This window comes from Ochrobactrum sp. EDr1-4, assembly GCF_049199085.1.
In the GTDB taxonomy this organism is placed as follows: domain Bacteria; phylum Pseudomonadota; class Alphaproteobacteria; order Rhizobiales; family Rhizobiaceae; genus Brucella.
The window spans coordinates 57,672-115,342 of record NZ_JBLZOF010000008.1; the positions used below are offsets into that span (position 1 = coordinate 57,672).

The window sequence follows — 57,671 nt, forward strand, 5'->3', positions numbered from 1 at the left end:
GACTGCTGCTTGACAAATACCGATGACTGGACCTTTTGCCACTTCCCGTGCAGCGTGAAGGCCAGGATCATCGAAGCACGCTATTACATAGGCGTCCACGTCTTGCGCTTCACTTTTCATGATCTCAGCAAGCATACCCGGTATCGACATCGCTTCGTCCATAGACCCCTCTATGCTTTTAGGCGTCTCTAGAGGATTGGTAGCAGTAATACGGGTTTGCGTATGTTTGACCATCAGGGCGCTCTCCATTGCCTGATTTGTCATAGAAGCGGTGGAGTTAGGATTGATTAAGTGAATATGCATAATTTAATTTTCCGCTGTCCTGCGTCTAAACTACTACTTCTGAAAATGCCCAATTGATGGGGCCTTCAACTCAAACTGACGATCTGAAGTCACGTAATTATCAGCGTGCAGGCGAGCTATCGGTTGGTAGCATTCAGGGTCAACATAGTGACCCTCAGCATCAAGACAATTACGTCGGACATGCATATGAACGACCTCCCCTAAAACGAGCGTACGGCGTGGGTAATCAATGAGCCGCTCAACGCGACATTCAAAAACACAAGGAGCCTCTTGCGGGAATGCTGCTTTGATCTTGATACAATCTTGAGCGGTTAGTCCCGCAACCGCGAGCTCATCAACTTCCGCGTCAAAACCCAAACCACAAATCAACATTTGCTCGGATAACCCCATATCGACCATGCTAATAGCAAACTCGCCGGATCGACGTATGTTAACCATAGTATCCTTTTCTTCTCCTGATTGGCGTGGCTGAATTCCCAGCACAACAATTGCCGGATCATGCGAGAAGACGTTGAAGAAACTCATGGGCGCTGCATTGTTGTTTCCAGAAGTTGATCGGGTTGTTACCAGCGCAATAGGACGCGGCCCGATGAAATTGGTGAGAAGACGATAGCGGCTTCGTGAATCAATGGTCTCAAAGTCAAATTCCATGGCGACCCAAACTGTAAGAAATATTCAACAACTTTTAGATTTATTGTAAACAATAAATCAGTTATTTCAATCCATCAGTTGACTTTTTCTCGTACATGACGATTGTCGAATGGAACACGGAGAAGTCTTTATGAAAGCAGCAACTGCCCTATCAATCGAACAGATCGTAGAAAAAATCTGGCTTTCGATTGCAGAGCGGCGATTACGTCCTGGCATCCAGCTTAAGGAAGAACAACTCGCCACTATTTTCAACGTAAGTCGCGCCCGTGTACGCCAGGCTCTGACCGTGCTGGAACGAGACGGGCTTGTAACCATGATCCCAAATCGTGGTGCTTTCGTTAGTAAGCCAACGGTGCAGGAGGCACGCGATGTCTTCTCTGTCCGGCAGGCTGTGGAGCGCTGCATTGTAGAGCGGCTCTGTAGCTCTTCACTCAAAGAAAACGTGAAACGTCTCCGTGACCATGTCAATTTGGAGCGAATCGCTAATAGGGATGATATTACTACAGACATCATCAAGCTGTCTGGCGGGTTCCATCTTCTATTGGCTGAACTGACAGGTTCTGATTTTCTATTTACCACCATGCGCGACCTTATTTCCCGCAGTTCTCTGATTACAGCAATTTATCGCAAGACAGATCATTTCAACTGTGGTCCGGATGAACATGCCGAAATCGTAAAAGCGATTTCTGCAAAGGAGGCAGAAAAGGCAATCGAATTGATGGCACATCATCTTGAGCATGTAGAATCCGAACTTGATCTAAGCGAGATACGTGAGCTTTCCTATGATCTGCGTGCAGCTTTAACGTAAGCTGATAAGGATCACAGCTTCTCAGCATCTGTGCTGCGCGATTAGACGTGCATCTCGATTTGAAGACCGATCAGCACCCTGACTTGTTGCGTTAAGCGCACCTTCACTTAAAACATGCATTCTAGTTAACCTCCATCTCGACCAAATGGCAGGCCACACGCGTACGGTTGGGTAGAAGCATCATCACCGGCGCTTCTTTGGAACAACGCTCGATAGCAAGCGGACACCGCGGATGAAAAGTGCAACCAGAAGGCGGTTTTAAAGGACTAGGCACCTCACCGCTTGCTGGCTCACGATTGCGGTTTGGCGCGTCGATATTGGGGATCGTCTGCAATAAGAGTTGGGTATATGGATGCCGCGGATCAGCAAATAGTTCTTCTGTATCGCCTTCTTCAACAATGCGCCCCAGATACATCACTGCAATTCGATCAGACATATGGCGAACCACACTCATATCATGGCTGATAAAGAGATATGTGAGACCCAATTCATCCTGCAGGCGGCGCATCAGGTTGAGAACCTGTGCCTGTACAGAAACGTCAAGTGCTGATGTTGGCTCATCACAGACGAGAAACTCAGGTTCGCTCGCCAATGCTCGAGCTATCGAAATACGCTGGCGCTGTCCACCTGAGAATTCGTGCGGAAATTTCTCGCCGTCTGCAGCAGAGAGACCGACAATTCGCAGCAGCTCTTCAACACGGTGGTCAATCTCAACCGCACTATCACGCAACTTGAGTTCGCGTAGCGGCTCCGCAACGATGTTCTTTACCCGCCAGCGTGGATTAAGTGAAGCATAGGGGTCTTGAAATATCATCTGCGCCGATAAAGGTGCGCCACTTTTTCCTGCTGCAAATCGCATCCCACCACTGGTGGCAGGATATAGACCGGTAACAAGACGGGCAACAGTAGATTTTCCGCAGCCGCTTTCACCGACAATGCTTAAACAACCACCAGCCGGAACGGTGAAGCTGATGTCGTTGACTGCTTTGAGATACTGTTTGGATTTGCGCTCGACCAAGCGGTTAAGCCAAGGTGCTGAAACATCAAAGGTTTTAGTAAGCCGCTCAACGGTTAAAGCCGGGGTTTTACTTAAGGAATTTGTCATGCGGTGCCTCCTGCATTTAGCCAGCATGCACTGGCTGTCACACCCGAAAATACGAGCTCTGGCCTCTCCCGCCGACAACGAGCCCCGCTCTGGCTACAACGGGGATTAAAAGCGCAGCCATCGGGAATGGAATCGAGACGTGGCATAGAGCCATCTATCTGATTTAGTTTTTCCACCCGCGCACCCAATGAAGGAATCGACGACATCAATCCTTGGGTATAGGGATGAGATGGCTGATGAAGCACCTGCTCCACTGGCCCAACCTCAATCAGGCGCCCCGCATACATAACAGCAATACGATCTGCTGCTTCGGCAATGACGCCCATGTCGTGAGTAACCAGCATAACTGCCGTCTGCTTTTCTTTGCAAAGTTTGCGCAGCAGCGAAATAATCTGCGCCTGGATCGAAACATCAAGCGCTGTGGTTGGCTCATCAGCAATGACCAGTTTAGGAGACGCGGCAAGTGCGAGAGCGATCACCACACGCTGGCGCATACCACCAGAGAACTGGTGTGGATACTGGTCAACTCGCTCTTCGGGCGACGGAATACCAACGTCGCGCAATAATTGGACCGCACGGGCACGGGCCAATCCTCTGCTAAGACCCAGATGTTGCCGGATGGTTTCCGTTAGCTGCGATCCCACCGTAAAGAGTGGGTTGAGGGACGTAAGAGGATCCTGAAAGATTGCACCAATTTCGCGACCACGAATTTTTTCCATTGCGCGGTCATCGAGGTTATCGATGCGCTGCTTGCCCAGCCATACCTCGCCCCCGGCAATATGCCCCGGCCGTTCCAGTAACCCTTGGATCGCAAGACCGGTCATTGATTTACCGGCTCCCGACTCGCCTACCACACCGAGGATTTCTCCTGGGCGTATCGTTAAGGAGACATCTGACAACGCAGTGACTGTACCGTGACGACCGGGAAAATTGACACGAAGATTGCGAACATCAACGACTGGCTCTTGCATCTCAATCATGTTTGCTTTCCTCGTTTGGTGCCTCAATTGGATAGCTTGGCGGGAATATTTCATTTACCGAAGGGTTGTTCCAGCTCCGCTCAGGATATTTCGCAATCAGACTGTCAAACTGAGCTTGTGCCTGAACTCGTGCCTTCTCCATGTCAAAACCAGCCAACTGCCGATTGAGCATCGAAACACGTCCATCCACAAACACGGCTTGGGTTATTTTTCCAGATCCACCGACGACAATGGTTGTGATCGGATCAATCGACGGAGCCATGATAGTGTCATCCAGACGGAAGACTGCGATGTCTGCGCGTGCCCCCGACGACAAATGCCCGATATCCGTACGGCCCAAGGCCTTTGCACCACCAATCGTTGCTGCATCGAAGAGATCGGCTGTACGAAGACGATCAGGTGCATTGTCGGCCACTCTTCCAGTGATGAGGCCAGCCAGCAGGTTCATCAGCATATCGGGCGGGGTTGTATCAGTGCCCATGGCGACATTAATCCCACGCCTGCGGCACTCGGAAAACGATTTAAGAATTGATCCACCGCGACCCGAAACCAACGGGCAATGAACGATCGAAACAGCATTCTGTGCGTAAAGATCAAGGTCTTCATCGGTTGCATTGGTAGCATGTGGAGCAATGAGCCGCTCGCTCAGAAGCCCATGGCTGGCAAGCCAAACAGGCGCTGTAGAACCATGCAACATGCGCACGGTGTCCACTTCCATTGCCCCTTGAGCCATGTGAAGCCGGAACTTGCAGCCGAGATCACGTGCGGCCGCATCTGTGCGCTTGATAAGAGCAAGCGTGGAAGTCTCCACCCGGTCGGGCACAAGCATTCCCCGTACCAGATCACCATATCGACCGGTTTGACGCTCAATATAAGTAATCGCGTTGTTCAGTCCCTGAAAACCACGCTCTTCATCGAAAACCGGAACTATTTTGCCCGGCTGTTCCAGAACCATACCACCTGAGCGATATGCGGGGCTTAGATAAACGCGTAGGCCCAAATCGCCCGCGGCGTCTGCGGCAGCATCAAACTCTGCAACCGTTTCCGCCCACTCGCGATAGAACAACGAAGCAATCGGAGTGGCTGTTGTGATACCGTTCAATAAAAGCTGACCAAAAGCAAACCGCTTTTGAAAGGCCAATTGTCCCTCATCATACATCTCATAGGGCCCGGCATCGACATAACAGCGCGGCCAAACACGACCTTTCGCCCAGCCGGGATGATGGTCAATTCCAAGAATAGTCGTATCGAGATCTGAAAGAGCGTCGAGATCAATCAGTCCAGGACTGATAAGTGCGTTACCAAAATCTATTCGGCGTGCGACTTCTCCGGGAAATTTGTGTCCGACGAAGAGGATCTGACCATCCTCAAAAACCACTTCACCATCTTTGAGCAGGCGATGGCCGCCGTCTTTATGCCCGACCACCCAACTGGCCGTGATAAGAGTGCGGCCAGAGGGCCGCTCACCTAAGACAAGAGAATTCAGAGCAACATTCTTCATGGCATTTCAACCACACATTTACCTTGTCGAGCTGTAACGCGGCCGCCTTTTACAACCAGCGGGCGCGGCGCTACATCGACCACCGCATGCGCCAGCGTTTCGCCGGTCAAAAGGGTGAAATCGGCATGACACCCGATATCAAGCCCGTAATTCTCAAGCGCCATCACATCGGCTCCACCTTGAGACACAATATAAAGAACGTGCTCCAGTTCCTGATCAGAACGAACGCCATTCTTCATGCCAATGATCTTGGCACGGTCAAGCATATCAGGCTGTCCCCATGGGCCCCAGGTATCACGAATACCGTCGCAACCGCCACCAATACGAACACCTGCTTCTTTCAGCCGCCTGATTGATGGGACAGTCGCTGATGGTGCTCCGGTGGTCAAAATTGCAACATCCAGAATTGCTAACTGTTCAATAAGTTGGCCAACCCGCAGATAATCATTCATACCGAGTGCAAAGGCATGACTGATTGCCACCTTGCCTTCCATGCCATGTGCACGAATACGCTCAAAGATAAGCTCCATCGTAAAAGCGCCAAGCTCACCTGTCTCGTGCAGATGAATGTCGATCGGCACACCATGTCTTGTTGCAAGTGAGAATAGAGCATCCAGCTGGCCTTTTGGGTCACGATCAATGCCACACGGGTCGATCCCACCAAGAACTTCGCAACCCTGCCGGAGTGCCTCATCAAGAAGCTCTTCGGTGCCCGGTGTGACCATTAAGCCAGACTGGGGAAATGCGACAACTTCGATATCGATGATACCTTTGAGCTTCTCGCGCGTTTCCCATATACCTTCAACAAGTGACAAACCGTGGGTCGGGTCTATATCGACATGACTGCGGATGTGCGTGCTGCCATGGGCCGAAAGACCAATCGCATGACGCATCGATTGGCGATGTGGATCAATCCCGATTTCCAGCCTGTTTTCGCGTTCAAAATCGATACGCTCACGCAATATGGCGGCGCGGTTGTTGACGTGCCACGGCATGGCCCAGGTTGTCTTATCAAGATGCGTGTGAGCATCAATTAACCCCGGAACCAGTATCGCGTTACTTCCTTCTTCAATCGCCATTCCGGGTTCAGCCGCAAACTGTCCGAAACCGGCAATTCTCCCATCTTTGATCATGAGGTCGCAGTTTTCGCCTGCCATTGGGCGGATGTTGCGAAGCAAAAGATTGTTCATTTAACTTACCTCAGTTTCGGATTAAGCGCATCGCGCAGCCAGTCGCCGAGCATATTGACGGCCACAACAAGCAGGCAGAGCTGGATGACGGGGAAAACCACAATCCACCATGAACCGGAAAACAGGAACTGATTGCCGATACGGATCAGGGTTCCCAGCGACGGTTGGCTCGGCGGCATGCCTATTCCAAGGAACGAAAGGGTCGCTTCGGTCAGGATCGCCATACCGAAATTAAGCGTTGCCGCGACCATAATGGGTGTCAGTGTGTTGGGCAGGATGTGCTTTGTCATGATCCGCCGTGACGGCACACCAATCAGCCGTGCCGCTGAAACATAGTCCTTACCCGCCTCGACAATCGCCTGCGCTCGAACAGTACGAGCATATTGCACCCATGCTGAAAGCGAAATTGCCAATATGAGAACGGCCGACGCGCCAATCTCACGAAGGCTCACTGGCAACATCTGTCGCACAACAGTCGAAACGAGAATAGCGACCAGAATAGTGGGTATTGATAGCGTCACGTCACCAAAACGCATCAAAAGATTGTCGATAAAGCCACCGAAATAGCCGGAGACTAATCCAGCAGTCAGACCGATCAGCAGGGAAAGCAACACCGAAGCGATACCGATGACGATTGAAATTCTGGTGCCGTAAAGAATAGCCGAAAGCATGTCACGGCCTTGCGTGTCGGTGCCCAACAGGAACGGCCACTCACCTCCCTCTTCCCAAAATGGAGGCAGCTCTGCTTTCCACATGTCGAGCGCTGCACCATCATAAGGATTTTGCGGTGCGATCAACGGTGCGAACACTGCACTCAGTATCAAAACTGCCAGCAGCGTAGCGCTTAACATTGCTGTCTTGCTGTGTGTGAAGGACCACCAAAGGTCACTCTTGCGAATTCGCTGGACAAGCGAAGATCGCGTGACGGGGGCAGCTTGCGAGGATGGGGTGCTCATTAAGACAGACTCCCGTTGGTCAGCGAGCCGTGCGCAAACGGGGATCGATGACCGCATAGGCAACATCCACCAGAGTGTTAAGCACGACAAAAATGAAGGAAATAATGCAAAGATAGGCCGCCATCACGGGAATATCGAGGAACGTGACCGCCTGAATGAACAGCATACCCATCCCCGGCCACTGGAAAACAGTTTCTGTGATCAGTGCGAACGCAATCAGCGAACCGATATTCATGGCCGTCAAGGTCACGACTGGCATCAGACAATTGCGCAATGCATGCCTGAAATAAATGCGCCATCTCGGAATACCCCGTGCGCGCGCAAACTTGATATATTCGGATCGCAGCACTTCCAGCATTTCAGCACGTACCAGACGCATCACAAGCGTAACCTGATAAAGCGAAAGTGCTATGGCTGGCAGGATGATCGCAGCTCTTCCCGACGGCGTGAGAAGGCCAGTGGACCAACCGCCAATATAAACAACTTCGCCGCGTCCGAAAGCGGGAAACCAGCCAATTGATACAGAGAAAACAAGGATAAGCAGAATACCCACCACGAAACTGGGTAGCGATACGCCAACAATGGAAAGAAACTGGAGGCTCTCCGTGTACCATTTTCCGCGTTTGATGGCAGTAAGCACACCCAAAGGCAATCCAACTAAGAGTGAAATGATCGTCGCAACGAAAACCAGCTCAAGGGTTGCGGGAAATCGCTCGCTTATCAGACCCAATACATCCTGACCATTTCGGTAGGAAATACCAAAATTCCCTTGCGCTGCATTCACAACAAAGCGCGAATACTGAACAAGCAGGCCATCATTGAGACCCAGCCGTTCGCGCAAATTATCGCGGTCGGCCTGCGTCATTTGTTCATTGGCCATCATCTCGACTGGATCACCCGCAAGGCGGAAAATCAGAAAAGCAAGCAAAGCGACGGCCAACATCACCATGACAGCGTTTGCCAGGCGCTTAATGATAAAAACCAGCATGAAATTTCCTCGGTAACAACATGGTACGCCCGGGGACGCATCCCCGGGACAGCATCAACAGATTATTGGGTAAAACGCGTAAGCCAATGACGCGGCTTATTGTCAGGCAACTGCACGATCTTGTCGATATTCTTCGACATAACCCAGGCCATAGGCTGCTGGTGCAGAGGTAACATCACTATTTCGTCTTTCGCCATTTCCAATGCTTTGGTCTGGAGTGCGAGACGCTTAGGACGATCCATTTCAGTAGAAGCTTGTACAATAAGCTCGTCGATCTCTGGATAGCTCCATCCGCCCCAGTTAAAAACGCCCGCATTTGCAGTCTTTGTAGCAATCATCTGAAGCAGAATCGAATAGCTGTCCAACATTGGCTCGGTGGCCCAACCAATGAGGTAGACGTCAGCCTTACCTCCGGTACGTTTTGGTGCCTGTGCGGCAGTCGGCGCAATATCGAGTTGCGGCTTGAACCCGCCACGGCTCAACATATTTACCATGCCCTGACAAAGCTCTTCCTCATTCACATAAGCGTCAGTTGTACACACCAGCGTGAATGGAAAGTCGACAGCGTCTGCTTCAGCCAAAAGCTTCTTGGACAGTTCCGGATCATACGGCAAAGTTGTGTCCAGTTCCGCCGTGTAGCCCGGAATTTCTGGTGCAACTATCGCTCCCGCCGTGCGTGATTTGCCACGCATGATCCGCTTCTGGATCAGCTCGCGGTCAAGAGCGTGAGCAAATGCTTGCCTTACCCGCAGATCGTTAAATTTATTAGGAGCACCGTTAGCAAGTTCCGGCTTACGATTGAAACCCATCATTACCGTACGAAGATCTGTACGCTCAAGAACGTTTAAATCAGGCTGAGCCTGTAAACGAGGCAGATCCTGCGACGGCGCACTTTCGGTAAAGTTGATTTCGCCCGAAAGTAGCGCTGCCACACGCGTTGGGGCAGATGTGATAGGTGTGAATTCTATACGGTCGATATTGGATTGGGAATCATCCCACCAGTCTGCATTTTTCACAAGAATAGTTTTTGAGTCCGGGACGCGACTCTCAAGCTTGAAGGGACCAGTACCATTGGTGTTATAGGTAGCATATCCTTCAATCTTGGCACCAACATCGGTCGGCTTTTCCGAATTGTTTTTCTTCAGCCAACCCTCATCGAAAATATGGATATTGGTGAGATCGTTGAGCAGAAGCGGATAAGGGCCGCTGAGTTCAATGTCGACGGTGTAATCATCAACCTTGCTAGAGGACTTATAGGCAGGCAAATTTCCTCGCAACGGCGAAACCGGATCGCTTACCCGTTTGAGCGAGGCCAGAACATCATCAGCCGTAAATTCGGCACCGTCATGGAATTTCACGCCTTTTCGCAAATGAAACCGCCACGTCGTATCCGATATATTTTCCCATGATTGAGCTAGTGCAGGCTCAATCTTTAAATCCGCATCGTAGCGAACCAGCCCCTCATAAACATGATTGAGGAAAGACAGCGTGTAACTATCACCATACGAATAAGGGTCGAGTGAATAGATGTCTCGCGCAGCCCCCCATTTGAGTGTTTCCGCATGGCCCGACAAAGTCAGACTCACCAGCATAGTGGCCGCAAGGCCCAATTTTTTTAACATTGATTGCTCCGCTTCTGGAAATTGTTGCCCCCTTTTTGGGGATCTCTTCTTCAAGCACCATCATACCCAAGACGAGCACGAAAATGTCATTTCTTCGTGCTCAACACGAAGTTTGCTGAATGTGATTTCCTCCTTGAATCAGGGGCCTGAGCCTTGGCGGCTTCTTCATTGGCCATTGATAACAGTATCTATATAAGCAAAAAGTTGTCAACGAGATTGTAAACAATATTTGAATATTTTTCGCATTTAAAGTCGACGATAACTGTTAACATCACGATCGAGCCAACCTGAATTGTCAAAGGATTATCACGGGATTGTGCCGGGCTGATTGGTTTCTTACCGTTTGAACAAGGCGCACAATAGATAGTCTCTTGCACCTGAGAAATGCCTGTTTCTTGTCGTCATCAGCTCTGCATTCAAAAAAATGACTGTAATAAAATTGTCCTGAAGTTGACGAACCGCCAAACTCAATATTCCTCAGGCCTTGTTTTGAAGATGAATGCAATAGAGCGTCCTTCACAGTTGGACGCTCTAACATTTACGGCCAATAATATTATTCGGCCATCATGGTGTGCCAATGACGCGGTTTGTTGTCGGCACGGAAGTCAACGCTTTTGACTTTTTCTAACATACCCCATGCAATCGGCTGTTGATGCAAAGGAATCAAAATCGCCTTATCCTTGGCGATCTTTAGTGCTTCCTCTTCCAGAGCCAGCCGTTTGGCAGTGTCCGGTTCATTTGCTGCCTTTTTGACCAGATCGTCGAGTTCCGGATAAGACCAGCCACCGTAGTTAGAAACGCCGGTGGAGCCACTGCGCGTCGAAAGAACTTGTGACAGAAGCGAATAGGCATCCAGTGTCGGCTCATTTGCCCAACTCAAATTGAACATGTCGGCCTTGCCGTTGGTGCGTTTAGGCTGCTGAACAGCCCTCGGCCCCATGTCGATCGTTGGCTCAAAACCCGAACGCTTAAGCATGTTAGCTATGCCCGAGCATATATCTTCTTCGTTGATGCTTTCATCATTCATGCACAGATAGGTAAAGGCCAAACCTTTTTGGCCCGCATCTTCCAACAGCTTCTGTGCCTGCTTCGGATCGGCGGGCTGATAAACATCAAGAGATTCAGAATAGCCGGCAATTTCTGGCGCTATGAGTGATCCTGTAGGGCGTGCAAGCCCGCGCATGATTTTCTGATTGATAAGATTACGATCAAGGCTCGCCTCCACAGCCTGCCGCACATGTTCATCAAGGAATGGATTGGGGCGGCCATCCTCAAGCTTTTCCTTGCCATTAAAAGCAATGAAAACCGTACGCAATTCTGTGCGCTTGTTCACGCTGATGCCCGGCGACGATTCTAATCGTGGCAAATCCTGAATCGGAGCAGAATCCACCAGATCAATTTCACCAGACAGAAGTGCAGCAACGCGCGTAGCCGCAGAAGAGATCGGTACATATTCGATACGATCAAGATTATGTTTCTTTTCGTCCCACCACTGATCGTTGGCCAGTAGAACGGTTTTGGAATCCGGGACACGGCTATCCAGCTTGAATGGCCCAGTGCCATTGGTGTTGTGCGTCGCAAAATTTTCAGTGTTTGAAGCTATGTCCGTTGGCTTTTCTGCATTGTTGTCTTTGAGCCAGCCTGCATCGAACATGAAAATATTGGTCATATCGTTCAGGAAAAGTGCGCTTGGCGAGGAAACCTCTAAATCGACCGTATAATCATCGACCTTATCGACCCCGACATAAAGCGGAATATTACCGCGCAGCGGCGAAGTCGGATCGGACACGCGGTTCATAGACGCAACCACGTCATCTGCCGTAAATTCGGCACCGTTATGAAATTTGACACCCTTGCGCAGTGTAAAACGCCATTTATTATTATCTATCAGCTGCCATTCGGTGGCAAGAGCAGGTTCAATCTCAAAATTGGGGCCGTATCGGATCAACCCTTCATAAATGTGGTTGAGAAACGCCAGATTAGAGGTGGATGGCACGGAATTCGGATCAAGCGAATAAATGTCAGCCCGACTTCCCCATCGCAATGTAGCGGCGTCTGCAGATGAGACCATTAACGGCGCAGAAATTGCCACAGCGCTCAGCGTGGACAAAAGAAACCTGTGAAAACGCGTCATGCTCTTCCCTTCATGAATTAAGACCGATCCATTAAGCCGGATTTTTTTGAACTATCTTAATTGACTGGCATATTGTCAACGATATTGTTGGCAATTATTATGGAAAATATCGACACCGTGAATTTCGGAATCGGCAACTCAATTGATTCCAGTCAAGAAACAAGGACGTGTAAATGGTTGGGCTACTGCTACTTCACGGAACGATCATCACCGTTGACCCTAAGCGGCGCATTATCGAAAATGGCGGCATAGCAATCGAAAAAGACCGGATTGTTGATATTGGCACTGCCGAAGAAATCCAGCCCATGCATACCGGGAAGAAAATCATCGACTGCACTGGAAAACTAATCATTCCTGGCCTCATTGATGCCCATGGACATGCCGGCCATGCGTTGATCCGCAGTATCGGCGCGGATACCAATGCTTTGTGGATGCGAATTGTTACTCCGACCTACTATCATTATGTTACCCGCGACTACTGGTATGCGGATGGGCTTGTCTCTGGACTTGAGAAACTATGTGCTGGTGTCACGACTTCTGCCAGCATCATCACCTCAATGCCCCGCAGTGATGATCCGGTGTTTGCGATCAATCATGCCCGTGCCTATTCAGAACTTGGTTTGCGAGAGATTATCTGCGTGGGACCCGCAGGCCTGCCCTGGCCGCAATCGGTGACGCGCTGGGAAAGCGGAAAGCCGGAGCGACGCGAAGTATCTTTTGAAGAAATGATTGAGGGTGCGGAAAGCACCATCGAAGCTCTGAACGGTACCGCGAATGGTAGAATCAAGGTATTTTTGACACCATTTACGATCGTACCTTCGGTAGAACCTTCCAATGCTTCAACACCAGACTTTGCGGTAAACCTCACAAAGGAAGACCGAGCGCAGGCGCGACGTATCCGCGAAACAGCGCTCAAGTGGGGCGTACGCATTCACTCGGATGCTTTTGCGGGACAAATTCGTATGGCTTTTCAGGACACGGAGAATGCATTGCTGGGTCCTGATGTGCATTTGCAGCACTGTTGGGGAATATCTCACGAAGAAATAGACATTCTTGCTCAAACGGGCACGCATGTCACCCATGCTCCTCCGGGGCGCTCAACCCCAATTATGGAAATGATGGCCCGTGGCGTTCCAGTGGCCATCACATCAGACGGCGCGGCTCCAAGCCGCCATTTTGATATGCTGCAAATCGCTCGGTTAGCTCAATCGACACAGCACATTTTACACAATCACAACCGATACATTCTGCCGCCGGGTAAAATCTTCGAAATGATAACAATTGATGCAGCGAGAGCAATTGGCATGGATCAAGAAATCGGTTCGCTGGAATGCGGCAAGAAAGCCGACATAGTCATCATCGATATGCGTAAGCCACACCTGACACCCAATTGGATGCCGGTCCATCGTCTTATTCACCAGGTACAGGGAAGTGATATAGACACTGTAATTGTTGACGGCAAAGTCCTAATGGAAAATGGCAACGTGCTCACTGCAAATGTTAAGGAAGCATTGGCGTTTGGAGAATCCGAGGCACAGGCTCTCGTTTTAAGGGCAGGACTTCAACCTCACATGCATGATCCCGGCTGGGGGCAGCTGCAACGAACGTTTCAACATCCTATTAAGCCACCCGAGTCCCCCAAAATTAACTAATTCTCTTCTGTACTGGCCTTTACGTGAATGTGAATTTAGAGTGAGAGACGCTAGGAAAATATGGCGACTGGTACAGTTAAGTTTTTCAACAATGATAAGGGTTTCGGCTTTATTACGCCTGAAAATGGTGGTGCGGACGTGTTCGTTCACATCTCAGCCGTTGCTTTTGGGGGCGCTCTTCAGGACGGACAAAAAGTCAGCTATGATATCGGACAAGACCGCAAAACTGGCAAGTCCAAGGCTGAAAACGTTAGCGTTCTTTAAGCTAAATAAGGTCCCAGGATTAGGCTGAAAAAAATATTCGTCCCATGTGACTTCTCACCACTCACAATTCATATGGGGCGGAACAATCCAATTAGTTTTTGTTCAGTCAATGCGAAATGTTTTCTGATCCTTTCAGAGACTGAATTCTCACTTCCGCCTTATTATTTCACCTGCATGGAGGAAGCCATCCATCGCAGCTATATAAGATCAGCTGATGCTGACGTTCAAACTGCAGCTCTTTTGACACAAGCTTATTCGCCAGTTTCTCTCCAAAAACATTGACCTGATGCAGGTAAGCAAGGCGCGGTTGTCTGCTTATGTCGATGCCCGGAGTGGGAGCGGTTGTTGCTCGGAGCTACCGGTCCGCCATTGATGATCCTTCTCGTTTCACATCATCAAAGAAAGTCGGGCCATGGGTCGGAGTGACGCCATCTCGCAATCAATCCGGCGAACTCGACGTTTCGGGTAGCATTACCTAAGCTGGCGACGTCAACTTACGCCATGCGTTGTGTCAGGCCGCGACGGTCATGATACATAGTGGTCGTTCAACATGGTTGAGAACATGGCCTGCACAAGTTGCCCGCCGCCGTGGCACGAAGCGCGCGGTGGTTGCTTTGGCGGGTCGTATCAGCGTTATCCTTCATCGAATGTGGGTCGATAATACCGACTTTCGGTCAGATGATGCTTTGTCGCATAAGATTTAAAGAAACGTTGCAACCTTTGCGTGCCTGATTGCAGGCTGTCGAAGTCCCCCAAGGGATGTGGTTCCGATGATGCCGGGGTCAGGACTGTGGCCGAGGAAAGTCGAGCACGCCTATGAGATGGGCACATCGAGATTACATTTGAACCAGCATCATATTGGCAGCCAATTGCGCTGACCACGGACCGAAGCATGTAACCGGGTTGACTTCACACTAGGACAGCAGCGCAAACAGGAATGTCAAAACTACAAATATAATCGAGGCCGCAGCTATGCGGGTGCGATCGGTTGTCAAAAAATGCTTGACATGAATTGCCCCGTTACCGAAGTCCTGAGCCTTCTGTATTTAGCATCTGCTAAACTGCGCCCATCACTGCCCCTGGTCAGGGGCAGTGATGGGGTGGTGCGCGACGTCTGAGCCTTGTGGCTTGACCACGTTTCCTAGCATGTCGGCACCGCCTCTCTTCATCGTCTCGGACAGTTGATTGCGGACATTGAGTACCGCGCACCAGAAGGAAGAGAGCATGGATAATCTATCACACGGCCGCATCATCGGCATAGACGTTAGCCGGGACTGGCTAGATCTTCATTGCCTGCCTGATGGGCTTCAATGCCGAATACCAAATATTCCAGAAGGGCACACTGCTGTCGCGGATCTTGCTCATGATCGAGATGCGGTCGTTTGCTTTGAATCTACCGGTGGACAGGAATGGCAGCTCTGGGCAAAGCTTGAAGCAGAAAGTGTCGTCGCCCGCCAAGTGCCTCCCGCTCAGGTGAAGGCATTTGCGCAAAGCCGCGGCACACGCGCCAAGACTGACAGGATCGATGCAGAACTCATCGCGCGGTTCTTTGCTTTCCGACCCGATGCGGGTCGCAGTCTTCCTGCAGAAAAGCTCAGATTTCTCAGAGCATTGACCTCGAAGCGTACCCAGATGGTGGAGATGCGAAAACGCCTTCTTGCCCAGATCCGTGCGCATCAGAAACTTGGCACAGCTGAGATGTTTGACTGCATCGAAACCGAACTAAAGGTTAGGCTCGGCAGCCTGATCAAAGAGCTTGAGGACAGGATCGTAGCCGCCATATCCAGTGACGATTTGCTGTCCGAGACCGTTAGCGTTCTGCGCTCCATACCCGGAATCGGTCCAGTGGCAAGTACAATGCTGGTCGCTGAAATGCCAGAGCTTGGCACCATCACCGGCGAACAAGCTGCAGCTCTTGTAGGTTTGGCTCCAGTTGCGCATGACAGTGGAACCCTGCGCGGAAAACGGTCTATTGCAGGCGGTCGTCGTGCCTTGAGGCATGTGATGTTCAAAGCCGCTCTGGTCGCTGCGCATCACAACCCGACCATGAAGGTCTTCGCGGATCGTTTGCGAAAAGCCGGGAAACCGCACAAGGTTATCCTCACAGCCGTTGCCCGAAAATTGGTTACCCTGGCTAACGCATTGTGTAAAAAACGTCAAAAATGGGTGCTTCCGAAACCATGAGAGATACAGTTGCGAGGACCGGAGTAAGCAAGACAACTTTGGGAAGGCCTCTTACCCATTCCAGAGGGATTACCACCTGTATCAATACCAATGGGTAATTTGTTGACCTTCAGAAGGCTCCTTTACTGACGCGGAATTTTTTGAGTTCAGCCATTAATCCTGGAAAATCAACGGGCTGTCCTTCTCCAAAGCCGAAATAGGCCTTTTTGTAGAACTCATATAACTTTTCATAGCCAGCGACATGAGTAGCTCGTGGATAGAAAACACGCGCTTCGGGTGCCATAGCTTTTTGCGCTGTCTGAATGTCCGAGTAAAATCCGGCCGCGACCGCCGCGAAGATGCAGGAGCCGGTGCCGACCGGTGAAACAGAAGGAACATAGACATCCTTGTTTAGAACATCGGCATAAATTTGATTGAGAACATCGTTCTTCTGCGGAATACCACCCGCATTCACGATACGATTTGGTTGCAGCCCCCCCTCACACATGCGATCAATAATGATACGCACATGCAAGGCCATTCCTTCAATGGCAGCATGTAGCTCGTCCCGGGCGTCGTGATTAAGGTCCCAACCCAGCGTCACGCCAGACAAATCGGAGCGGACCAGTACGGTGCGGTCGCCATTGTCCCAGTTCAGGCGCAACAGTCCCGTCTGGCACGGTGCGAAATCTTCAATACCTTTAGCAAGCGTTGCAACATCACTCGCTGCACGCTTTGCAATGGCACTAAATACATCGCCAGTGGCTGACTGGCCTGCTTCGATGCCCGCGTAGCCAGGCACCACACTGTCCGCTGCAACACCACATAATCCCTCAACGGGATTAAAATCGGCCGGTCCCATCGAGATGATACAGGTTGAAGTACCGATAACGTTTACAACATCACCTGGTTGCCCGCCGGAGCCAATCGCATCCCAATGCGCATCGAGAGCACCGATGGGGATAGGGATGCCTGCGGAAAGCCCTAGCTTGTCAGCCCATTCTTCGCTCAGATAACCAGCAATAGCATCGGATGCGAGATAACGACCTGCCATATTGTCGAGGATGCCATCAAACAGTGGGTCGACGCGGCTGAAAAACGCCTGTGGCGGAAACCCGCCCCAGCGGCTGCCATACATCCATTTATGCCCGGCGCCGCAGAGGCTTCGGGGGAGTTCATTGCGCTCTGTGATGCCGCACAGTGTTGCTGCTATCATGTCGCAATGCTCAAGTGCTGTATAGAACTCAGCGCGCTTTTCGGGATTGTGTCGGAGGAAATGAAGAACCTTGGCAAAGCCCCATTCATGGGAGTATGTTCCGCCGCACCAGCGCAAGGCTTCAAGCTCCTCAGCCTGCCCCAGTCGTGTGATTTCGCGTGCCTCTTCATGGGCCTGATGATCGCACCACAGATAGTAATCTGCCAGCGGACGTAGCTTATCGTCAACCATGACAACGCTCGACCCGGTGGTATCAATGGCCAGTGCCCGGACGTCACTGCCAGGGATGCCTGCCTTCTGCAAAGCGTCATGCATGGCAGAGACAAGCCCCCTCATATGATCATCATGCGATTGAGCACCCATGAGTGGTGCCGCTGCACTGCGCTTTAGCTCATAACCAGCGCTGGCCCCCGCAAGTACAGAACCATTATCGCTGTCCATCAAAGTTACACGCACACTCAATGTGCCAAAATCGACTCCAGCGACAATTGCCATCACATGTTCTCCCGAATGTTAAGAGTGGTCAGTTTGTATGACCGTTGTTTAAAAGAATAAAGTTTGCCTTAATCCGGCTCACTGACCGTAAGTCCTGGCTGGACCGTGTTTGCGCTTGTAATGGCGATCAAGCAAAGCTTGCGAAACAGGTTCTGCGTCAGGATTAAGTGACAGAATATGCCATGCCATGCGGGCCACTTCTTCTAGAATAATGGCATTCCAAAGAGCTTCATACGGTGTTGCTCCCCACACGAAAGGTCCATGCCCTGCAACAAGCACTGCGGGAATGGCTAGAGGATCAGTGTCTGCAAATGTCTCAATAATGACCTTGCCTGTTTCAAGAACGTAGTCACGCTCAATTTCCGCATCCGTCAGCGGACGTGTTACTGGAATGGTGCCGTAAAAATAATCGGCATGCGTCGTACCAAGCGGCGGAATTCCCTTATGCGCCTGTGCCATGATGGTCGCATAGGTCGAATGGGTATGAATAACAGCGCCAATGCCTTTAAACGCGCGATAAAGGGCAGCGTGCGTGGCGAGGTCGGATGATGGCTTCATCTTGTTATCAAGCACCGCGCCATTGATGTCGCAAAGTACTAGATCTTCGGCCTTGAGATGATCGTAATTGACACCGCTCGGCTTGATGACAATCTGGCCGCTTTCGCGGTCGATACCGCTTGCATTGCCGAAAGTTGACAGGACGAGTCCATGTTCAACTGTGCCCAGATTAGCGTCCAGAACAGCCTGCCGAAGCGCGCTATGTGTCATTTTCTATTTCCTGAATAAACATGCCCAAAGCGCAAAGGGTTTCGCGCTTTGGATATTATCGTGAGCTTTTAGAAGATTAACGAGCAGTCCAGCCAGTGTAATCTTTTACATTTTCACGTGTGATAAGAACTGGATCGATCAATACAGTGTCTTTTTCAGGCTTATTGCCTTTGAAAAATTCGTAGCCCATGCGGAAGGCCTGGCCAGCCATGCTGTATGGATCCTGCGAAGACGTTGCACGGATCAGGCTCGATTCATTGTTGAGGGCAACTTCAGTATCCGGAGCCCCATCAACACCGGTGATGATGAATTCCGAACGCCCCTGCTGACGCGCAGCAAGATCAGCACCCTGAGCCATAGGATCGTTCAGCGCAAAAATACCATCGATTTTGTCGAAGCGTGTCAGCAGTGACTGAGCTGTGTTCAGACCACCATCACGCGATGCGCCACCGTTTTGATCTTCGGACAGAATTTTGATGCCTTCATTGGCTTCAAAAACGGTCTTACAACCCTTGTAGCGGTCCTGGAGTGACGAAGAGCCTGGGCCGTTGATGATGATAACATCGCCCTTACCATTCAACTGGTCAACGATGTACTGGCAAGCCTTCTGACCAGCTGCAACATTGTCAGTCATGACAGTGACGTCCGAACCGGGTGCCGAAACGTCAAAAGATGCCACAACAACACCCGCATCTTTAGCGCGCTTGACTGCTGGTGCAATCGCGTTCTGATCAACAGCGTTCAGCATGATCATGTCAACGCCTGCTGCGATGAAGCTGTCGATTTGCGAGCTCTGCTTGTTCAGCTCATAGTCTGCTGAAACGGAAGTGATTTTCACATCCGGATTCACCTTACGTGCTTCTGCTTCAATGCCCTTGATTGCAGCTACGAAGAAAGGATTGCCAAGAAGGCCAACGGAAATGCCAATGCTTTCCAGATCCTTTGCACTGACAGTCGAAGCTGTCATGCACAATACACTTGCGCAGGCGATGAGTTTTGCGAATTTCATATTTCCTCCTCCTCGGAGTTTTCTAGGTAATGGGTGTTCGTTCGATAGTTACTGTTTGCACTTACGTGCGCGCACCGCCTTGCAGGCGAAGCCGATCAAGCGCCACAGCGGCGATGATGACGAGACCCTTGATGATGTACTGCCAGATGTCAGACACACCGACGAGGATAAGACCGTTTGAAAGAACTGCGATGATAAGCGCACCAATCAGCGTTCCCCAGATGGAGCCAACACCGCCAACAAATGAGGTGCCGCCGAGAATAACCGCTGCAATCGCGTCGAGTTCATATGACGTACCCAACTGCAGACCATTCGCCGCATAAAGACGCGCAGCTGACATAACGCCGCCAAGCCCGGCATAAAGGCCCGAAATTCCATATACGAACAGAAGAACGAGAGAAACCCTGATGCCTGTTAGGCGCGCAGCATCCGGGTTACCGCCTGTCGCATAAATCCAGGTTCCAAGCACAGTGCGACGCAAAATGAACCAGGAGATTACGACGACTGCCAGCGCGATAATTGCAAGCATTGGCATTCCTAAAATTTTGCCATTGCCTAAAAATTCGAAAGCGAGTTCAGCGTTGAATACGGTTGTATCCTGTCCAAGCAAACGCGCTACACCGCGCGCAGCTGTGAGTGTACCCAAAGTTACAATGAATGGCGGCAACCGGAGAAATGCAATCAACGCACCGTTTATCAGTCCCCAGCCAAGTCCCATCGCAAGTGCGCCCGGCACACCGAGCCAGCCAAGGTCGGGAAAAAGCGACAAAATCATCGCCGTCATTGCTGAAACAGCCAAAATTGAGCCAACCGAGAGATCAATGCCACCCGTCAGGATAACAAATGTCATGCCCGCAGCCAAAACGGTGTTGATTGAGGCCTGCTGCAACACAATCGAAAGATTGTTAACGCTCATGAAGCGGCCGCTCATGAACTCAAAACCGATGGCAAGCAAGATCAGAACCGGCAGCATACCAAGAATGCTCACCATGGCTCGGACATTTGCTTTCTGGGCGGCGGCGTTAGGGGTTGAACTGCTCATTTGAAGGTCTTTCCTATTGCATTCGAGCGGGTGAAACTCAGGCTGAATTTACAGCGATCGCTCATCTGACTGTTTTTTGCAGAGTTACTTCCGACAACTACTGGCGTTTCAAGCCTTTGTTTTGGACCCTGATCCCGTGGATAGAGCCATTATCTTTTCCTGAGTAATCGGCTCCTCCGCCGTCGCGGTAATCTCGCCGGTTATTACACCTTCATGCATGACCATGACTCGATCAGATGTACCGATAATTTCTGCAAGTTCGGATGAAATCAGAATGACGCTCACGCCAGACGCCGCGAGGCTGTCTATAAGTTTATAAATTTCAGATTTCGCACCAACATCGACACCGCGGGTCGGTTCATCGAGAATGACAACATCCGGACCTGTTTCAAGCAGACGCGCAATCAATACCTTCTGCTGATTACCGCCAGAAAGTCCGCCGACGTTTTTGCTTGCAGAAGGGGTTTTTACACCCAGCTTTTTGATCGCTTCGGCAGCGCGCTGTGCCGCACGTGCAAAATTCAGAAGACCTCCGGGACAAGCATCTTTTGCAACAACGCCGATATTCACATTTTCAGAAATCGACATATCCAGGAAAAGACCCAGTTTTTTACGATCTTCCGTAAGATAGGCAATGCCAGCGTCCAGCGCCTGACGCGGGCTTGCCATATCGACAACACGTCCATTTAGCGTGATACGACCGGATTTCTTGGGATCAGCACCGAAAATCAACCGAGCCATTTCGGTACGGCCCGATCCGACCAGGCCTGCTACGCCCAGAACTTCGCCACGATATAGATCAAAGCTGATGCCCTTAACCATGCGATTGTCGGAAAGGTTCTCGACCCTCAGTACCGGCTCGCCGGAGCGGTCAACCTCGCTATGGGCTTTTTTATAGAAACTGGCGATGTCGCGACCGACCATCATCGAAATGAGCTTCGGCGCATCGATGTCATTGCGTTCAAGGGTGCCGACATAAACGCCATCACGCAGCACCGAACACCGATCAGACAACGCATAAATTTCTTCCATGCGGTGACTGATATAGATGATTGCAATGCCTTCGGACTTCAACTGTGCGATGACATCAAACAGTCGCTCGGTTTCACGCGATGACAACGATGTGGTTGGCTCATCCATCACGATAAGACGCGCGTTGGTGGTTAACGCCCGGGCAATTTCCACCATTTGTCGCTCGCCGAGCGAAAGCTCGCTTACCTTTGTGCGTGAATTGAACCGCACATTCAGTCGATCAAGAATGATCTGCGCACGCTCAAGGCTTGCGCGGCGATTGACAATGCCAGCACTAGAGATTTCGCGGCCAAGAAACATGTTCTCGCCAACCGTCAGATTGGGCGCAAGCGACAGTTCCTGATAGATAACCGCTACCTCGCCTTTCGCCTCCTGACGCGGAACCCCTTTGACCAGAATTGTTCCGCCTGGATCAGCCTTATAAGCACCGGACAGTACCTTCATCAGGGTAGATTTTCCGGCGCCGTTTTCACCCATAAGCGCATGAACTTCGCCTGCTCGCACATCGAGATTAACATCCCGAAGAGCCTTCACGGCACCAAAAGTTTTGGAAATATTACGCATTTCCAGAACAGTCGAACCGCTTTGCGGCGCAGATGCATCATGAACGGCTGTAAGCTGAGCGACTTGTTGCATTGGCTTCTCACTCATTGTCATTGTCTGAAGAGGCAATTGTGTAACTGATCCCATACTCATCCAGCGTTTTTGCATTGCGGTCTGTGAGACCATCATCCGTGATGATGCGGGTTATATTGGCTGCAGGAATGGCTACGGGTAGCGTATCGATTTCAAACTTGCGGCTGTCTGCGAGCAGGATCACTTCAGTCGCATTACGGCTCAGATAAGCTGACTGATGGATAAGCAAGGGATTCTGTTCCAGTGCCCCCAACGGAGAAACACCGAGCGCGCCAACAAAGAATTGCGCTGCGAAGAACGTGGCCTGTCCGGCATCCGGCGAATAAAGAATACCGGGATCTTTATGGAATTCGCCACCGCCGACCTGCAACTGGCAGGTCCCATTTTCATAAAGATAAGATGCAAGCGGCATAGATTGCGTGAAGACAAATACGTTACGGCGCGCAATCTCACAACCAAATGCAAAACATGTTGATCCGCCGTGAACAATAATGCGGCTGCCATCGACGACGAGCCGCGCCGCTTCACGGGCAATTGCTTTTTTAGCTCTGACAGCAATATCACGGTTTTCAGAGAAGCCTAGGGAGAAGGCTTCGAAGCCGGTTCCACTTGCTTCATTGGCTGTCGCACCGCCATAGACTTTACGTAATTTGCCCAGCCGATGCAGCTTATCAATATCGCGTCTAATCGTTGCTGACGAAACATGCAAAGCATCCTGAAGTTCGCGCACACTCACAAAGGGGCGATCTTTCAGATATCCAGATATCAAATTGTGACGATCAGAATCGTTCACCGGTTGCTCCTCCTGCTTCAAGAAAATCACAATCATTGCAAATCAATGATTTACCTGACGCAAAACTCTACCCTTATGAGCGAAGTCGCTCATTCCTCGAGCGGTTTTTATCATGTTATGGCAAATCCGCAAGCTGGTTTATTAGACTGCCGTTCTATTAAAAAATTTGTGGTTCGCTGGAATGAAAAGACAATAACTACGTTGGTTATGCTTAAATAGGTGAGGATTCCGCAAAACTCATTACTGATGACCACGCGCTCGGTACAATCATTGGTTTTAATAGGCTTCTTGAACAGCTGGCTGATGTCGCTAAGGCCAAAGCTAGTGAGCAAAAAAGTCTGGAAGCAGCCGAAAAGTCAGAGCGAGATGCCGTCGCCCGTCAAGCTTCCCGAGATCGAAGGGCTGAAGAAGCTCATGTTCGTAAAATCGCGACGATTAGAAATGGAATGGCCGCGATTCCAGCACCGAAGCCAGAGCCGCTCAGGGTCCTTTATCTCACGACAAATCCAGAGATGCTTTCCGGCGGGGCCCTCAGAACGGATGCCGAGGTACGTAACGTTCAAAACGAATTGCGAGGTACCCGATATCGTGACAGCGTGGTCGTGAGCCACCTGCCCGCCGCGACGTTTGAAGATATGCTCAATGGGATGAACGATATCAGGCCTCATGTTGTGCATTTTTCCGGCCATGGTGGCGGATCCGGGGTGCTGTTCGACAATGGAAAGTTAATTGTCCAGCCGGAGTCGGTGTCGGATATCGTCAGTTAACCAATTTCCTCGCGGCAACGGATGCCCCCCCAAGGCTTCTCGTTCTCAATGCATGCGACACATTGAATGGCGCGGATGAACTTTTGAGCGCTGTACCAGTGGTCGTGGCAATGTCGGACAAGATCACCGACACCGCAGCAGTCGTATTCGCGACGAAATTCTACTCTGCAATCGCAAACGCACAATCGATTGGCAGCGCAATAAAGCAGGCGCGTGCAATGCTGTCTATGCTTGCATCGGCGGAAGATCACCTACCGGAGTACGTTTCTCGCGACGGTATCGAACGTGGACGATCTCGTTCTGGTAACAGCCGTGTGATGCCCCCTCCTATCATCTACCAAGGCCAGGCATTCTCCCGTTACGCTGTGGGTTGACCTGGCAGCTCTCCTACTGAATGGGTGATGTATTGCCTCAATAGGCAAATGGTGCTGTCCGCGCCTGAGCAGGGGCATCGAAATGCGGTCCTCCGCCCTTCGTGGCTATCCACACAATTTCTCAATACAGATAATGGCATTAAGAGAAAGTTTTCTTTATGTTCGCATAATGCGGGTGATTTGCTGACTTCATGTCAGATATATTCCCAGGGAATTTGCTAAGCGGAGCATGAACATGCAAACTGAATTCGACAGTCTTCTTCAGCAATCCGGGCTGTCAGTTGCAGACGCTGCAGAGATTCTCGGCTATTCTGAGGGGCATATCTATCGCTGGAGACGCGGCGAGGAAACCCCACGAAAAGCGGTTGTGAATGTTTTACGCAGCGAGGCGGAAAAACGTCGTCAGCCACCGGGCGATAGTTCGTTCACCTTCATCGATCTTTTTGCAGGTATTGGCGGATTACGGCGCGCGATGGAAAGTGTGGGCGGGCGCTGTGTGTTCACATCAGAATGGGACAAGTATGCCCAGAAGACATATCATGCCAATTACCGTGATAACCGACCGATTGCTGGCGACATTCGGGAAGTGACAGCTGATGAGGTGCCTGACCATGATGTGCTGGTAGCAGGCTTTCCATGCCAGCCCTTCTCGATTGCGGGCGTTTCCAAGAAAAATGCTCTGGGCCGCGCGCACGGGTTTGATGATGAAACGCAGGGCACGCTGTTTTTTGATGTATTGCGTATTCTCAAGCATCATCGTCCGTCAGCATTTCTTCTGGAGAATGTGAAGAACCTGAAAAGCCACGATAAAGGCCGGACATTCAGCGTGATCCGGCGTAAACTCGAAGAAGAGCTTGGCTATTCAATCCATACCTGCGTGATCGATGCAGGGCATTTTGTGCCACAGCACAGGGAGCGCATTGTCATTGTCGGCTTCCGGACACCGGTCGATTTCAGCTTTGATGCACTTGAACTGCCTGCTTATGGCGCAAAGCGGCTTAATTCAATTTTGCATCCGGAAGATGGCAGCGAAAAGCCGGAAGCGGAGTTCACAGTGGGAACCTCTGCTGAGGTCAATAAAAAATACATCCTCACAGACAAACTCTGGCAATATCTCCAGGACTATGCTGCCAAGCACAAAGCAAAGGGCAATGGCTTTGGTTTTGGTCTTGTTGGCCCTGAAAACATCGCGCGCACGCTTTCAGCCCGCTATTATAAGGATGGATCAGAAATTCTCATCAGCCGTGGCAAAGGCAAAAGCCCGCGCCGGCTGACACCGCGTGAATGTGCGCGTCTTATGGGATATAATGATGACTTCCGCATACCTGTGTCTGACACACAGGCCTATAAGCAGTTCGGCAACTCGGTCGCTGTTCCGGTCTTTGCCGAGGTTGCACGGATTATGCAGCCCTATATTCTGGATCTTATTGCGGAAAGCAGAACACCGGCACGTAAGGTTGGCTGACGTTCATGACAAAGCGACGCGCAGCCGCAATATGGCTGCGATACGCGCGGCCAACACAAAGCCGGAACTGATTATCCGTAAAGGATTGCATGCCAGCGGGTTCCGCTATCGCCTGCATGCGAAGGAATTACCCGGTAAACCAGATCTTGTACTGGCAAAATATCGCGCAGTCGTATTCATCAATGGATGTTTCTGGCACGGACATGATTGCCATTTGTTTCATTGGCCTGCCACACGCGAAGAGTTCTGGCATACCAAGATCGGTGGCAATGTCGCCCGTGATGAGCGCAATCTGACAGAGCTGAGAAGTGCTGGTTGGCGTATTGCAATCATCTGGGAATGCGCGCTGAAGGGAAAGACCCGCAGATCCTCCGGGGAAGTGATTGACACTCTCGGCCAGTGGCTTTTGACTGACGACAGCGAATTGCAGATTCGCGGCGTACAGATTTAGGCGGATAATTGAGGCGGACTGAGAGTGGCTGGACGGGGTTATTTATCAGGATATTTTATCGGCGCTGGTGCAAAGGTGCTTCGCGGTACCGAGGTTGATCCGACTATCTCAAACGGGCATGAGTTTCAGGGGGTTGATATATTTCGGGCCTTTGTTGGCACACCGGATGAGAAAGAAAAAATCCCCCTCACCTATATCTGGATGGATGACGAACAGGACGAACCGCTGCGACTGGAACTGACCGGCACATGGTACAACAGCCGTAAGAGACAAACCCATCGCGCACCGGAATATCGTCTGTTTTACCCCGCAGCCGCGGAAAGTGTTGTCTACCGCGCAAAAGCTGGCGATACACTCTTCCTTTGCATGACAGCCGAGCGCAAAGTCCTTGCAATCCTTTGTCCTTCAGAAAGCTCTATCGAGCAGAAGCTTTTGTGGTTGTTCGGACTGCAACTCACCACCGATTTCAAACTCTCGCAGCAGGATATCAGCAATGATGGCGGGCGTGACATCGATCTTGCTGCAAAGTTTATTCTGGATGAGCTGGGCATTGAAACGGAAGAACCCGAACCCGATGCGCTCAGTCTGCTGATTACCCGATTTGGCAACATATTTCCCGGAACAGCGAAGTTTTCTGAATTCGCCCGTAAAACACTCAAAGAGGTAGATCCGCTTGCGGATCCTGACACTGCGCTGACCGCATGGATGGAGCATGAGGAAGCGCTGTTCCGTCACATGGAGCGCGTTGTCGTGGCAGAGCGACTGAAAGCAGGCTTCCTGCAAAACGGTGATGCAGACGTTGATGGCTTTCTGTCGTTTTCATTGAGTGTTCAGAACCGGCGTAAGTCACGCGCCGGCTATGCATTTGCTCATCACGTGGAAGCAATACTGAAAGCACACAAGGTTGCCTACAAACGCGAAGCAACCACCGAAAAACGCAATGCAGCAGATTTTCTGTTTCCGGATGAAGCGTCCTATGCCAATCCCACCTTCCCCGCAGAGAACCTTCGCATGCTGGCGGTCAAGACAACCTGTAAAGACCGCTGGCGACAGGTGCTGGCTGAAGCGAACAGGATTCCAGAAAAACATCTCCTGACCCTTGAGCCATCAATCTCCAGAACTCAGACCAGTGAGATGCAGGCGCAGTCCCTGCAACTCGTCCTGCCAAAAAGCATTCACACCACCTATCATACCGATCAGCAGGAATGGCTGATGAATATCGGGGAGTTTCTTGGCCTGGTGAAAGGCTCATAAGGCCTCGCATATGGTCTCTCTAACAAATCAGTTTATTTTTCGAAGCCCGGAGGTCAAACTATGGACGAGCTAAAAGCCATCGCAACACGTTTCAGGCGCGCCATCGAAGAAACTGATCGCGGCAATTTTCCCATTCAGTTCAAAAAATTTCCTGCAGGTGCCTGTGGCGATACATCGTTGTTGCTTGGTTTCTATTTGAAGAAACAGGGAGCGGGCGCTTGGGATTATGTAAGCGGAATGCGGGGCGAAGGAGATGGCAGACACTCCCATGCATGGATAAAACAGGGCGACATCATCATTGATATCACGGCCGACCAGTTTGACGAGATCGAAACCCCAGTGATCGTAACAAACGCTTCAGCATGGCATAACAGCTTCGATAGTAAAATACTGCATGAAGCGGATTTTCATGTCTATGATCAAGCCACTATTATTATGCTCAGTTCAGCCTATGCAAATATCCTGGATACGCTGGACCATTAGCGCCGATTAAGACAGCTGGCTCATTCGTCTTATATGATTTGGCCAGTCTCTATCCAGAATACCAGTCAAGAATCTGGGCGCTAAAACTTGAAGAGAACCGAGCCGTCAACCCAGTCATACAAGCCGCTGTGTGTTGCGGTGTTCTCCCAATCCGGCCAACAACTTGCACTATCGGATAGCAGATACGCAGAGCGTACCATGATATCGTCAGAGCTCTTGCCTGACGAGTTCATAATATCGAAAAGGCAGACGGTCAACCAGATCCGCGGCTCGGTTTTAGAACGGAATGTTGTCGGTTAGCACCTACGTTAGCTCCCGAGTTGCACTTGGCGGCAAAGGGATATTTGTCACCACGAACAAGTTCAAAATGTCTTCGCGGTCATTGAAAAATATCTGCGCACGCTTGCTCTGATCAAGTTTGCCACCAAGCCAGTTCCTAGCCTGCTTGGTAATCTCCCCGCCGGCAATGATGAACGCATGATCCACGAGCACGCGGCGATTGAGTTCGTGGTCGAATATCTCATGACCGAGCATCATCAGTGTTTGATTGTGTATCTCGGCAACGTTCGCATTTCCTGTGTTTGTGACGCCCGATGAGTCAATCTTCCCCTTCTTGGCTTGGATCCCGAAGTATATGACGTGCATCGTAGGCAAGGTGAAACGCATCCATACGTCCTTGCCGTATTCTAAAGCTTTGTCAGCATGGCCTGTAGCGGTGATGCGATGGTAGCCTAGCTGTCTGAACATCGGCAGCAACACCTCCGCGATAAGTTGATCGTCGGAACATTTGTCGAGATACTCCGCCAATTGAGTGCGGGGTCTTAGGTCCGTTCTATCATCTCACCACTTTACTGGTCGGCGTCTTTCAGCGGTGGTGGAGAGATTTCTCAGCAGGCTGATTGTGGCTATTACGTGCCGCGTTTAGGCATCACGCGTCTCTAAAAAGCTAAGCTGACATCAATGTCCATGTGAAATGGCTTTTTCGAACGCTTCCTCGACGATTTTCAGTGTAAGAGCGAAGTGATTGTAGGCGATGCGGTAAGCTCTCTCGCTGTCTTGCGATACGATGCTTTCCACCAGCGCAGTATGTTCGTCACGGGCGAGCTGGAGATAGTGCGCTGGATATGGCTCCGCGCCGAAACCCATCGTTGCCCGCGCGCTCAGTTGTCCGGAGAGTGCAGCAAGTTGCTCGTTGCCGGCCATATCCGTGATCTGTTGATGAAGGTCAACGTCGATCCTTCGGGCCTTTGCAGGATCGTCCGCAGCGAGAAATTTTTCCAGAATTTCGGTGAGCTTTTGCGCTTGGGCTGGTGAGCGCCGTTCCGCTGCGGTTCGTGCCTCCAACGCCGCGACCAAACAACGAAAATCCACGAAGGCTGCAAGGCGCGGGATTTCTTCTCGAAGCAGGCGCTGCATTGTATCCGTAGCTTGCGGATCGACTTGCCCATCGGTGACGAAGGTTCCGCCGGTGCGTCCACGCTTGGAGACGAGCAGGCCTCTTTCACGCACGATCTCGAGCGCGCCCCTGACAGTGACGCGGCTGACACCCTGCCAGTCGGCGAGTTCCCGCTCGGATGGCAATTGTTCGCCCGACGAGTATGACCCGATAGCAATGGCCGTTATTATCCGGTCGGCGAGTTCCTGCTTTGCTGTCGTGGTTTTGATTGCGCCGCCCGGTTGCTTCAACACATCTAATTCGCTATGGCCAGTCTCTTCATCGGGCATCTGCCAGTTTGCCTTTCGTATGTGTGCACTATCACCCTGACGGATTCGGCGCGGGAGAGTTCGCGGATTACTTACCTTATATAAGAAGCGTCGACTCGAACAAAAGGCAACCTACTGGATAGCTCGATGCCGGAACACTTAATCCGGCATCTTTTTGCAAATTGATGTGAGCCTCAGGCGGCTGCCTGCCCTTTGCTCGCCAGTCGACCAGATGCGCGCAAGACGAAGGCGACAACAACGCCCACAAGCATCCAGATACTGCCTAGGACCTGTGCGTTAACATCGGCGTGCCACAGCGCGTAGGCGAGGATAATGGTTCCCAGAACAGGTGATACCCAGTGCAGCAAAAGTCTCGAACTGCGATCGATGAGCGCAAACCGGTAAAATACCGCAATGTTGAGCAGGATATAGGCCGTTAGGGCACCGAAGGTCACGAGCGTGGTTAGGAGCCCTTGATGCTCTGCGCCGAAAATACCTATGGCAAGCGAAAGAACCGCGATCAACAAGGTGGCGTTGCGCGGCACATTGTTCGTTTGGCTTACAGTCGAGAGCATACCCGGAAGCTGGCGGTCGCGTGCCATACTGAAAACAAGACGAGACGATGTCGCCATCGATGCGATTGAATTAGCGAAGATTGCGATCAGCGCCGATGTCAGCGTGACGAGGATGCGAAGCCAGTCGCCGCCTACCTGTCCTGCTATATTGTAGAAGGCGTTGTTGGTCGCGTCGCCCTCCGCAAAGACAGTGCCCGGCTGCACGTAAAGCGATGCAAGATAGACCTGCAGCATGAAGAGGACTGTTACGGCGACGAGCACAATCATCGTTGCCTTTGAAACGGCTTCGCCGCCACCCTTCGCTTCTTCGTTGAGGGTCGAGATCGCGTCGAAGCCTACGAAGCTAAGAGCGGCGATTGGGATCGCCCCGAATACAATGGCCCATGAGAAGACACCGCTATTGAAGAACGGCGTAAACGACAGGGAGACCGCCCCTCTGGCGAGGTCAATGCTTACGGCGAAGACGAAAATCATGAGCACGACAAGCTGGATACCGAGAAATATCTTGTTCATCGTGGCCGTGACACTTATGCCGCCGAGATTGATAGCGGCCGCAAGGCTGACGAAAACGGCAATCCATACCCATGCAGGCACCACCGGCCACAGCCCGGTCATCGCGCTCGCTGCGAAGACAGAGAGCAGAGCTGGAAGAAGTAGGTAGTCGAGCAGGATCGCCCAGCCCGCGAGATACCCGAAATAGCTGTTTATGCCGAAGCGGACATAAGAATAAACCGAACCTGCAATGGGATAGCGCTTCGCCATTTCCTTGTAACAGAGTGCGCTGAATAACATGGCGACCGCCGCGACGAGATAGACCAGCGCGGTCATCCCCAATGAAAAATTCGAGATGAACCCGAAGACCGCAACCGGCGCCATCGGAACCATGTAAATTAATCCGTAAGTCACTACGTCGGCGAGCGACATGGTGCGCTTGAGTTCCTGCTGATAGCCCAGCGTTTCGAGCGTGTTGACCGGAACCGAACGTTCCGCATTTCCTTCCAGTGTTTGCATTGTTGTGAGTTCCCCTAGTGTGTTTTAAGCATTCTTCTCGTCGTTCTTCCGCAGGAAGGCGCTGACGACCTGGAAGAATTCGGCGGGAGTTTCAAGATGCGGCGTATGGCTCGCGTCGCGGAAGACATGGTGCTCCACTGATGGAAGAAGCTTGACGAAAGGCTCCCAAGAAACGGGTGTGGCTTCGTCGAATTCACCTGCCAGCACGAGGGACGGCACCTTGATCTCAGACAGCCGGTTTACGACGGACCAATCCTTTAGCGTTCCGGTTGCAGAAAACTCACTTGGGCCGACCATTGTATGGTAGACGGTGGGGTCTTCCGCTAAGAGTGCGAAGCTGCTCTCCAGCGGATCTGGATATGGCTCCATTCGGCACAGGTGGCGCTTATAAAAGACATCGACAGCTTTCTTATATGCCTCGGAGTCGGTCGTTCCCGCAGCCTCATGCTCGCGGATGACAGACTGGACCTCGGCGGGGAGTTGCGAAAGCAACTCTTCCGTTCCCTGCGTCCACAGTGGCATAGCGGCGGGTGAATCCGCGAGGATCATGCTCCGAACGCCCTCGGGATGACATAGCACATATTCCGGGCCAAGCATTCCGCCCCAAGACTGTCCCAAGAGATGGTAGCCACCTGACAGACCGAGGTGATCGATGAGATTTTTTAGCTCTGCGACGAAAAGCTTAACATTCCAGAAGTCTACAGGCGCATCGGGCAAGCGACTGCTGCGACCACAGCCGATCTGATCGTAATGAATGACGGCGCGCCCGTCGTTGCACAGGGCGGCCATTGGCAGACAATAATCATGGGGGATGCCGGGTCCGCCATGAAGGATTACAAGCGGAGGCAGGTCTGAGCGGCCTGCGCGCGGCTTCGTGACACGTGCCCAAGTCCCATGTGTCCCGAAGGGAATAATGTGCTGCGTTACGTCGTAACGCATTGTTGCTGTGTCCAAGTTAGTTCCCCTCATTTTGGCTAGATGTCGTTGCTACTAAAGGTAATAGAGTAATACCTTATATGAAAAAGGAATTATGTTAATACCTTTTTTTGATTTCCATGCCATAAGCTTCTCGAAACTCGTTGGAGGGTGATTTCGTGTTAATGCGGTCGAAAAGCGATTAGGTTTCGAGAGCTTGTTTCTCGTCGCAACTGACAATGTTAGTCACATGAGCTTTATGCAGAAATCGCTTCAGCTGCTGATCGTCGCGACTCCGATGATTAAGTGGGACGTCGACCAGATGGAATGCAAAGACCGCTGGTTGACATTTGTGGCCATCGGAAACCAGCTTGCCAATTTAGCGTCGGATTTCGATCCGCGAAACTGTGGCTTCGGCAAAATCGCCGCGTTCGAGCTCGAACAGCTTAAAGGTAAGCCGCTTCGTATCCAGGCCAAACAGACTATGTGAAAGAAGAAGCATCTATTACAGGACGGAATGCTTTCGGTTGAATTATAGCCGCTCAACACTTCGCCCCAATCGGTCTGACGTTGCATTACAGCGCCCGGCATGCCAAACGCGCCAGCGAGTTTTATTGAGCTGTTATTGGAGACCAAGGGCCAAATATAACAATGCCAAAGAAGACAGTTCGCGACGCTGCGTATTACGAAGATCGTTTAAAGCGTGATTTTCCAATTATCTATGCCGATCTACAGGCTGGAAAATATCGAACTGTCACTGATGCTGCGTTTGCCGCAGGTCTGAAGACCAAGCGCACTCGCTTGCACGAGATGAAAAATGCTTGGGAGAAGGCTAGTTCTCACGAACGACGCGAGTTTGTAAGCTGGTTGCACAGTGAGCATGGTATTATCGCCCAACATGCGCCTACACTGAATGGGATGCCTCCACCGATTGCTGTAGGTCGACGTCTCCTGCCTTGGGCAAAGTCACGAATAGAGGCTATTATGCTAATTCGGGGTATGAAAATGAGGCATGTGATGAGTGAGATCGGCGCTAAACCTCTCAATAACTCGGTTTCAGGCGCATTATTTAACAATACTACACTTAAGCCACAAATTTTGACTGCATTAGAGTTGTGGCTTGATAAGAACAAGAATGTTTAATGTGTAGATTGGCCTACTGTGATTTTCTCAAATAGTCATCAACCTCTTCTTGAAAGTAATTCAAGTCACGATTAATGCCCCTTTCGACTGTATACTTATACCGATCTTTAAGCGCTTCGGAGCATTCTAGGCCACCGAGTTGCGCATCGGTTTCATATGCTTTCTGTAGGGCGCGTCTAGCCGAACTAATATCAATCTCCTCGACCTGACTGATGATGGCCAGCAACCTTTTCCGGTATGCACGGTGATCGTCTTCGGGCAAGCCACAAGAGTTCACGCCATTTGAGGTGATCGTGAGAGGACGTGCCTTGAACGTGGCCCTTGATTGCACGCAAACGCTAAGCTGAGAGAGGATAGCCCAACAAGTAAGCCGTATATGGCGCAAGTATTTGATCTAACATAAGAAAATGGCGGGCCATGCCCGACGAAGATGAGCACTATGTCTACGCTATAGCCCTCTAACGCCGCACGGCGGGCGACCAGCGCTAACCGGCGCAGTTTGTCAGCGCGTTTCGGGCGTTTTGTAAATGGCCGGGTCCGGAGTCAGAGGCCAGTTGCTTCCGGTCCAGATACAGCAAGAGCGGACCCGGAACATTCTCCAGCACTTGTTAGGATAAATCTCGAACAATCAGCGCTGGTACCACATGCGCCACAGCAACCCGTCGTGGCGAATGAAGTGGTGATAGAGCGCAGCCCCCACATGGGCGAGGAGCAGAGCGATCAGGAGGTTGGCTCCAATGCCATGCGGAATACGCGGCGGATACTGAAGGAAGTTCGGTAGCTCGACGGCCGTACCGCTAAAGATGGAACGACCTGCGCCGCTCAACACGATCATGCCGATTCCGCTGGCGACCATTCCAAGGATCACGACATAGAAGAGCAGATGCACGGCGCGGGCGAGCCATTCCTGCCACGCTGGCGATCCCTGTACCGGCAGCGGCTTCTTGTCGAGGAAGAACCACCAGGCGATGCGACCCAGGGTCAGCAGGAAAATAACGATCGCTGCGGGAATATGGACGCGAAGCAATGCGGCCTTGGTGGCGGGGTCCATGCTGCCGCCGGCACGGAAGCCGGTGATAATCGCCATCAGGATCAGTATTGCGGTCAGCCAGTGGATCGTGACGGGCACCGCACCATAGCGGCTAGGGTTGTTTTTCAGCATCCAACTCTCCTTCGAGTTTGTTTCGCAGCGTCGCCACGACGCGATGCGCTGTTTTGATGTCTTCAACCGAAAGGCCCTCGGCCAGCGCATCGACCCTAGGGTTGTAGGCGTTGATCGCGGCGTCGTAAGCGCGGCGCCCCTTGTCGGTCAGCACGACGAGATGCGCCCTTTTGTGGTGAGGGTTGGGCTCGTACACCACGATCCCCTCCTGATGCAGATCGTTGACGATGCGCTGCACATTTTGCCGATTGGCCCCTAGATCGCGAGCAATCCAGGCTACGGGCTGTGGTCGTTCCGAGAGAACGATCGCGCCCAGAACCTGCCAGCGGGCACTGGTTAACCCAAAGGGTGCGACGAGCCTGTCGCCCCAGAGCAGTGTCAGGTTGTTCGCCCTGAACATGGTCAGGATCAGGTCGGTCAAGGCTTCGCCTTTTTTGTTTCGGGTCATTTCGCTCATTCGTTACCATCTAGCTAGATTGACATCATAATGTCAAATATATGTGTTCTTATCGTATCGAAGTGACATTATGCATACAACGCATAGGAGCGAGACATGTCCCTCATGAAGTCCTTGGACGAGAAGTTCCCCATCGAGCGCCAACTGGCCGTCGAAGCCGCGCCAGTCGTGCTCATCAACCTCTTCACGCTTGATGTAGCCGATGAAAGGCGGTTCCTCGATGCGTGGAAGGACGACGCCGAGTTCATGAAGCGCCAGCCTGGCTTCATCTCGACGCAGCTCCATCACGCCATCGGCGAAAGCCCGACCTACCTGAACTATGCGGTGTGGGACTCGACCGAGGCGTTCCGCGGGGCGTTCACCCATCCCGAGTTCATCGCCAAGCTCGCAGCCTACCCGTCCACTGCCGTCGCCAGCCCGCACCTGTTCCAGAAGGTTGGCGTCGCTGGCATCTGCACGGCGTGATCGACGGGCGCCGCCTCACACCAGACGTCCGGATCATCTTCCGGTGAAAGAAAATACCATGCCAAGGATCATCCATCCCGTTGCCGGCCTGATCGCCCTCCTGACGATCGCGACCTTCTGGTTCTCGACCGTGATCTCCGAACTCTTCCTGTCGGAAGCAGCCGTGGTCGCAGTGAAGACTACGCTCCCCTGGGGCTTCCTGCTGCTCGTACCGGCGCTCGCCGCGGCGGGTGGCTCGGGGTTCTTCCTATCCTACGGGCAGCGTACGGGACTGTTTGGCGCGAAGCTGAAACGCATGCCCTTCATTGCCGCGAACGGTCTGCTGATCCTGATCCCGGCGGCGCTGTTTCTCGCGTCAAAGGCACGTGCGGGAGAGTTCGATACGGTCTTCTATGTGGTGCAGGCCGTCGAACTAATCGCCGGCGCGACCAACCTCACGCTTCTCGGCCTCGGCATGCGCGATGGCATGAAGCTCACGCAATGGCGGCGCGGAAGCTTTCTTCGGCCCGCCTCAACCGACAAGACGACCCTTGCCGGCAAGGAAGAGATCGCGCGCGGCACCGTCGCCTTCCGCCTGAAAAAGCCCGAGGGTTTTTCCTTCACCGCCGGCCAAGCCGTTTATGTGACGCTGCCCGGCCAGAAGGAGACTGACAGCAAGGGCCGGGTCCGGACCTTCTCGCTCGCCAGCGCGCCGCAGGAACCGGAACTGCTGATCTCAACGCGCATGACCGATACTGCCTTCAAGCATTCCCTTGCTGCCCTGCCTGCCGGATCACCTGTCGGGATCGAAGGACCGTATGGCGATCTGACGCTTGATGGCAACACCAAGCCCGTGGTCTTCCTTGCAGGCGGCATCGGCATCACGCCCTTCCGCAGTATGATCGTCTATGCGGTTGGACGTGGGCTGAACCGCGATGTCACGCTCATTTACAGCAACCGCAGCGCGACGGATGCAGCTTTCCTGTCCGAGCTGGAGCAGCTTGCGAGCGACAATCCCCGGTTCAAGCTGGTGGTGACGATGACCGATGCAGCCGACTGGCAGGGCGAGCGTGGTTACATCACCCGCGAGATGATCGAGCGGCACGCCGGAGACATCACCAAGCCGGTGTTTTACCTTGCCGGCCCACCGTCGATGGCCGCAGCCATGGAAGCCTTGCTGCTGGAGGCTGGTGTCAGGCCCGGGAACATTCGTGCGGAGATGTTTACCGGATATTGAGGCCCCAATGTGCCGGTTCTCGTCCGCTCGAAGCGTGGAGCCGGCATGGTTGGGTAGCCATCGTTGCGCCCACGAGATCGAGCGCGCGGTGGAGCGCGACGCAAGAGTTCCTCGCGCGCGATATAACCCGCAAGGTCATGTTCAGCGATCTCAAGCTTGCCGTTCGCGCCGAATACATCCGCGCCGTTGACTGCCGGATGTGTCTATCGGCGCCGTTTGCGTAGGTATCGCGCAGAATATCGCGCCATAGCGGAGAATCGGCGGGGCTGGCGGGCCGCGCCCGACGATGATGAGCACTACATCTACGCTATAGCCCTCTAATGCCGCACGGCGCCCATTTCAATTGCCACGACGACCGTGTCACTGGCCTTGAAGATTCCTCTCATCTGATAGGCCTTCCAAGTTTTCCATGGTTGCGAGAGGCTGCGTCTTTGCTTTTCAGAGCGTCCTTGAAAAAATTGTGCCGTGCGGCTATATTACTGGAAATATCCAGGAGGTAGCCATGGGCAGCTCGCAAAAACGTGCCATTCAAAACTATCGATCTCGCTTGAGCGAGCGCGGACTGGCGCGCTTCGAAGTGCTGGCCCGAGATGCGGATCGCGATCTTATACGGTCCCTGGCTCGTCGCTTGGCAGAAGACGGTCCAGAGGCGTCGCGCCTCCGTGCGGCAGTCACCCAGACCATTGATGGCGAGCCGCCGAAGAAGGGTGGGATTCTGGCTGCGCTGCGACGGTCCCCTCTCGTGGGCGCGGACCTCGATCTCGTCCGTGTCCGTGAAGAAGGGCGAGACGTCGAAATCTGATGCGCTACCTGCTCGACACCAACATCATCAGCGACATTGCGAAACCGGCACCGTCGGAATCCTTGCTCGCTTGGATGAACGAGCAGAACGATGACGACCTTTTCATCGCCTCGCTGACCGTGGCCGAAATCCGCCGAGGGGTTCTGGAAAAGCCGGCTGGCAAACGCCGCGATCAGCTTGAGGCATGGTTCGCTGGGCCGGAGGGGCCGCAGGCGCTGTTCGCTGGCCGCATACTTCCCTTCGACGAAAACGCCGGCCTGATCTGGGCGCGCCTGATGGCGCAAGGGAAATCGCAGGGTCGGCCCCGCAGCGCGCTCGACACGATCATCGCCGCCGTCGCCGAAGCCCAAGGATGCACCGTCGTCACCGATAATGAAAAGGACTTCGCGGGCGTCGAAATCATCAATCCGATGCGAGGTCCAGTATGACTGCGTGGACCGAGGACGATCTTCAGAAGCTCGACGTAAAATACGCCAACGAAGGCGTTCATCTGCATCAACGCCCCTTTCGGGCAGCGATGGAATTGCTGGGCAGCGCCTTTGCCCTGGGGGTGGGAGGCAATCCCGAAGTCCAGAAGATCACGGCCGCATACGAAGCGATATTTCCCGAAACCAACGCGAGTTGGCCGGGAGCCGGTATCGGCCTCGCCGCGTCGGTCGATCGCGTTCGCAAGGTCACCTTACCCGTAGTCTTCGGCACATGCGCCATCGAGACTTGGCAAGCTACGGGATTCAAAAGCGCCGAAGAATGGTGGGATTGGTGCCGAAAGGACCATGACATTGGATCGCAATCATCCTTCGCTCTCGCTGATCTGCACGATTTTGCTTACGGCCTGAACGAGGTGCAACAAGGCTGTACCGAGGCTTTGACGCTATGGCGGTGTCAATCGGAACGGAATATTGGGTCTGACGCAATTTCGATGATGGTTTTCAGCTATTCCCACCGATTAATCTTGCCTCAAGCAGGTCGAGTTTACCGCGGCCATACATTTGTCGTTTCACAAGCTTTAGTTTGTTGATCTGTCCTTCAACCTGTCCATTCGACCAAGGCAGACTGATGGCAGCCGCTACGGCTTCTTTGTCCTTTAATATACCGTTCGCAAAAGCGTCAAAGGGGCTTTTAAGTGCGTCACAAATCCATGGGTCGAGTTCTGCCTCAGCCTTTTTCCTTATCATTGTCTGAAACCTGTCTATGAGATTGCGGGCGGCGAACAAGGCCGGTACACCTACTTCTATAGCTGCAATGGTGATTGTATCGGCTTTGCTTAATTGATCCTGCGCAGTAGTCATCAATCGAGCAATTGTTCTGGCAGATGGCACTTTCTGAAGTTGCTGATCGCAGACTTTTTCGGCTCGTCGACGCCTCGTCGCCCATTCACCTACAACACGATAACAACCTCGGAAGCCTTTCCGCTGTAGTTGACGCCACAGTTCAGCGCCATTTTGCTGACCGGATTTCCATAGTTCGTCCAGTACAGGCAAATAGGTTTCGAGAGAACTTTGTCTGACGCGGAACACGTCACTACGATGACCACGGATAATTTGCCGTACAGTGCCACGGCTATGGCCGGTTCGCCGAACGATTTCTTTGATCGGGACACCATCGGCGGCGAGCTTGTTGACTGCTATATTCATATCCTCACGCCTTAAGTAACTGTCATATTGCAATTTTTCAGCAGCTGTAAGTAATTTAGGGTTGATGACAGTGGCACCAATCGCTGCACGAATTGCCCGCATGGATTTACGAACAGCATCCAGGAATGCAGCGCTGGCATTTTCCATCAGATGCCAACGATCGGCGACCTGTACGGCGTCTGGCAACGCCTTCCTGGCGGCTTCACGATAGCCACCACCTCGATCACGCGAGACAATCTTAATTTCCGGGTATTGCGCAAGAAAGGTTGAGACCGTTGTGATCTCGCGATCCGGCAGAAGTTTAACAATCTTTCGCTTCTCCAGATCGCATACGATGGTGCCGTAGCGGTGATTGCGCCGGAATGCCCAATCATCCACGCCGACCACGTTGATTGTTTCATGTCGGACCGCTGATCTTTTTCTTACGATGCGGATGAGCGTATCGTTGCTCACGGGTATCATCAGGCGTTTTGCAAAGGCTGCGGCGGGCCGCCCTCCCAAAGCTAATCCAAGATGATGCACAATAGTATCCAGTCGGGCAGTACGGCGACTGCGCTCGTGTAAAACACAATCATCAAACCGCTCGGCAAAGATTTTTCGACGGCAGAACGTAGTCTGACAAACGAAACGTCGTGTCGATATGCGTATTTTGACCTCTACGCCTGAACAGGGCAGATCCGCCACATTTCTAACGTAACGGCTATGAACACGATCTGACGCTTCGTTGCACAATGGGCAGCAACCTAGATCTGCTGCCCCCTGTGCGAAAATGGTAATAATATCATTACTTTCGTCGAAACGGTGCGCAATTAATCCGTCCGGGATGAGGGATGACAAACGAAAACTGAAAGCCATACTGCGGTTCCTTTCGCTAACCACAGTATTCTCAACCAGAAAGTCATCGAATATGAGTCAGACCCAATATTCCATGCCGAAACACATCGTGGCGCAGATCGTGGAACTTCAGATCCAAGATACCGCTACGCTTGATCACGCGCTTCCATGTCTGATCGAATGCTGAGATCGTCATACCGAACGGCGTAGATTGATCTACGCTGTCGCTCTGCTTCAACGTCATCAGCGTTTCATAAGCTCGATTTGACAGCGGAACTTCACGGCTCGTCCCGTTTTTCGTCATCGCCAATGAGATTACCCGACGGTTGTGTGAGATGTCGCTCCATTTGAGTCCCAGAAGCTCACCACGGCGCATTCCGGTCTCAATGGCTACAATGACCAGCGCACGGAAGCATTCGACTCTACCGTCGTCACAGGCGGTTAATAAGCGCTGCTCTTCAGAGGCACTGAGACGACGTGAACGTGCGTTGTTAATGGTCGGTCGCCGGATCATCTTCACTACGTTCTGGGCGAGAGGGTAGCCCCAATCACGCATGGCGACATCAAGAACGTGGCTGAGAATAGCAAGCTCACGAACGGCGGTGGCTGGCTTCACTGTCTTCAGGCGTTCGTCCCTGAATGATGCAATATCCTGCTGTGACAAGCCAATCAGCGTCCGGTAAGCGAGATCATGACGCTGAAGCACTTCAAGGCGCTGGATTTCCTGAGTAGCGCCGCGCTTAGATGGTGAGACTTCTTCGGCGTAGCGCTTCATCAACGAGCCGAGCGTCGTGCTTTCAAGTATGCGCGTGTCTGGTGCTGCGCCGAACTTGTCGACCTGACTTTCCAACTCGCGCGCCCACTTCTCGGCTTCGGTCTTGCTATCAAATGATTTGCAACGTGGTTTCATTCCACGTCTGCGGACTTGCGCTTGCCAGCGGCCTCTGAGTTTGCGGATCGTTGCCATGTGATCTCCGGTAATGATTGAAGATCACGCGTAGGATGCCCCGGATGGGGAGCCAAGGATTCAAATTCATTTATTCATATAATTGTAAATATAAGTATGGTCTAATTTCCTCGTGTCAAAAAAGGAGAAACATATGATTCGTAAATTGCTATTCACATCAGTATTTCTTTTTCCAGTTAGCTCTATAGCGCAAGAATTACCGACATCGCCTTATTTGCCAATTGAATTAGCCGTCAAGTCAGCACAAGCTGCGCTTGAGGCGTGTGGTGCGAAAGGCAGCAATGTTAGCGTTGCTATTGTCGGGCGTGACGGCAGCACTAAGACACTACTAAAAGCAGACAACTCTGGCCCTCACACCGGCTCAAGTGCTGAAGGTAAGGCGTTTACTTCTGCTGCACTAGGACGCGACACAGCAGGACTCGCAGGGTTTATCGCAGCAGAGCAGGCAAATGCTGGAATGCGTGATATGGATCCGCGTATGGTCATTCAGGCTGGCGGACTTCCGATCAAGATCGGAGATGCTCTGGTGGGTGGTATTGGTGTGGGTGGTGCTCCTTCAGGCGCAATCGACGCCGAATGTGCGGTTGCTGGGCTTAAAGCCATTGGTGCAACTGTTCCCGAGTGATCTTAAAGATGCTTACTTAGCAATCCGCTATCTAGCGGGTTGCTTTCCAAGCGACATGTGAATTTTCTAGTCGATAAGGCGTCATGCTGTTCTTGCACGCTTTACAAAGTGCTCGCATTGCTGACTGGTGCGCTCGCCGCGATATAAATCGATCGGCCAATTTGCGGTCTCGGCGCTGATGCCGGACGATTCTCAGCGGTTTCATACCACGTCTGCGGACTTGTGCCTGCCAGCGGCCTTTGAGCTTCCGGATCGTGATGGCCAATTTGATTTGATGATCACGTGTAGGGCGCCCCGGAGCCAAGGTTTATCCCTTCGGTTAAGGTGTTGCCTCCCGAAATGTTGTGATTATTGTAAGCACTGAAATAAAGCTGAGAAAATCAATGGCATCGAAAACGACACTAAACGCTAAAAACCTTGAGGCTTTAGGCGCTCAGCGACTTGCTGAATTGTTAATCGAGATAAGCACTGGCAATGCTAACCATAAGCGCCTTCTTCGTATGGAGCTTGTCGGTAATTCAAGCGGCGCCGAACTGGCAAGAGAAGTCCGTAAGCGATTGGGCAGTATTGCTCGTTCTAAAAGCTGGGTTGACTGGCAGAATGTGAAGTCTGTTAAGGCTGATCTTGAAGCGCAGCGTAAATCTATTGTTGAGAAAATTGCGCCGAATGATCCACAAGAGGCTTTCGATCTGATCTGGCAATTTCTCGCCTTGGCCGATTCGCTTTTCGAGCGCTCACACGATGGCAGTGGTCGATTGATTGAAAGCTTTCATGCAGCGAGCGAAGACGCTGGCCGTATTGCTTCAATGGCAAAGGTTTCTAATGATAGTCTGGTCGAGAAAATATTTTCTGTTTTACAAGATAACGGATACGGTCAGTATGATGATCTGATCAGTGCTATGGCTCCTGCTCTTGGTGAGGCTGGTTTGCGGCAGCTTCAGAAGACAGTTGAAGCGTGGGCTAAAGAGCCTAAGCAGAAAGTAGCAAAGAAAGATAAAGAGGTTGTCGGCTGGAGTAGCAATGGTCCGGTGTATCTTGACGAGGTTTATAGCAGCAGTAAGCCGATCAGAGTGCAGGTCATTCTTCAGCAAATCGCTGATGCACTAGGCGACGTTGATCTTTATATTGAACAGCAACCAGAGAAATCACGAAAATTCGCAACCATTACAATCGATATAGCGCAAAGGCTTTTGGCCGCCGGTCGCACTGAAGAAGCTCTGGCCGCTCTTGATAATACCGATTTCGATGACCGTCGTGACATTCCTTTAGAATGGCAAGCTTTGCGTGCTGAAGTGCTTGATGCTGTAGGCCGAAAAGATGAAGCGCAAGAGTTCCGCTGGAAGAGTTTTGAACAATCGCTCGATGTGGAACTTCTTCGCGAATATGTGAAGCGTCTTCCTGATTTTGATGACATTGAAGCGGAAGAAAGGGCTTTTGCTTATGTTCAAGCATTCGCTGATGCTAATCACGCCCTCTATTTCTTTATTCAATATCCATCGCTTGCAGAGGCGTCTAAACTGGTTATCAGCCGGTCGAGTGAGGTGGATGGCGATCATTATGAATTAATGAGTGATGCGGCAGAGAAGCTATCCGCTAAGTATCCTTTGGCTGCAACTATTCTTTTACGGGCGATGATCGATTTCACTCTGGAGAGCGGCCGGTCGAGCCGATACAAGCATGCGGCAAGACACCTCGCGGAGTGCAGGTCGCTGAGCAACCAGATCGAGGGCTTCGGAAGCATCCGGCCGCATGATGCGTATGTCGCGGACCTGAAGCGTGACCATGGCCGGAAGTCGGGTTTCTGGAGTCTGGTGCAATGATGACTTAATGGCGATCAGAAATCGGTATCTCGCTCTCTGGCCCGCCTGAAGTGGAGACAATTTTGGCTCAGAATATCTATGACAACCCCGACTTTTTCGCGGGCTACAGCCAACTCCCGCGGCAGGTAGAAGGACTGGACGGCGCGCCGGAATGGCCCGCTATACAAACCTTGCTGCCTTCGATGGCTGGTAAGCGTGTGGTCGATCTAGGCTGCGGCTTCGGCTGGACGGCCCGATGGTTTCGCGATCAAGGTGCAATCTCGGTTCTAGGTATCGATCTGTCTGAGAATATGATCGAGCGGGCAGGCAAAACCACCGAGGACCCCGCGATAGAATATCGGATTGCCAACTTGGAAGCGCTGGATCTGCCCCAAGCAGCATTTGATCTCGTTTATAGCGCTCTGACATTCCATTACGTGGCGGACTTCAAGCGACTAACCCAGATGATTCACAACGCACTCGTGCCCGGCGGAGATATGGTCTTCACGATCGAACATCCAATATTTATGGCGGCCGCACATCCGCATTGGACACAGGACCAAGATGGCCGCAAGACCTGGCCAGTAAATGGCTATTCCCACGAGGGGGAGCGCCGGACGGACTGGTTTGCGAAGGATGTCTTGAAGTATCACCGGACATTGGCGACCACGGTCAACGCGCTCATCGGGGCAGGTTTCGAGTTGCGTCAGATAATCGAGTTTGCCCCCGCCGCCGACCAGATCGCTGAAATGCCGGAGCTGGCCGAAGAGCAAGAGCGTCCGATGATGTTGCTGGTCTCGGTTCGGAAAAGCAGCCCTTGATCCTCTTGGTTTCAAACCAGGACGTGCCGAGAGTGTGGCCCTACCTAATTTTGGCGCTGGCCTCCAAGATAGCAGAAAATCAGCGGATCGCGGGTAAACCTTACGGCTTAAGGATCATATGGCGGAGAGGGTGGGATTCGAACCCACGGTGGAGTTACCCCCACGCCGCATTTCGAGTGCGGGGGCTGGCCAAGTTAAATACGTCTCCGCATGCAAAAGAACTTGAAAAGCTTAGTGTGGTGTTTCCATAAATGGAAAAACAGGAGTTGGAAATAAATCTCAATGATTGAAGTGTGGCCGAAGCGTGCCAGATAATCGCGGAATCACTTCATACCACGACTTCAAAAGGCCAACCATGAAAGCTTGAGAGTGATCCATCATCAGCCTTTTTCACCGTCAGTCGGAAGCGTGTGCCGATAGCACTTTCTCGGACTATTTGAGGGCATGACTTAATCGATGTCTCCGGATCATACCCTTGGCCATCAACCGCTTTCACTGCGGTCTTTTCACCACCAATATCTACAATCTCAACCAGTATCTTTTCGTGCTTTGGATGCCCTTGCTTTTTGGGGCTTTCGTCATTGATGAACATAAGTGCGCAAGGTATTTTTCGAACATCCAGCTGCTGCATATTGCGCATGAGGCTAATTTTTGAGAACAGCGGCAGATTGTCCGATTTTTCGTCCTTATTCTTATGAGTGATGATTCCGAAAACAACTTTGAAGTCGAAAGTATCGAGAGGGGTCAATAGAGCGGCCGGATCGTTTCGGTTTAGTCTCGCGGTCACTAAATCCTTAATTTTTTGCTGCGATGTTCCCTCCAATTGGATTAGGTCGGCAGAATTTACCCCCTGATTGAATAGATGGCTGAGGTGCGAGGAGCGCGTCGAAATCTTGAGGTGATAAAAGATCGCACGGCGACCACTCACAATATTAGGGTCAGCGACGGTAGTGTAAATATCGCAAGGTTCTATTTGCGTGCTACCCGCAGGGCTTATGTCTGTCTGGTCCAAACATATAAATGTATCGTTCCAGATAGGAACGGCCGAATTGTAGTTCTCTTCGCTGTATATGGCTTTGCCGTTCTTGAGGGCATCGTGATTGTAGGGTGGTAAATCGGCATCGACGCATTTTGTATCCAGGTAGTTTTTCAGCCGCTCGACATAGCTTTTTTCGACGCGATACCACTTTCCTTCACATAAATGATAAACCACGCCTTCTGCTGCGATTTCTCCATCGTAGATTAAACTTCGATAGAGGCTATAGCTTCTACCTGGTGCGCCATCGACGTCTGTCAACATCATGCGGAAAGTTTTGAGGGCATCAAACGTCATGCCCGCAAGATCGTAATCGGCGCCAAGGAAATCATAGAATTCTTCCAGCGATATATCTGGATATACATTACTGGCTCGTCCATCACCTTGGAAAAGGCAACATGTGTTATCACGATAGTCAACGATATCGGGTATCGTGAGAGTTGCCTTACCATCTTGCGCTTTTAATGAGAGTAGCAAAATCTCATCAAGTTCCATTACCTTGGACGGGTCATGGACTGGCGATATATTCTGAATATTTGGAAATGAAGCCTTATAATCCTCGGATTCGTAGAGGCTCAATAAAGTTTCGCATATGCCGGGAAGTTCATCTGGTTCCAGATCAAGACCTACTTTTAGCGATGTCGAACCGGTGGCGTTCCTGAAAAGCTCATCATATTGCTCCTTCACTTTCCCAGTAAGGCTCTTGATAATTTCGCTGTTGCCGTCGAAGTCGAGATAAGTCAATTCAGTTGAGACTGGCACTTGTGTTCGTTTGCGCCTTGCTACGCCGGGCGCAACCATGTCGGCACTCTTGAGTTCGTTGGGATCGACGCTGTTTAGCGTGACACGGAGCCCAAAATCGTATTCGTAAGCTTCGTCGTCAAGATGATGGAATACCTGTCCGAAGGATAGGGCGAAGCAGCGTTCGCCGACAGGTAGAAACACGAGAGCACCCTTAAATTCTTGAGTTAGGGCCTCCGTGACGCCGAAATACGCTCGCCACCATGGAGACTTTGGATCCGAGTCAAGAATATATAAAATCGCGTTCGCGGGAAGGTGGGTCGCTTCAGCCCCAACAAGGCCGTGACCATCTTTAAGTGAATTCGTTGCATTGAAGGTTGGTTTCAAAAGATAAATAGAAAACGGTCGCATCTTGGCCATAATTTTCCCCCTTGCCCAACGAATGCATACCATAAGTTGTGACGCCGCCAAGCAAAAAAGCGGGAAAGACGAATATTCTGCACCATTGGCTTGTAAATTTGAGGAGAAACTGTGAGTTGCCATATGGTCCGAATGTCTGCGAGTGATCGCTTTAATGGGTATAGATGGAGCAGCCCAAGGTCCAAGCTTACATCAGACATTGCTTCTTAGATTGTGCTATGCCAAGCGCTGCCGCGGATCTTATTAAGCTACAAATGATGATCAGGGGCTGAATATCAGAATGTCAAAAAAGACAGTTCGTGATAATGCGTATTACGAAGATCGTTTAAAGCGTGATTTTCCAATTATCTATGCCGATCTACAGGCTGGAAAATATCGATCAATCACTGATGCCGCGTTGGCTGCGGGACTTAAGACCAAGCGCACTCGCTTGCACGAGATGAAAAATGCTTGGGAGAAGGCTAGTTCTCACGAACGACGCGATTTTGTAAGCTGGTTGCACAGTGAGCATGGTATTATCGCCCAACATGCGCCTACACTGAATGGGATGCCTCCACCGATTGCTGTAGGTCGCCGTCTCCTGCCTTGGGCAAAGTCACGAATAGAGGCTATTATGCTAATTCGGGGTATGAAAATGGGGCATGTGATGCGTGAGATCGGCGCTAAACCTCTCAATAACTCGGTTTCAGGCGCATTATTTAACAATACTACATTGAAGCCAGAAATTTTGACTGCATTAGAGTTGTGGCTTGATAATAACAAGAATGTTTAATTTGTAGATTGATCTACTGTGATTTTCTCAAATAGTCATCAACCTCTTCTTGAAGGTAATCCAAGTCACGATTAATGCCCCTTTCGACTGTATACTTATACCGATCCTTAAGCGCTTCGGAGCATTCTAGGCCACCGAGTTGCGCATCGGTTTCATATGCTTTCTGTAGGGCGCGTCTTGCCGAACTAATATCAATCTCTTCGACTTGACTGATGATGGCAAGCAACCTTTTCCGGTATGCGCGGTGATCGTCTTCGGGCAAGCCACAAGCGATGGACGTGCGTTTGAGAACGGCATACGGCTGCATTGCGACATAAAATGGTGTGTCGAGTTCATGCGCGGATGCTGGTGTTCCGATCACGAGTATCGAAAACACGATACAAGGCCTAACTAGCCGAGTGACCGACGCTATTAGGTTGCCAGAGTGTTTTTTGTCTACAGCCAGAAAGCGCATTGAACCTCCCCAAGGTGCAATAATTTCTGCACGAAAGGGAAGGGTTCCGTCATAACGAACCCGAACAATTTTGATCCGCGCTAACGTGCTGATTTCCTTCAGTGCTGGCGAGCGGTCAACAGATAAACCTGTGCTGCACAAAAAGGTTCCTTTAAATCAATGGTTTGGTGAGTATCGTGCACGAAATAGTTTTTTTGGCACTGGCGTTGAAATGGAGCAATGATGCGGAATTTTGGATATGCGCGTGTAAGCACAACCGAGCAGAGCCTTGATCTTCAGTTAAACGCTTTGACTGCCGCAGGCTGTGCGCGTGTCTTGACCGATGACGGGTTCTCCGGCGCAGACTTCTCTCGTCCGGGATTGACCAAGCTGCTTCGCTCACTGCGTCGCGGCGATACGATCACTGTATGGCGCTTGGATCGTCTTGGTCGATCATTGTTCGAGCTGCTCAAGCTTGTCCGTGAATTGAACGAGCGGGGAGTAGAGTTCCGGTCACTCAGTGAGAGCTTGGACACCAGCACACCCGCCGGACGACTACTCCTGCACGTCCTAGCAAGCATGGCAGAATTTGAGCGTTCGCTGATCAGTGAGCGAACGAGAGCTGGAATGGCTGCTGCGCGTGCTCGTGGCAGTCAGATCGGTAGGCGGCCAGCGATGACAGACGAAGAGCGCCGGGAGGCTCGTCTGGTTCTCGCGGCAGGGTCGGCGTCGGTCGATGATGTTGCAAAGAGGCATAGTATCCACCCTCGCACGCTGCTTCGTATATTGAAGCGCGACGAGCGCACATAGGTTGCCTCTATTTGACTCATAGCGAGTCACAGGCGCGCATTCTTTAGCGATGAGTGCAAATGTCTGGTCAGGGGGTGCCGCTTGCCAGTGAGTCATTTTAAGAGTTTATATGAAGCGTGCGCCAAGGGCTGCATACCTAACCGGAAACGCTGTTGATTGGGTTGTTTGTTGTTAGCTACTTCCCAGTTTCTTTAAGACGGAGACTTTTGAACAACCGGGAGATATAAAGAAAGAGGATGTAACGGTAAGCCTAATAGTTTTCCTTTTTAAGGTTATAAGATATTAGGTTGACCGTTACAAATCTCACATCCCCGGTTAATCTTTTCATGCCCCCGGGCCTTGAATGGATGCTGCTCTTTTATTCGCACGATGTCTTGCCGTGCGGCGTCTTTGTCCTTCTTTCCTTTTCTGCTCCCGGCTATCTTCAAGAGGCGACAGACACCCGAAACGTGTTTGCATCTGATTAGTGATGTCGCTAACGATAGCGGTGCATTTTGATGCGAACGGACAACTGGTGCATTGTTCGGAGCTATGATTGATTGCGGCTGGAATGCCGAAGCAACTTGGCGCGTTACTGATCCAACGAAGTGATACTGCCGGTTTGGCAGTAAGGATGCCCTGCGCACATTCAGCTCTAACGATTTCTACAACTGACTTGCGTTGATCTTCCGGCACGCAATCAATTGCGACAGCTACTGGTAGAAATTGCTGCTCAATACAGAATTTGGCGAACTTATGATGCCAAGGTCTGTTTTGTGTAACGAAAACCTCACGGATATAAGAACGGAAATCGGCTTGCGTTGGCGTGCCCTCATAGTTCTTTTGATGGTATTGCGGCAGATCATTGAGGTTACTGAAACATAGCGGGATACGTTCTTTGGCGAATGGCTCCAGCATTTCCCACCAAATTGCTTTGGAATTATCACTGCCAAACAATTGCCCTGGTCTTGGTGAGTGCTTCCACTTACGGCGACTTGCAAAGTGAAATCCAAATTCGATGAGAATTTCGTAAGGAAGGCCCATTTCGTCTGCATGTAGACGGGCGTTCCAGAATTCAGTCAAAGAAGCACTTGCTTTGGTAAAGAGGTCAGGTGACATACCTCGAACTTTATCGGCAAGCTCAGCGTCTTGGTTCTCACGCACGTATCTTTTGAGAGCAGTTTTATAAAGCTCCGCAAAATGCTTGGTCGCGGCCAATGGGGACATGAAGCGATATTCATACCACTTTGTCTGTGACGCTTCGCGTTCTCGTGCCAAGAGGTCTGGCATAATTAGTTTCTGGGCCTGAGTATTATCAATAAGCCTCTCTTGAACTGTAGTGTGAAATTTAGACAAAACTTCTCCTCCGCGCTCTAAGCACGTTTCTTTTAACTGTGACGGTGAATTGAGCTCTTGCTCTTAATTTTGCGTATATAGCAATTGTTCGAAGTAATGCTCGAACTTTTTCAAAATATATTTGTATAAGGTGGCAATTCGCCTGCTTTACAGAATGAAACGTATCAGATATCAGCGCTCTAAATGATTTGATTATGTTTTTCTGATTATATTTTATATTTAAAGCTTATTCTGATCGCTTTTTTCACAATTAGGCTTTTTTGTGGAAACTTAGGGGAAAGCTAGCGACAACAATCTTCTTAATTCCTTAGGAAGATGCTGACAGATCACTGCGTCGAATGTGGACTGTCGAGGTTGAGCGAAACCTCATTCTCCGGTCGTTTCTTGTCGGAATTAAAGCAATCACGCACAGGAGCGGTGGCTATATTGCCATACCGCTCTGGCACCAGAAAGCATCCCCTTTAATAAAAGCGGATTTTTCTAGGACTTCATCATCCTAATTACTCCGTAAAATTACGTTGCGTAGATCAATCTACCCTAGACGAGATACTAAACTGTCAGCGTTCAAATGGGTGTAGCGCTTCAGCATCGACAGCTCTTTGTGACCGCTGATGGTGCTCACTTCCATAATATTAAGTCCGAGTTCGAAGAACCGGCTGACGGCTTCGTGGCGCAGATCGTGGAACTTCAGATCCAAGATACCGCTGCGCTTGATCACACGCTTCCAAGTTTGGTCAAATGCTGAGATCGTCATGCCAAACGGAGTAGATTGATCTATGCTATCGCACTGCTTCAGCATCATCAGCGTTTGATACGCTCGTTTCGATAGTGGAACCTCGCGGCTCGTCCCGTTCTTGGTCATCGCCAATGAGATCACCCGGCGGTTATGTGAGATGTCGCTCCATTTGAGTCCCAGAAGCTCACCACGACGCATCCCGGTTTCGATGGCTACAATGACCAGCGCACGGAAGCATTCGACTCTACCGTCGTCACAGGCGGTTAATAAGCGCTGCTCTTCGGAAGTGGTGAGACGACGTGAACGTGCGTTGTTGATGCTCGGTCGCCGGATCATCTTCACGACGTTCTGGGCGAGGGGATAACCCCAGTCGCGCATCGCTACATCGAGAACGTGGCTCAATATAGCAAGCTCACGGACGGCGGTGGCTGGCTTCACTGTCCTCAGGCGCTCATCTCTGAATGATGCAATGTCCTGTTGTGACAAACCGACCAGCGTCCGGTAAGCGAGATCATGACGCTGAAGCACACCGAGGCGTTGTATTTCTTGAGTGGCACCGCGCTTTGATGGCGATACTTCTTCGGCGTATCGTTTCATCAATTCGCCGAGTGTAGTGCTTTCGAGTATGCGCGTGTCTGGTGCAGCGCCGAACTTGTCGACCTGATTTTCCAGTTCGCGCGCCCACTTCTCGGCTTCGGTCTTGCTGTCGAATGATTTGCAGCGAGGTTTCATCCCACGTCTGCGAACCTGTGCTTGCCAGCGTCCTCTGAGTTTGCGGATCGTTGCCATGTGATCTCCAATGAATATTGAAGATTACGCGTAGGACGCCCCGGATGGGGAGCCAATATCTATTCCCTTCTGGTTCGAAGATATAATTCTTAAACATGCTTTAAAGTATGGATTTGCAGTGTGTTACCAGTCTCTACTTTGCTAAATGTTTTCTTTTCAAGCCAAAGCTGCCTGTTCACTGATAAGATCGATATCCCTGCTATTCACAGGCAAGCCTCAATTAAGCCAACATTAAATAAATTTGATCCGTCTATCCGTTGACGAGTTTTTAACTTCAGATACTATATCTTGTGTTCAAGGTTCTTACGATTCGTAAGGATTGAAAGCGAAGATGGAAATACGGTGCGCTATATCCATGATGAATGTAGTTATGCCGTAGCTGCCCCCGCAACTGTAAGCGGCGAGTTTTCTGTCCATATGCCACTGGGTCAAACCGGGAAGGTGGGCAAAAAGCGTTAAGTCGTGAGCCAGGAGACCTGCCTTGCACAAGAACGTCAACGGGCGGGGTGTCGGTTGGTGCGTGATAGATGTTGGCAAAGTTTTGTCACGTCTTTTGACGCCCCGGACATCCCCTCAAAAGCTTCGGGGTGAAAAGCATGTCGATTTATTTAGAGTCGTATAATTCGAGGTATCTCTTTGTCGGTTAGTTTGGCTAGGTGTGACTTAGTCTGGAAACGACCAGCTTCTCAAGCTTAGAACTTTGTAAGAAGCAAATCGAAGGGCCGGAAGCCAATAACTGGCCTTAGCAGCCCTCCGAAAAACGCCACGCATTCTATGGAAACTGTTTCCTGATTTAATATGGCATCACAGCCATGTTGTCTCAGCAGTCGCCATGAATATGACATAGCCATGGCTTGCAGGCCGAGGCTCAGAACTGGTCCGAAAATGGTTTCGGATCAGAACAATGGCCGCATAACGGACATCTTCGCAGTTTGATCATGATTCATTTCAACAATCAGGTCAACCGTTATTCGGCCGCAACCTTTCTGGAAAGGAAAGGATATGCAGGACCGTAAGGTGACCCCGGACATGGTTCCGATCATCAAGTTAGCCCGAAAGAAGAATATCCCATACTCTTGGATAACGGGTTATTATGCAGGTTTGAATTTTGGTCGTATTGCCGATGTGACTAAGGGCAGGATCTTCCCTGACATACCTGCTGCCAAACAATTGCCTCCAGACTTTCCGGTGCAATAAGCAGTTCGGTTACGAATTGCTGGGCCACAGTTGAAGTCCTTTAAAGTTCGGAAGGAGGTGAATTCAAAATGGCAAAATCAACGAAAATTGGTCGCAGTGCGGTTACAGGTCGCTTTACTAAGGTCTCTACGGCCAAAGCCAAACCCCACACGCATATCGTTGAGACGATAAAGAAGAAGTAGTTTTAATCTCGGGTCGCTGCAGTTTTGGCAGTGGCCCGAGGTGATTTTTCTTTAGTAATCGGGAGAATTCTAAATATTTATCTTAATTATTCGGTGATTAGCCACATAGAATCATCCAATTAAATTGATGAATGATTGCTCACATGCTTTGAGCTTTCGGATCGTTGACACGTAATCTCCAATTGCTGTTGAAGAATACGCGTATGTCGACCGTGAATTAGCGAAAGTAATAAGTGTTCATTCGATATTTGCGAAATAATTTTTAAAATAACTGAATAGAGTAGCTACGATCGACGGCATGAATAACAAAAACTAGACTAACGATACACGATGGGAGGGATTCTAATGGAATTCGATGAAAAAAAGTTCGCTGAGCAGTGTGATCTTGATTTGGACAAATGGGAAGCGCTGGGAATTCAAAAGAAGAATTTGTATGAAATACATACCGATTTTAAAAGAAATCAAGATAATTTCATTGAAATCGCTGTAAGTTTGAGCCGCCTTATACAAAAACTCCCGGGCGTTCATTCTGTTAGATGGAGAATAAAAGATCCCAATCATTTGATTAGAAAGATAATTAGAAAAAAGTCTTCCGGTGTAGAAAAATACGAAAATATTTCTAAGGAAAACTATAGAGATATAGTTACTGACCTTATTGGAATTCGTGCTTTGCATTTATTCAAAGGTGATTTTCCTTCTTTACATACGTCCATAATAGAGACGTGGGTTTTAGATGAAGAACCCATAGCATATGTGAGAAAAGGAGATACAGATGATCTTCGTGACATTTATAAAAAGCTTCAGCTTAAGGTGGAGGAGCACACAGACGGTTATCGTTCAATTCATTATATAATTGAAACTAACTTTACCAAAAAGACTGTAAAGTCGGAGCTGCAAGTAAGAACAATATTTGAAGAAGGTTGGAGCGAAATTGATCATAAAATAAGATATCCTGACTTTTCGAGCAATCCGCTTATTAAAGATTTCTTACATATATTTAACAGACTTAGCGGGGCCGCAGATGAAATGGGGACATTTGTAAATCGGCTATCTACAGATCTTGCAGCAATGACCGAAGAACGAAATCTTGCGAGATCAAGAGTTTCGGATATCGAAGAGCAGTTAAACGATAAGCTTAAAAAAATAGAATCGATTTCTAGTAAAAATACATTAATGCAATCCGAGTTAAGAGAATTGAAGATATTATTGGACAGGCAAAAGAAAGAGATATCAAACTATCCTTCTTTAGTTGAATCGCGCAATGATCATATTTTGGGTTTGGGTATAGATGATATTCGAAACTCCTTGAAATCAGTTGAAACACTAAGATATTTAAATATATCACCGTCATCTTTTGAAAATGCTATAAATGTAAGTAAGTCAGTTAAAGATGGTTTAAGATTGATGGGTATTGGGGCGAAAAATTCGACGGATTCGGATGATGATACAAAGAATTGATTTTAAGCGTGGGGGCTACACGTTTGCTGAGCATAGACAAAGATTTGCTGGGTGGGCTGCTGCAACTGCGGCGCGTTCTTCGACGAAATGTCGGTTCACCAGAGAGGAAGGTTTGCAGCTAATCCAACAAGTTGGACTATTGGATTATTCAGAATGGAAGGATCTTCCATCACCTCAAGATTTTGACACCATGCATCTCGCTTTGCGCAATAAGTTATGCACGGCCGCTAGTGACGTGCTGAGAGTTGGGCCGCAACGTTTCACCCATGGTGTGGCGGCAAAATTACTCAATTGTTATTTTAAAGCGCTGTATCTTTCAGGGCCTTGCCTCGAGATTATCAACTCTGAAAACAGAAATAAGGCCAACTCATTGCACCCACCTATTGATCGGCTTCTTTTAACGGAACTGGCTAGGAGGGATATCGGGGGAGCTGCTGACTTTTGGCGCACTCGCTACATGATAGGATGGTCAAATTTTAGCTCTGACGAATATCAGAAGACGATTGATGAAATTAGGCGTGTGACAGATGGCGAATTATGGCGAATAGAACAATATTGGCTGGAACCTTCGTGCCTTGAGCGTGGCGCTTGATTTCATACAAGCGCTGAGCCGCGCAGAGATGGCCATGCGATTAAGCTAGCCCGACGTGGAGCGAAGCTTGGTAACAATGAGTTGCATTTCACAGAGGTATCCTTGTCTGCACCTCATGGTTGATGCTAGATCAACTGAAAATGGGGTGGGTCATGGGTAGGTCTTTTGTTTGCGCAGTTGCGTGCATTTCGTCAGCTTTCTATATAATTGACGCTGGAGTCGCGTCTGCGACCGAGACTAGCCTCGGCGCGTTTACGGTTGATGATCGGTCAGCAGGTAGCGCAGCACCGCCAAAAAGTAATAATCCTACTTGGTCGAAAGAGATCGTTGATGAAGCTGTCGCCGATCTCGCTTCATTTGAAAAAGATGGAGCTGTTGAATGTGCCAAAGATGCGGGCACTAGCATTGACTATGCCGTAAAGCAGATTGATCTGAATGGCGATGGCATAAAGGAGCTGGAGATTACGAGTTCTCCAGCGGAACTGGGGAATGGTGCGAGCAGCTGCTATGGCCGGTCGGGCCAGCATATTTATCTACTGATCTCTGACGGAAATGGTGACTGGAAAAGAGAGTTCGGTTTTGATTCTGCCGAACTTGAATATCTGCCGCGTGAAAACGGGCAGATGGCAGACGTTGTCATTGGTGGGCCAGGCTTTTGTTTTCCGACATGGCGGTTTGTCGATGGCAGCTACCATCTTTGGAAAAAGTGTGAAGACGGAAAAGAAGTTCTGGCCGAAGACTTTCCAAGCGCAAATCAGGAAGAGAGTCCGGTTGCAGCCGCCAAATCTGAGACTAAACATGGTCTCTTACCGCACCCAGGAAAGGTCTCGGTGAAGACACGAGCGCCGGAGTTTGATCACAATGGGTCGTTGATGCTTGTCGACTACAAGAATGGGATTATCGCTTATAAAAATCCAAAGAAGTCGATCCGTGGAACAATATCGCCGGGTCACGTTCTGTTCAAAGGTCGCCCGTGGGACTATTTTGAGACTGGCCGTCCAATAGAGGGGACCGCTTATGTTTTCAAAAAAGGCTGCAGCCCGGCGCCTTATAAAGTCAAAGGTCAACCTGAAGGCACTTGGCATACATTTGTCCTACGAGGTGCAGCACCTGTTCGGAAAAAGGGCTCATGCAAGATCGAGAGATATTCGCTGACCAGTCCTAATGCTGAACTGCGTTTTGAAAGCATCTTGGATTGAGATAATTCTCGGAAATGTAGATACCGAAATGCCTCATGAATTATCGCGTTTTTTAACCCTGTCCGTAGGCCTGCACCTGACAGCGGCCTCTGAGTTTGCGGATAATTGCCATGTTGATCTCATGTAACTATTGAAGATCATGCATAGGACGCCCCGTAGGGGGGAGCCAAGGACTGCCCGCTGTTTTTGTCCGCAAGTTTAAGAATAGCAATTCTAAGAGGAATTCTTGTCTACACCTTTTAGTTGATGCTAAAGCAGCCTCGAATGACGGGCAGTTTGTGGTGTATGGGGCAATCTTATGGAAATAATTCTCATCTGGCAGATAATGGTTGCGGCCAGTGTTGCTGTGTCGCGAATCTTTTCGTCTGGGGCCATGATAGGTGTAGCTTGTCTCTGGACACTCTGGACATTCTTTGCTGTATGGACAAGTGGCTTGATGCTTCTCCAACTAGGCACAGCTTGGGGCACGGTTTGGCTTTTATCATCACTGATTCCTGAGAAGGAAAAGGCACTCTCAGAGAAAGTTTCGGAACAGCCGCAACAGCAATTTGATAAAGCTAAGAACCATGACATTTCGTCAAAATATAGTGATAGAAAAAATATAAATAGCTCAGGATCGAAGCATCTGCTCCAAGGGGTTGATGCACCGATCGAAAAATTAACAATTGCATCAATACTTGAACGCGTCACTAGTGTAGCGAATTCCGTTAATGTCGCCGCAGTAGGGGTGGAGAAATCGGCGGAAAAGCTTACTAATTATATTGAAAATGAAAACGCTAGAATAGCAGCTAATAGAGATTTGTTCATACAAATCAATAGACTTGTTTTCTCTGTAGAATGCGTTTTAAAATCAGCTAAGCATAGCTGTGAAATAGAGCGCCAATTGGATAGTAATCCAAGCCTGAAAGAAGGTTATTATAAGGCTCTGGCTAATTTAAGGTCTAAAACTAATAATAAGAAAGAGGCTAAAATTGAGCTTCACATTCTTCATTTTCCTCCCGTATTGCCGGGAGAAATTTCCGATATCGTCGCCGAAGAACGAATTAAAAAGCTCAAAAAAGCCTGCGATATTCTGGCTCAGACATTAAGTCATGTCAACTCTGACCGCATGTTGGAGAGAGAAGCTGATAAAATTGCAAGTAGCAGCTTTAAAGAGTTTCTCTTGATCCAAGAAATGCTTTTGTCTGATTATATTTTAGGAATTATCAATCGGAATAGTGTTTCGATTATTAACGATGATAAAGCGCAAAAGGATTTGAAAAAATCTATAGTTCTTCCTAATGATTTTTCCGATAATAATGGTTCTTTTGAAAATTCAAAAGAAAATAATGGCAGTGATTTACGTGTTTACTTTGATAAAAAATCGAAAAATAAATTTATTGATTTAGATCATTTTGTTTCTTCTGAGGGTGTATCAACAAGTAATTTAGGAAGGATTGTGGGTTTAAAAGCAAAGCCTTTTATTTTTGATAAGCTTATAAAAGATGGGTATATTACTAGATCAGATTCTCGATACGATTTAACTGATTTAGGGAAACATGTGGATGTCGGAGGTAGCTATAGAGATCTGAGTGATGGTAATCGCGCTGTTGTTTGGCCGATCAAATTCGGAGATTTTCTACTTCCAATTAAAGAGAATTTTTTAGATCGCTCAAATTTCCGACTGTTTCATATGACTCACATGAGTAATTTAAAAAGTATCATGAATTTCGGGCTTTCATCTCACAATAGCGCTCCAG

The 57,671-nt window shown here is 50.4% G+C and carries 56 protein-coding genes, 1 tRNA gene and 1 riboswitch (2 of these 58 cut by a window edge); of the genes, 28 read left to right on the forward strand and 29 right to left on the reverse strand.

Translation table 11 applies throughout. The features are described 5' to 3' along the window. Together ACOZHT_RS19595 and ACOZHT_RS19600 are read right to left on the reverse strand one after the other, a co-directional pair. A protein-coding gene (locus ACOZHT_RS19595) for an aspartate/glutamate racemase family protein (protein ID WP_339514218.1) crosses the window boundary here: on the reverse strand, positions 1–303 show its beginning. It extends 423 nt beyond the left edge of the window; the window shows 303 of its 726 coding nt (coding positions 1–303); the start codon lies at positions 301–303; its stop codon lies beyond the left edge, outside the window. 33 nt (positions 304–336) lie between these two features. Then, positions 337–954 carry a flavin reductase family protein gene (locus ACOZHT_RS19600; RefSeq protein WP_421566315.1) on the reverse strand — a complete coding sequence of 206 codons (618 nt, stop codon included), beginning with the start codon at positions 952–954 and terminating at the stop codon, positions 337–339. A 130-nt stretch (positions 955–1,084) separates the two neighbouring features. Between ACOZHT_RS19600 and ACOZHT_RS19605 the strand changes: the two genes are divergently transcribed. Further along, entirely contained in the window at positions 1,085–1,762 is a 678-nt protein-coding gene (locus tag ACOZHT_RS19605) for a GntR family transcriptional regulator (RefSeq protein WP_339514214.1), read from the forward strand. Positions 1,763–1,883: 121 nt separating this feature from the next. Here the strand turns inward: ACOZHT_RS19605 and ACOZHT_RS19610 are convergent, their stop codons facing one another. The 8 genes from ACOZHT_RS19610 to ACOZHT_RS19645 all read right to left on the reverse strand — a co-directional run bounded on the left by ACOZHT_RS19610 (position 1,884) and on the right by ACOZHT_RS19645 (position 12,238). Next, entirely contained in the window at positions 1,884–2,867 is a 984-nt protein-coding gene (locus ACOZHT_RS19610; protein ID WP_339514212.1) for an ABC transporter ATP-binding protein, read from the reverse strand. Further along, on the reverse strand, positions 2,864–3,847 hold the full coding sequence (locus tag ACOZHT_RS19615; RefSeq protein WP_339514210.1) for an ABC transporter ATP-binding protein: 984 nt from the start codon (positions 3,845–3,847) through the stop codon (positions 2,864–2,866). Before ACOZHT_RS19615 ends, ACOZHT_RS19610 begins: the two co-directional genes overlap by 4 nt. Continuing rightward, positions 3,840–5,348 carry an amidohydrolase family protein gene (locus ACOZHT_RS19620; RefSeq protein ID WP_421566316.1) on the reverse strand — a complete coding sequence of 503 codons (1,509 nt, stop codon included), beginning with the start codon at positions 5,346–5,348 and terminating at the stop codon, positions 3,840–3,842. Before ACOZHT_RS19620 ends, ACOZHT_RS19615 begins: the two co-directional genes overlap by 8 nt. Continuing rightward, positions 5,345–6,538: an amidohydrolase family protein gene (locus tag ACOZHT_RS19625; protein WP_421566317.1), complete on the reverse strand. Its 1,194-nt coding sequence runs from the start codon at positions 6,536–6,538 to the stop codon at positions 5,345–5,347. Before ACOZHT_RS19625 ends, ACOZHT_RS19620 begins: the two co-directional genes overlap by 4 nt. A gap of 5 nt (positions 6,539–6,543) precedes the next feature. Further along, entirely contained in the window at positions 6,544–7,494 is a 951-nt protein-coding gene (locus ACOZHT_RS19630; protein WP_339514204.1) for an ABC transporter permease, read from the reverse strand. Positions 7,495–7,513: 19 nt separating this feature from the next. After that, on the reverse strand, positions 7,514–8,482 hold the full coding sequence (locus ACOZHT_RS19635; RefSeq protein WP_339514202.1) for an ABC transporter permease: 969 nt from the start codon (positions 8,480–8,482) through the stop codon (positions 7,514–7,516). A 62-nt stretch (positions 8,483–8,544) separates the two neighbouring features. After that, positions 8,545–10,104 (reverse strand): ABC transporter substrate-binding protein, encoded by a 1,560-nt coding sequence (locus ACOZHT_RS19640; RefSeq protein ID WP_339514200.1) that lies wholly within the window; start codon positions 10,102–10,104, stop codon positions 8,545–8,547. Between the two features lie 553 nt (positions 10,105–10,657). Next, the gene (locus tag ACOZHT_RS19645) at positions 10,658–12,238 is read right to left on the reverse strand and encodes an ABC transporter substrate-binding protein (RefSeq protein ID WP_339514198.1); all 1,581 of its coding nucleotides are present in this window, start codon (positions 12,236–12,238) and stop codon (positions 10,658–10,660) included. Positions 12,239–12,411: 173 nt separating this feature from the next. Here ACOZHT_RS19645 and ACOZHT_RS19650 point away from each other — a divergent pair, with 173 nt between their 5' ends. The 4 genes from ACOZHT_RS19650 (at position 12,412) to ACOZHT_RS19665 (ending at position 16,338) form a co-directional block, all read left to right on the forward strand. After that, entirely contained in the window at positions 12,412–13,890 is a 1,479-nt protein-coding gene (locus ACOZHT_RS19650) for an amidohydrolase family protein (RefSeq protein WP_339514196.1), read from the forward strand. A 60-nt stretch (positions 13,891–13,950) separates the two neighbouring features. After that, on the forward strand, positions 13,951–14,154 hold the full coding sequence (locus tag ACOZHT_RS19655; protein ID WP_339514195.1) for a cold-shock protein: 204 nt from the start codon (positions 13,951–13,953) through the stop codon (positions 14,152–14,154). A gap of 323 nt (positions 14,155–14,477) precedes the next feature. After that, positions 14,478–14,633 carry a transposase gene (locus ACOZHT_RS19660; protein WP_421566382.1) on the forward strand — a complete coding sequence of 52 codons (156 nt, stop codon included), beginning with the start codon at positions 14,478–14,480 and terminating at the stop codon, positions 14,631–14,633. 745 nt (positions 14,634–15,378) lie between these two features. Further along, positions 15,379–16,338, forward strand: coding sequence for an IS110 family transposase (locus ACOZHT_RS19665; protein WP_339514191.1), 960 nt, complete (start codon positions 15,379–15,381; stop codon positions 16,336–16,338). A 109-nt stretch (positions 16,339–16,447) separates the two neighbouring features. Here the strand turns inward: ACOZHT_RS19665 and ACOZHT_RS19670 are convergent, their stop codons facing one another. The 6 genes from ACOZHT_RS19670 to ACOZHT_RS19695 form a co-directional block, all read right to left on the reverse strand. Beyond that, complete coding sequence (locus tag ACOZHT_RS19670) at positions 16,448–18,028, reverse strand: ribulokinase (RefSeq protein WP_339514189.1); 1,581 nt, start codon at positions 18,026–18,028, stop codon at positions 16,448–16,450. Positions 18,029–18,106: 78 nt separating this feature from the next. Next, entirely contained in the window at positions 18,107–18,796 is a 690-nt protein-coding gene (araD, locus tag ACOZHT_RS19675) for an L-ribulose-5-phosphate 4-epimerase AraD (protein WP_339514187.1), read from the reverse strand. A 76-nt stretch (positions 18,797–18,872) separates the two neighbouring features. Continuing rightward, entirely contained in the window at positions 18,873–19,805 is a 933-nt protein-coding gene (locus tag ACOZHT_RS19680; RefSeq protein ID WP_339514185.1) for an ABC transporter substrate-binding protein, read from the reverse strand. Between the two features lie 61 nt (positions 19,806–19,866). Continuing rightward, positions 19,867–20,847 (reverse strand): ABC transporter permease subunit, encoded by a 981-nt coding sequence (locus ACOZHT_RS19685; RefSeq protein WP_339514184.1) that lies wholly within the window; start codon positions 20,845–20,847, stop codon positions 19,867–19,869. Positions 20,848–20,955: 108 nt separating this feature from the next. Next, positions 20,956–22,515 carry a sugar ABC transporter ATP-binding protein gene (locus tag ACOZHT_RS19690; RefSeq protein WP_421566318.1) on the reverse strand — a complete coding sequence of 520 codons (1,560 nt, stop codon included), beginning with the start codon at positions 22,513–22,515 and terminating at the stop codon, positions 20,956–20,958. Between the two features lie 7 nt (positions 22,516–22,522). Then, positions 22,523–23,308: a DeoR/GlpR family DNA-binding transcription regulator gene (locus ACOZHT_RS19695; RefSeq protein ID WP_339514182.1), complete on the reverse strand. Its 786-nt coding sequence runs from the start codon at positions 23,306–23,308 to the stop codon at positions 22,523–22,525. A gap of 446 nt (positions 23,309–23,754) precedes the next feature. Here ACOZHT_RS19695 and ACOZHT_RS19700 point away from each other — a divergent pair, with 446 nt between their 5' ends. From ACOZHT_RS19700 to ACOZHT_RS19725, 6 genes are all read left to right on the forward strand, one after another. Beyond that, positions 23,755–24,075: a hypothetical protein gene (locus ACOZHT_RS19700; protein WP_339514181.1), complete on the forward strand. Its 321-nt coding sequence runs from the start codon at positions 23,755–23,757 to the stop codon at positions 24,073–24,075. After that, positions 24,006–24,449 carry a CHAT domain-containing protein gene (locus ACOZHT_RS19705; RefSeq protein WP_421566383.1) on the forward strand — a complete coding sequence of 148 codons (444 nt, stop codon included), beginning with the start codon at positions 24,006–24,008 and terminating at the stop codon, positions 24,447–24,449. The genes ACOZHT_RS19700 and ACOZHT_RS19705 overlap by 70 nt, the downstream gene beginning before the upstream one ends. A 235-nt stretch (positions 24,450–24,684) precedes the next feature. Next, positions 24,685–25,914 carry a DNA (cytosine-5-)-methyltransferase gene (dcm, locus tag ACOZHT_RS19710; protein WP_421566319.1) on the forward strand — a complete coding sequence of 410 codons (1,230 nt, stop codon included), beginning with the start codon at positions 24,685–24,687 and terminating at the stop codon, positions 25,912–25,914. A 31-nt stretch (positions 25,915–25,945) separates the two neighbouring features. Continuing rightward, positions 25,946–26,365: a very short patch repair endonuclease gene (locus ACOZHT_RS19715; RefSeq protein WP_421566320.1), complete on the forward strand. Its 420-nt coding sequence runs from the start codon at positions 25,946–25,948 to the stop codon at positions 26,363–26,365. Between the two features lie 24 nt (positions 26,366–26,389). Further along, positions 26,390–27,619, forward strand: a complete 1,230-nt coding sequence (locus tag ACOZHT_RS19720; protein ID WP_421566321.1) for a type II restriction endonuclease — start codon at positions 26,390–26,392, stop codon at positions 27,617–27,619. A 60-nt stretch (positions 27,620–27,679) separates the two neighbouring features. Further along, a complete protein-coding gene (locus ACOZHT_RS19725) occupies positions 27,680–28,102 on the forward strand; it encodes a hypothetical protein (protein ID WP_339514171.1) in 423 nt (140 codons plus the stop codon). Positions 28,103–28,405: 303 nt separating this feature from the next. On the opposite strand, the gene ACOZHT_RS19730 is transcribed toward ACOZHT_RS19725, so the two are convergent. The 4 genes from ACOZHT_RS19730 to ACOZHT_RS19745 form a co-directional block, all read right to left on the reverse strand. Continuing rightward, positions 28,406–28,909: a hypothetical protein gene (locus tag ACOZHT_RS19730; protein ID WP_421566322.1), complete on the reverse strand. Its 504-nt coding sequence runs from the start codon at positions 28,907–28,909 to the stop codon at positions 28,406–28,408. A 150-nt stretch (positions 28,910–29,059) separates the two neighbouring features. Continuing rightward, entirely contained in the window at positions 29,060–29,827 is a 768-nt protein-coding gene (locus tag ACOZHT_RS19735; RefSeq protein ID WP_421566323.1) for a FadR/GntR family transcriptional regulator, read from the reverse strand. 173 nt (positions 29,828–30,000) lie between these two features. Next, complete coding sequence (locus tag ACOZHT_RS19740; protein WP_339514165.1) at positions 30,001–31,392, reverse strand: APC family permease; 1,392 nt, start codon at positions 31,390–31,392, stop codon at positions 30,001–30,003. 24 nt (positions 31,393–31,416) lie between these two features. Continuing rightward, the gene (locus ACOZHT_RS19745) at positions 31,417–32,361 is read right to left on the reverse strand and encodes a proline iminopeptidase-family hydrolase (RefSeq protein WP_339514163.1); all 945 of its coding nucleotides are present in this window, start codon (positions 32,359–32,361) and stop codon (positions 31,417–31,419) included. A 196-nt stretch (positions 32,362–32,557) separates the two neighbouring features. Here ACOZHT_RS19745 and ACOZHT_RS19750 point away from each other — a divergent pair, with 196 nt between their 5' ends. Further along, the gene (locus tag ACOZHT_RS19750; protein ID WP_421566324.1) at positions 32,558–32,797 is read left to right on the forward strand and encodes an OST-HTH/LOTUS domain-containing protein; all 240 of its coding nucleotides are present in this window, start codon (positions 32,558–32,560) and stop codon (positions 32,795–32,797) included. Between the two features lie 161 nt (positions 32,798–32,958). Continuing rightward, on the forward strand, positions 32,959–33,450 hold the full coding sequence (locus ACOZHT_RS19755) for a hypothetical protein (RefSeq protein ID WP_339514159.1): 492 nt from the start codon (positions 32,959–32,961) through the stop codon (positions 33,448–33,450). 628 nt (positions 33,451–34,078) lie between these two features. Here ACOZHT_RS19755 and ACOZHT_RS19760 read toward each other — a convergent pair. Continuing rightward, on the reverse strand, positions 34,079–34,612 hold the full coding sequence (locus tag ACOZHT_RS19760) for a cytochrome b (RefSeq protein ID WP_421566325.1): 534 nt from the start codon (positions 34,610–34,612) through the stop codon (positions 34,079–34,081). Next, on the reverse strand, positions 34,593–35,069 hold the full coding sequence (locus ACOZHT_RS19765) for a MarR family winged helix-turn-helix transcriptional regulator (RefSeq protein ID WP_339514155.1): 477 nt from the start codon (positions 35,067–35,069) through the stop codon (positions 34,593–34,595). The genes ACOZHT_RS19760 and ACOZHT_RS19765 overlap by 20 nt, the downstream gene beginning before the upstream one ends. 96 nt (positions 35,070–35,165) lie before the next feature. Between ACOZHT_RS19765 and ACOZHT_RS19770 the strand changes: the two genes are divergently transcribed. The 5 genes from ACOZHT_RS19770 (at position 35,166) to ACOZHT_RS19790 (ending at position 38,570) form a co-directional block, all read left to right on the forward strand. Further along, positions 35,166–35,534: an antibiotic biosynthesis monooxygenase family protein gene (locus ACOZHT_RS19770; RefSeq protein WP_339514153.1), complete on the forward strand. Its 369-nt coding sequence runs from the start codon at positions 35,166–35,168 to the stop codon at positions 35,532–35,534. Between the two features lie 58 nt (positions 35,535–35,592). After that, entirely contained in the window at positions 35,593–36,750 is a 1,158-nt protein-coding gene (locus tag ACOZHT_RS19775; RefSeq protein WP_421566326.1) for a ferredoxin--NADP reductase, read from the forward strand. A 502-nt stretch (positions 36,751–37,252) separates the two neighbouring features. Beyond that, positions 37,253–37,552, forward strand: coding sequence for a hypothetical protein (locus ACOZHT_RS19780; protein WP_421566327.1), 300 nt, complete (start codon positions 37,253–37,255; stop codon positions 37,550–37,552). Beyond that, positions 37,552–37,980: a type II toxin-antitoxin system VapC family toxin gene (locus ACOZHT_RS19785; protein ID WP_339514149.1), complete on the forward strand. Its 429-nt coding sequence runs from the start codon at positions 37,552–37,554 to the stop codon at positions 37,978–37,980. Before ACOZHT_RS19780 ends, ACOZHT_RS19785 begins: the two co-directional genes overlap by 1 nt. Then, positions 37,977–38,570 carry a hypothetical protein gene (locus ACOZHT_RS19790; RefSeq protein WP_421566328.1) on the forward strand — a complete coding sequence of 198 codons (594 nt, stop codon included), beginning with the start codon at positions 37,977–37,979 and terminating at the stop codon, positions 38,568–38,570. The genes ACOZHT_RS19785 and ACOZHT_RS19790 overlap by 4 nt, the downstream gene beginning before the upstream one ends. Here the strand turns inward: ACOZHT_RS19790 and ACOZHT_RS19795 are convergent. Together ACOZHT_RS19795 and ACOZHT_RS19800 are read right to left on the reverse strand one after the other, a co-directional pair. Beyond that, entirely contained in the window at positions 38,482–40,041 is a 1,560-nt protein-coding gene (locus tag ACOZHT_RS19795; protein ID WP_421566329.1) for an ISL3 family transposase, read from the reverse strand. The two genes, ACOZHT_RS19790 and ACOZHT_RS19795, sit on opposite strands and share 89 nt — an antisense overlap. A 43-nt stretch (positions 40,042–40,084) precedes the next feature. Further along, positions 40,085–40,987: a tyrosine-type recombinase/integrase gene (locus tag ACOZHT_RS19800; protein ID WP_421566330.1), complete on the reverse strand. Its 903-nt coding sequence runs from the start codon at positions 40,985–40,987 to the stop codon at positions 40,085–40,087. Positions 40,988–41,120: 133 nt separating this feature from the next. Between ACOZHT_RS19800 and ACOZHT_RS19805 the strand changes: the two genes are divergently transcribed. The 3 genes from ACOZHT_RS19805 (at position 41,121) to ACOZHT_RS19815 (ending at position 44,232) form a co-directional block, all read left to right on the forward strand. Beyond that, the gene (locus ACOZHT_RS19805; RefSeq protein ID WP_421566331.1) at positions 41,121–41,612 is read left to right on the forward strand and encodes a GlcG/HbpS family heme-binding protein; all 492 of its coding nucleotides are present in this window, start codon (positions 41,121–41,123) and stop codon (positions 41,610–41,612) included. Between the two features lie 383 nt (positions 41,613–41,995). Continuing rightward, positions 41,996–43,432: a DUF6880 family protein gene (locus ACOZHT_RS19810; RefSeq protein ID WP_421566332.1), complete on the forward strand. Its 1,437-nt coding sequence runs from the start codon at positions 41,996–41,998 to the stop codon at positions 43,430–43,432. A 62-nt stretch (positions 43,433–43,494) separates the two neighbouring features. After that, entirely contained in the window at positions 43,495–44,232 is a 738-nt protein-coding gene (locus ACOZHT_RS19815; protein ID WP_421566333.1) for a class I SAM-dependent methyltransferase, read from the forward strand. Positions 44,233–44,351: 119 nt separating this feature from the next. Here the strand turns inward: ACOZHT_RS19815 and ACOZHT_RS19820 are convergent. After that, a tRNA-Ser gene (locus ACOZHT_RS19820) sits at positions 44,352–44,440 on the reverse strand. Between the two features lie 120 nt (positions 44,441–44,560). Next, complete coding sequence (locus tag ACOZHT_RS19825; protein ID WP_421566334.1) at positions 44,561–46,429, reverse strand: DUF6119 family protein; 1,869 nt, start codon at positions 46,427–46,429, stop codon at positions 44,561–44,563. Between the two features lie 280 nt (positions 46,430–46,709). On the opposite strand from ACOZHT_RS19825, the gene ACOZHT_RS19830 reads away from it, so the two are divergent. After that, entirely contained in the window at positions 46,710–47,201 is a 492-nt protein-coding gene (locus ACOZHT_RS19830; RefSeq protein ID WP_421566335.1) for a hypothetical protein, read from the forward strand. Positions 47,202–47,214: 13 nt separating this feature from the next. Here the strand turns inward: ACOZHT_RS19830 and ACOZHT_RS19835 are convergent, their stop codons facing one another. Continuing rightward, positions 47,215–47,796 (reverse strand): hypothetical protein, encoded by a 582-nt coding sequence (locus ACOZHT_RS19835; protein ID WP_421566336.1) that lies wholly within the window; start codon positions 47,794–47,796, stop codon positions 47,215–47,217. Between the two features lie 81 nt (positions 47,797–47,877). On the opposite strand from ACOZHT_RS19835, the gene ACOZHT_RS19840 reads away from it, so the two are divergent. Continuing rightward, positions 47,878–48,444 (forward strand): recombinase family protein, encoded by a 567-nt coding sequence (locus ACOZHT_RS19840; protein WP_421566337.1) that lies wholly within the window; start codon positions 47,878–47,880, stop codon positions 48,442–48,444. Positions 48,445–48,768: 324 nt separating this feature from the next. On the opposite strand, the gene ACOZHT_RS19845 is transcribed toward ACOZHT_RS19840, so the two are convergent. Together ACOZHT_RS19845 and ACOZHT_RS19850 are read right to left on the reverse strand one after the other, a co-directional pair. After that, positions 48,769–49,779 carry a hypothetical protein gene (locus ACOZHT_RS19845; protein ID WP_421566338.1) on the reverse strand — a complete coding sequence of 337 codons (1,011 nt, stop codon included), beginning with the start codon at positions 49,777–49,779 and terminating at the stop codon, positions 48,769–48,771. Between the two features lie 532 nt (positions 49,780–50,311). Further along, entirely contained in the window at positions 50,312–51,304 is a 993-nt protein-coding gene (locus tag ACOZHT_RS19850; protein WP_421566339.1) for a site-specific integrase, read from the reverse strand. A gap of 280 nt (positions 51,305–51,584) precedes the next feature. Beyond that, positions 51,585–51,802, forward strand: a riboswitch (cobalamin riboswitch). 504 nt (positions 51,803–52,306) lie between these two features. On the opposite strand from ACOZHT_RS19850, the gene ACOZHT_RS19855 reads away from it, so the two are divergent. From ACOZHT_RS19855 to ACOZHT_RS19875, 5 genes are all read left to right on the forward strand, one after another. Beyond that, positions 52,307–52,501 (forward strand): hypothetical protein, encoded by a 195-nt coding sequence (locus tag ACOZHT_RS19855; RefSeq protein WP_421566340.1) that lies wholly within the window; start codon positions 52,307–52,309, stop codon positions 52,499–52,501. 527 nt (positions 52,502–53,028) lie between these two features. Next, entirely contained in the window at positions 53,029–54,141 is a 1,113-nt protein-coding gene (locus ACOZHT_RS19860) for a RelA/SpoT domain-containing protein (protein ID WP_421566341.1), read from the forward strand. Then, positions 54,125–54,733, forward strand: a complete 609-nt coding sequence (locus ACOZHT_RS19865) for a hypothetical protein (protein WP_421566342.1) — start codon at positions 54,125–54,127, stop codon at positions 54,731–54,733. The genes ACOZHT_RS19860 and ACOZHT_RS19865 overlap by 17 nt, the downstream gene beginning before the upstream one ends. Before the next feature lie 122 nt (positions 54,734–54,855). After that, a complete protein-coding gene (locus ACOZHT_RS19870) occupies positions 54,856–55,932 on the forward strand; it encodes a hypothetical protein (RefSeq protein WP_421566343.1) in 1,077 nt (358 codons plus the stop codon). A gap of 298 nt (positions 55,933–56,230) precedes the next feature. Then, a protein-coding gene (locus ACOZHT_RS19875) for a DUF4433 domain-containing protein (RefSeq protein WP_421566344.1) crosses the window boundary here: on the forward strand, positions 56,231–57,671 show its 5' portion. Its footprint extends 491 nt past the window's final position; the window shows 1,441 of its 1,932 coding nt (coding positions 1–1,441); it begins with the start codon at positions 56,231–56,233; the stop codon falls past the right edge of the window.

Coding starts and splice junctions, on each gene's coding strand:
- ACOZHT_RS19615 (WP_339514210.1), bottom strand. CDS start 3,847: ATGATTGAGATGCAAGAGCCAGTCGTTGATGTTCGCAATCTTCGTGTC.
- ACOZHT_RS19700 (WP_339514181.1), top strand. CDS start 23,755: ATGGCCGCGATTCCAGCACCGAAGCCAGAGCCGCTCAGGGTCCTTTAT.
- ACOZHT_RS19605 (WP_339514214.1), top strand. CDS start 1,085: ATGAAAGCAGCAACTGCCCTATCAATCGAACAGATCGTAGAAAAAATC.
- ACOZHT_RS19725 (WP_339514171.1), top strand. CDS start 27,680: ATGGACGAGCTAAAAGCCATCGCAACACGTTTCAGGCGCGCCATCGAA.
- ACOZHT_RS19690 (WP_421566318.1), bottom strand. CDS start 22,515: ATGCAACAAGTCGCTCAGCTTACAGCCGTTCATGATGCATCTGCGCCG.
- ACOZHT_RS19740 (WP_339514165.1), bottom strand. CDS start 31,392: ATGCAAACACTGGAAGGAAATGCGGAACGTTCGGTTCCGGTCAACACG.
- ACOZHT_RS19755 (WP_339514159.1), top strand. CDS start 32,959: ATGCCAAAGAAGACAGTTCGCGACGCTGCGTATTACGAAGATCGTTTA.
- ACOZHT_RS19745 (WP_339514163.1), bottom strand. CDS start 32,361: ATGAGGGGAACTAACTTGGACACAGCAACAATGCGTTACGACGTAACG.
- ACOZHT_RS19825 (WP_421566334.1), bottom strand. CDS start 46,429: ATGGCCAAGATGCGACCGTTTTCTATTTATCTTTTGAAACCAACCTTC.
- ACOZHT_RS19660 (WP_421566382.1), top strand. CDS start 14,478: ATGCCCGGAGTGGGAGCGGTTGTTGCTCGGAGCTACCGGTCCGCCATT.
- ACOZHT_RS19645 (WP_339514198.1), bottom strand. CDS start 12,238: ATGACGCGTTTTCACAGGTTTCTTTTGTCCACGCTGAGCGCTGTGGCA.
- ACOZHT_RS19735 (WP_421566323.1), bottom strand. CDS start 29,827: ATGCCCGATGAAGAGACTGGCCATAGCGAATTAGATGTGTTGAAGCAA.
- ACOZHT_RS19860 (WP_421566341.1), top strand. CDS start 53,029: ATGGAATTCGATGAAAAAAAGTTCGCTGAGCAGTGTGATCTTGATTTG.
- ACOZHT_RS19685 (WP_339514184.1), bottom strand. CDS start 20,847: ATGAGCAGTTCAACCCCTAACGCCGCCGCCCAGAAAGCAAATGTCCGA.
- ACOZHT_RS19770 (WP_339514153.1), top strand. CDS start 35,166: ATGTCCCTCATGAAGTCCTTGGACGAGAAGTTCCCCATCGAGCGCCAA.
- ACOZHT_RS19830 (WP_421566335.1), top strand. CDS start 46,710: ATGTCAAAAAAGACAGTTCGTGATAATGCGTATTACGAAGATCGTTTA.
- ACOZHT_RS19780 (WP_421566327.1), top strand. CDS start 37,253: ATGGGCAGCTCGCAAAAACGTGCCATTCAAAACTATCGATCTCGCTTG.
- ACOZHT_RS19680 (WP_339514185.1), bottom strand. CDS start 19,805: ATGAAATTCGCAAAACTCATCGCCTGCGCAAGTGTATTGTGCATGACA.
- ACOZHT_RS19640 (WP_339514200.1), bottom strand. CDS start 10,104: ATGTTAAAAAAATTGGGCCTTGCGGCCACTATGCTGGTGAGTCTGACT.
- ACOZHT_RS19750 (WP_421566324.1), top strand. CDS start 32,558: ATGAGCTTTATGCAGAAATCGCTTCAGCTGCTGATCGTCGCGACTCCG.
- ACOZHT_RS19665 (WP_339514191.1), top strand. CDS start 15,379: ATGGATAATCTATCACACGGCCGCATCATCGGCATAGACGTTAGCCGG.
- ACOZHT_RS19610 (WP_339514212.1), bottom strand. CDS start 2,867: ATGACAAATTCCTTAAGTAAAACCCCGGCTTTAACCGTTGAGCGGCTT.
- ACOZHT_RS19795 (WP_421566329.1), bottom strand. CDS start 40,041: ATGGCTTTCAGTTTTCGTTTGTCATCCCTCATCCCGGACGGATTAATT.
- ACOZHT_RS19650 (WP_339514196.1), top strand. CDS start 12,412: ATGGTTGGGCTACTGCTACTTCACGGAACGATCATCACCGTTGACCCT.
- ACOZHT_RS19775 (WP_421566326.1), top strand. CDS start 35,593: ATGCCAAGGATCATCCATCCCGTTGCCGGCCTGATCGCCCTCCTGACG.
- ACOZHT_RS19785 (WP_339514149.1), top strand. CDS start 37,552: ATGCGCTACCTGCTCGACACCAACATCATCAGCGACATTGCGAAACCG.
- ACOZHT_RS19805 (WP_421566331.1), top strand. CDS start 41,121: ATGATTCGTAAATTGCTATTCACATCAGTATTTCTTTTTCCAGTTAGC.
- dcm (WP_421566319.1), top strand. CDS start 24,685: ATGCAAACTGAATTCGACAGTCTTCTTCAGCAATCCGGGCTGTCAGTT.
- ACOZHT_RS19855 (WP_421566340.1), top strand. CDS start 52,307: ATGCAGGACCGTAAGGTGACCCCGGACATGGTTCCGATCATCAAGTTA.
- ACOZHT_RS19870 (WP_421566343.1), top strand. CDS start 54,856: ATGCTAGATCAACTGAAAATGGGGTGGGTCATGGGTAGGTCTTTTGTT.
- ACOZHT_RS19760 (WP_421566325.1), bottom strand. CDS start 34,612: ATGCTGAAAAACAACCCTAGCCGCTATGGTGCGGTGCCCGTCACGATC.
- ACOZHT_RS19655 (WP_339514195.1), top strand. CDS start 13,951: ATGGCGACTGGTACAGTTAAGTTTTTCAACAATGATAAGGGTTTCGGC.
- ACOZHT_RS19810 (WP_421566332.1), top strand. CDS start 41,996: ATGGCATCGAAAACGACACTAAACGCTAAAAACCTTGAGGCTTTAGGC.
- ACOZHT_RS19630 (WP_339514204.1), bottom strand. CDS start 7,494: ATGAGCACCCCATCCTCGCAAGCTGCCCCCGTCACGCGATCTTCGCTT.
- ACOZHT_RS19600 (WP_421566315.1), bottom strand. CDS start 954: ATGGAATTTGACTTTGAGACCATTGATTCACGAAGCCGCTATCGTCTT.
- araD (WP_339514187.1), bottom strand. CDS start 18,796: ATGACACATAGCGCGCTTCGGCAGGCTGTTCTGGACGCTAATCTGGGC.
- ACOZHT_RS19670 (WP_339514189.1), bottom strand. CDS start 18,028: ATGGCAATTGTCGCTGGAGTCGATTTTGGCACATTGAGTGTGCGTGTA.
- ACOZHT_RS19865 (WP_421566342.1), top strand. CDS start 54,125: ATGATACAAAGAATTGATTTTAAGCGTGGGGGCTACACGTTTGCTGAG.
- ACOZHT_RS19635 (WP_339514202.1), bottom strand. CDS start 8,482: ATGCTGGTTTTTATCATTAAGCGCCTGGCAAACGCTGTCATGGTGATG.
- ACOZHT_RS19800 (WP_421566330.1), bottom strand. CDS start 40,987: ATGGCAACGATCCGCAAACTCAGAGGCCGCTGGCAAGCGCAAGTCCGC.
- ACOZHT_RS19840 (WP_421566337.1), top strand. CDS start 47,878: ATGCGGAATTTTGGATATGCGCGTGTAAGCACAACCGAGCAGAGCCTT.
- ACOZHT_RS19850 (WP_421566339.1), bottom strand. CDS start 51,304: ATGGCAACGATCCGCAAACTCAGAGGACGCTGGCAAGCACAGGTTCGC.
- ACOZHT_RS19790 (WP_421566328.1), top strand. CDS start 37,977: ATGACTGCGTGGACCGAGGACGATCTTCAGAAGCTCGACGTAAAATAC.
- ACOZHT_RS19715 (WP_421566320.1), top strand. CDS start 25,946: ATGGCTGCGATACGCGCGGCCAACACAAAGCCGGAACTGATTATCCGT.
- ACOZHT_RS19625 (WP_421566317.1), bottom strand. CDS start 6,538: ATGAACAATCTTTTGCTTCGCAACATCCGCCCAATGGCAGGCGAAAAC.
- ACOZHT_RS19765 (WP_339514155.1), bottom strand. CDS start 35,069: ATGAGCGAAATGACCCGAAACAAAAAAGGCGAAGCCTTGACCGACCTG.
- ACOZHT_RS19620 (WP_421566316.1), bottom strand. CDS start 5,348: ATGAAGAATGTTGCTCTGAATTCTCTTGTCTTAGGTGAGCGGCCCTCT.